Consider the following 57,671-nt stretch of genomic DNA (forward strand, 5'->3'; position numbering starts at 1 on the left):
ACCGATCAAGATCAATTTTTGTTAAATAAGTTACAACCTGATCTTACGTTATTTATTTTAACCGCGATTTACTGTGCGCGTAAATCGTTGATTTTTAGTTGTTTGTTGCGGTGGCGTTTGCTTTTTACCTTTAATGCGATTTATTTTGATAAAAACTAAGTTGCTTGTGTGTTGATCTGGATCCTGTTTTGTAAAGGCGTTTACGAGTAATGTCTATGTAACGACTACCTAATGAAGGGCACAGTTAAGATGACTCAAGGAAATGTTAATACAATAGAATCACTACAGATGTCAGGGGGACTAAAGAGCGAAGTCTCTGTAAATGATGGTGTAGAGACAAACGAGGAAAGCCTAAAGAGTGCCGATCCACTCGATATGAATCAATATCGAATGGAAACACTGCCGATAAGAAGTAAAAGCGTGTTTGAGCTGTGGCTTGCTAAGGGGGGAAGCTGGATTGCACTCGCCGTATTTAGTTATATGCTGCTGAGTGAGCCGGCATCATTTTTGGTTAACTTTGATCCAAGTACCTTAAGTAAAACTGCTGCTGAACATTTTCAAGAAGTCGGGGCTGTACTATTTAGTTGGCATGGGCAGGCGATGTTTGCCATTTTTTGCACAGCAGTGATCTTGTGGATTACCGAACCTATCCCTAATTACTTAACCTCTTTGATGGTGATTATTGCCATGGTGCTTACCGGAGTATTGCCTGAAAAAGTGGCTTATGCTCAGTTAGGCCATCCTATTATGTGGCTCAATATTTTATCCTTCATTCTGGCGTCTATGTTGGTCTCTTCCGGCGCCGCTAAGCGTTTTGCACTTTGGTTTATTTGTCGTTTTGGTACCAGTGCCACTCCCATTTTTTATAGTTTTATGGTGATAAACCTCGCCCTGTCGGCATTTATCTCAGCGACAACGGCAAAAGCCGCGATTTTGATGCCGATATTTATGGTGATCGCTGCGGTATATGGCGCAAGAGGCGGTAATAATAAGAATAATTTTGGTCGAAATTTAGTGCTGCAAAATCTGTTGCAGATCAACCTTTGTGCTGGCGCCTTTGTTACAGGATCGGGTGCTAATTTACTTGCTGCAAGTTTAATTGCGGGGGCAATAGGAGGAAGCTTCTTTTTTGCTGATTGGATGATTGTGGCCTTGCCGATTGTGGTTTGTATGATTGTCATCGGCTGGTTAATTGCGACTAAAATCTTTTTCCCTCTAGCTCCAGAAGAGCGGTTACCGCAAATTGATGGTGGTATGGAACGGTTAAAAGGTGAATTAGCCAAAATGGGACCCGTTTCTTTTAGAGAAGTGAAGTCTCTTGTGATTTTTGTGACCATCTTAATATTCTGGGCGACCGATAAGTACCATGGTATTAGTGCAACCGCCATTGCCTTTATTGGGGCCATTGTAGCCTTAATGCCAAGACTGGGTGTGGTTAACTGGAACCAAGTGGATGTGCCTTGGCACCTGTTACTATTCTCGGCAGGCGCTTACACTTTAGGTGCAGGGTTCAAGCAAACCGATTTGCCCAATTTAGCGGTTAATTTCAGTCTTGAATATTTTGGTTTGGATGAAAGAACACCCTTTGGTGTGTTTTATATATTGCTGACAGGAGCCATGCTATTTAGCTCATTGGTATTCCAGTCAAAAACGATGCGAACCATGCTATTTGTACCGATAGCCATTGGTATTGCACAGCGCTTTGATTTTTCGATTATGAGTTTGGCGCTGCCAGTAGCATTATTGATTGAGCATGTGTACGTATTGCCTTTTAACAGCAAGCCAGCTTTGTTGTTATATTCGACCGATCAATACAGTTTAAGTGATACATTTAAATTTGGTTTTACCATGTTATTAATTGGCTGGGCTGTGAGTATTTTGATGGGAGAGACTTGGTTTAGATTTTTAGGGTATACGCCTAATGGTGTGTTTGGTTAGAGTTTCTGCGTAATGAGATAAGCTATGAGCACAAAAAATAACGAAATCCGTAGCAAGTTAGCCTTACTTCAGTTAGCGACAGAGCTGGGTAGTATAAGTAAAGCTTGCGAAATTATGGGCTATAGCAGAGACAGTTATTATCGCTTTAAAAAGCAGTATGAAGCTGTTGGTGAAAGAGGGCTAAAGAACCTTTCACGTAAGAAGCCTGCCATTAAAAATCGAGTGTCTCAAGAAGTTGAAGAGCAGGTGATTGAGATTGCACTAGATTATCCTAATTATGGTCAAGCTAAAGTGGCTGAGTTACTTACAGCTAGAGCTTGCTGTATTTCAGCGAGTGGCGTACGAACAATCTGGTTGAGACATAACTTAGAGACTAAGAATAACCGCCTATTAGCCTTACATACTAAGCTCAAGCAAGAGCAGTTTTTAAAACCAAGAGAGCAACAACATATAGAGCAGATCTATAAATTAGACCCCAACGACCCGAATTTTGAGTGCCTCTATCCAGGAGATATCTGTGTGCAGGATACTTATGATTTAGGTGTAATTACGCCTCTAGGCCAGTTATATCTGCACAGTTTCGTTGATGGTTATAGCCAATACGCTATCTCCGTTGTGATGGAAGATAATAACTCCGCGGCAGTTGTTACCTTTCTAAAAGAGTTTGTTTTGCCTTGGTATCGCGACAACAACATTGAAATTAATAGTATCTTGACCGATAGAGGTAGTGAGTTCTCGGAGAGAAAAAGTCCTGAGTTTAGTCTAGCGCTGATTGAGAATAGGATTAATCATATCCAGATGCGTGCCTATAATGGTCCGGTGGTAAATGGTCTAGCGGCAAGGTTTCAAACCTTTTCTTACAACGAGTTTTTTGAGCCTTATTTAAAAAGTCATAACGTGACATCTTTGACTGATCTCAATGGGGAGTTTAGTCGTTGGTTATCGAATTATAATCAACAGCAGCCTTTATCTGGGCGTTATACTTTGGGGAAAACTGCTGCTGAAGTATTGCGTTTGAGCCGCCATTTAATTGATGGGCATCAAACGGCAAATAATTAACTCACTCAAGCAATATTCACTTCAACTTGAAAAAGGCAAGCTGATACTTATTTTCAATCCGTGAGCTTGATGGTTGTCTGCCTTTATCTTACCTTGATGGGCTTGAATGGCGGCTTTAGCAATCGCCAGCCCTAAGCCCCAGCCGCCGGACTCTCTATCGCGCGCAGACTGTGGGCGATAGAAAGGCTCGAAAATCGCTTCTAAGTCAGCTTCGTCGCTAATGCCTGGGCCATCATCGATAATCTCAATTTGTATGCTGCTGCCACTGGCAAATGCTTGAATCGAGACTTGCGTGTTGGCATAGCGGATGGCGTTACGCAGTAAGTTCTCAACCGCTCGGCATAAAGGCCGAGGGTAAAGCGGCAGCGTAATTGATTCATCTATGTCGATATGCAGCTGCTTTTTTTGCTGTTGAGCTTCGAAATCGGCATCGTCTAATACCTGGCTTAAGATTTCAGCAAGCTCAAGGCTGCGCTTGTTTTCGTTAGCGTTAAGCTTGACTCTAGACAGCTCTAACAGCTCGGCAATCATCTGCTCAAGTTGATCTGCTTCATACTCAATCCGCTCGGTTTCAGCGGTTTCTTGGCCTTTTTTACGGCTTAGCGCTAAAGACAATTTTAGCCTTGTCAGTGGTGTGCGCAGCTCATGAGAGATATCGCTGATCAATCTTTGTTGGCTCTTAACCATATTTTCAACCGAGTCGGCCATACCATTAAAGGCTTGAGCAAGCTGGCCAATTTCATCGTTTCGCTGGGCTGTTGCCATATCGACCCGGTGACTTAAATCGCCTCCGGCAAGTGCATCAGCACTGCGTTTGAGTGAGCGTAATGGCTTACCTAAATGCCAGGCAAATAAGCCACATAATAACCCTGATAGTAAAATCGCGATGCTAAGGGTTAAGATTTTATTATCGATAAAGAAGAAGAACCAGGGCCGTGGATGATGTTCTGGTAAACGGCCATATAGGCTGAAAGGCTTGCCCTCAACGTCAAAGTTATAGGGGCCGAAAATCAGCTCGTCTTTAAATTGGTGTTTAATCGGATGGCCAGCTTCATCGGCCATCAGCATAAAGCGTCTTAAAGCTCGAGATTGTTTATGGGTATTGAGTACCTTGCCGTACTCATCGACTAAATAGATGCGGGCCGGCCGGCCTTTAAATTCTTTAAAGCGGCTTAAATGTTTGAGCTTTTCAGTGCCCAGAACCTGCGGATTTGCACTAATACGCTCGGCACTTTTTTCAAGCATACGTTCAAGCGGAGGTGGCAGTGCTGATTGATCATGGTTTTGCTGCAATAAAGGCAGCAGCCCAATGAGCGCGATGATCAGTGAGCTACAGAGCCAAAAGCCCAGTAGTAATTTAACGAATATATTATTGGGGGTTTTTCTCAGCTGCATTTAAGGTAACCAGATATAGCCTTTACCACGAATCGTTTTCACACGTGGGCGGCCGTCGTCTCGTTCAGGCATCTTCTTGCGTAAGTTAGAAAGGTGCATGTCTAAACTGCGGTCAAAAGGCATCAGTTTTTTACCGAGCACTTTTTCGCTTAAGACTTCTTTGCTGGCCAGTTCACCGGCATGCTTAACCAATTCAAACAGTAAGCTAAATTCAGTGCCGGTGAGAATGATGAGCTGATCTTGGCAGTGCACCTCTTGGCGTGCGGGATCTAAATTAATATCGCCGTACTGATGTGTTGTCTGCGTTGCTTCGTTTGATTGAATATGGGTACGACGGATAATGGCACGAATACGTGCAACCAGTTCACGGTCGTTAAATGGCTTCGGCAGGTAATCATCGGCACCGATCTCTAAACCCACTACACGGTCGATTTCATCACCTCGGGCGGTTAGCATCAGTACCGGTGTTTGTTTCTTGCTGCGCAGCGCGCGCAAGACTTCAAACCCATTGAGTTTAGGTAGCATTACATCGAGTAAAATAAGGTCGAACTGCTGCTCTATGGCCAGATCTAACCCTGACTGCCCATCGTGGGCCAGTGTCAGTTCAAAGCCTTCAAGTTCTAGCAGTTGTGCAAGCAATTCAGATAGACCTAAGTCATCATCTATCAATAATATACGGCTCATATTTAACCTTCTAATGTACTCTTACTGTGGCGAGTATACCCTGTTTGATGTCAATTGCAGTTTAGGAGTGTAATTCAACGTAAAGAACAGAGGTCCTTGGCATTATCGAGCCTCATTTAAACAGCTTTACAGAGCTTTACGCTGTACAAACCCAAGCTTACATTGAGTAGACTAAACTGATAAGCGTCAAATCAAGCTTAGCAGTGCTGAGCAAATTCAAATGAGGCTACCATGATGAAAAAGAATACGTTTAAAGCAGGTTTGCTTGCCATAGTGGCCAGCACCGCATTATTAACCGCTGGTGTAAATGCTGCCGATGACCAAGATGGCTCACGTGATGGGCATGGAAAAAATGGCCATCACCAGATGCAAAGCGAGCGTGGCGGCCATCATGACCTGCGCAAGATGTTTCGCGGTTTAGACTTAACCGATGAGCAGAAGACTGAGATGAAAGCGCTATTTAGTGCGCATCGTGACGAGATGAAACAAAATCGTCCTTCTAAAGAAGCGCGCGCGGCACAAAAACAGCAGATGTTAGGTTTTATTACTGCAGCTAACTTTAACGAAGCTGAAGTGAAGCAGGCATTAGCCGCTAAACAAGAAGCGCGTCAGCAAAAGGCCGTTAATATGCTGAAGTTGCAAAACCAAGCGTATCAGTTGCTAACACCTGAGCAGCAAGAAAAATTCAAACAGCGTTTTGCTAAGCATCATAAAAGATAATTAGCTTATGCTTTGAACACGATTGCACCAGCTACCCAAGCCACTTGGGTGTAATAGAGGTTAATTGTTTTTCTCTATTAGGTCGATTGCTATTAACTTGAGGGGAAACATCAGTTTTTCCCTCAGGTTTGTTATAAACTTAAGGTCTGTGTTTCCCTTACTATATTAGTAAACAGATTTTATGAATGACACTTCCCAATATGATTTCTGGGTTAAGCTGGCCAGCCGCGCAGCGGTTGCGACAGCGTTAACCCTTATTACCATCAAACTTGCAGCATGGATGTATTCTGGTTCCGCCAGTATGCTGGCTTCATTGACCGACTCCTTTGCTGACGCGCTTGCATCAATCGTTAACTTTATTGCAATCCGCTACGCTATCGTGCCTGCGGATCAAGATCATCGCTATGGGCATGGTAAAGCTGAGCCGTTAGCCTCGTTAGCGCAATCAGCCTTTATTTTAGGTTCTGCTTTCTTTCTGATGTTGCACGGCAGCGAACGCCTGATTAATCCGGTAGAGGTGCAGCACGCCACGTTGGGGGTGATTGTTTCTGTTATCGCAATTTTGCTGACACTGGCATTGGTTATACTGCAGAAAAGAGCCTTAGCTGCGACCTCAAGCACTGTTGTTGAAGCCGATGCGCTGCATTATAAGTCGGATCTATTCTTAAACGCGGCGGTATTACTGGCACTGGTTTTATCTCAATATGGCTGGTGGTGGGCTGATGGTTTATTTGCGGTATTAATTGCGTTGTTTATTGGTCAGCAAGCCGTGGGGCTGGCTTATCGTTCGGTGCAGTCTTTGTTAGATAGAGAACTTGATGATGAGACTCGGGAGAGAATTACGCATTTAGCTAAGCAAGATCCTCAAGTCAAAGGGATCCATGATTTACGCACCCGCGAGTCGGGTAAGACCATGTTTATTCAGTTTCATCTCGAACTCGACGGGACGTTGAGCTTGCATCAGGCACATAAAATTGCGGTAGAAACCTCCGAGCGGGTGCGCAAAGAGTTTGTGGAGTCAGAGGTGATTATTCACCAAGATCCGGTGTAGCCGTTAGCGTATAAGCAAAAAAGGAGAGCCTGTGGCTCTCCTTTTTGTTTTCAGCCCTAAACCAACTACTGCAGTAGGTGGTTATCATCAATGAGGCTTTGCCTGAAATAAAACAAATGAAAGTTAAGCTTTACTACAAGCATTGAAGATCTCGTTAATCCATCTCTAGCTCTTTCAGTTTTCGGGTCAAGGTGTTGCGACCCCAGCCTAAACGTTTGGCCGCTTCTTGCTTATGGCCATTAGTATGTTTAAGCGCAGTTTCCAGTAATATCCGCTCGAATGCGGGCTGCACTTCGGTTAGCAAGTCGCTGTCGCCGTCGCTGAGACGTTGATCGATAAACAGCTTCAATGCGCCTTGCCAGTCATCACTATCGCTGCTTGGTGTACTATTGAGCTTAGGCTCTTGCAATAGCTCAGGTGGTAGATCTAGAGGTAAGATCTCTTGTCCCGAGGCCATGACGGTTAACCAGCGACAGGTGTTTTCAAGCTGACGTACGTTACCGGGCCAAGGAAGCTGCGACAGTTTAGTCGCGGTCTCTTTGGTTAGCATTTTTGGCTCAACGGCAATCTCTTTGGCGGCAATCATCAAGAAATGACGCGCAAGTTGTGGGATATCTTCTCTACGCTGAGACAGTGGCGGCAGGTGCACACGAATGACATTTAAGCGATGAAACAGGTCTTCACGAAAATCCCCTTGCTGCACCAGCTGTTCAAGGTTTTGGTGAGTCGCTGCGATAATACGCACGTCTACCTGTACCGGTGAGTGGCCGCCAACACGGTAAAACTGCCCATCGGCTAACACACGTAATAGTCGAGTTTGCACATCGAGCGGCATATCACCAATTTCATCTAAGAAGAGAGTGCCGCCATTGGCCTGTTCAAAACGGCCTTGTCGCACACTGCCTGCACCAGTAAAAGCGCCTTTCTCGTGACCAAAAAGTTCTGATTCAATTAAGTCTTTAGGGATGGCTGCCATATTGATGGCAATAAACGGCTTACCTTTACGCGGGCTGTGTTTATGCAGTGCGCTGGCAACGAGCTCTTTACCCGTACCCGACTGGCCGTTAATCAATACGCTAATTGAAGAACGAGAAAGGCGGCCAATGGCGCGAAAGACTTCCTGCATCGCAGGGGCTTCACCAATGATTTCTGGTGTGGCGACTAGCGGCTCTTCAACGATGATACTCGATGTTTGCTCTTTAGCGTGGGTGAGCGCACGGTCGACTAAAGATATCGCTTCATCGATATCAAAAGGTTTAGGTAGGTATTCAAATGCACCTGCCTGATAGGCACTCACTGCGCTGTCGAGATCGGAGTGTGCCGTCATGATGATGACAGGAATATGCGGGTAATGATTTTGTAGGCGCTCCAGCAGAGTCAAGCCATCGGTGCCGGGCATGCGGATATCTGACACAATCACTTGAGGCTGCGCCATCTCTAAGGCTTGCCACAGCGATTCGGCTGCGGCAAAGCTGGCGCAGCTAAATTTAGCGCTTTGTAGTGCTTTTTCTAATACCCAGCGTATCGAACTATCGTCGTCGAGGATCCAAACTTGTTCAGCCATTGAGTGTTTTCCTCTTATTAACTATTGATCGGTAAGGTAATGGTAAATTCGGTATGGCCTACGGTTGAGTCGCAATCTATGCGTCCACCGTGCAAGCGAGCAAAATTATGAGCAATAGATAGGCCTAAACCTGAGCCTTGCTCACGACCAGTGACCATAGGGTAAAACAGCGTGTCCATTAGCTCGGGCTGTATGCCTGGACCGTCGTCGATGACCGATAACATCAGCACTAGCTTATGGCGCTGTGTACCTATGGTGATCTGGTGTTGAGTACGGGTTTTCAGGCGAATATGCCCACCCATAGGCTCTAAGGCTTGAATCGCATTTTGCACAATGTTGAGAATAGCTTGCTGCAGTTGGTCCGGATCCATCTCAATATCAGGAATAGAGGGATCATAATCTTGGGTGAGCTCAATGTTATCAGGTAGGGTGACATTGACTAACTTGACGACTTTTTGGATGACTTGATGAATATTAAACAGGCTATGCTGCGTCGGCTTTTGTGGGCCGAGCAAACGGTCGACTAAGTTACGTAGTCTATCTGCTTGCTCAATAATAAGATCGGTAAACTCGTTAAGCTCAGGCTCTTTTAGCTCACGTGATAGCAACTGCGCAGCGCCACGCAATCCGCCTAATGGGTTCTTGATTTCATGGGCGAGGTTACGCACTAAATATTGCGCAGCCTGCTGCTGAGCATCTTGAGTCAACTGTTGATGGATGCGGCGCTGTTGATCTACTTGGCGAAATTCTATCAGAGCAAGGTTCTGTTCTTGCTCAAGTGGCGTGAGCGTGACATCGACAGTATGTTGCTGACCATCAAGGGTGACTAAAGAGACAGTATTAATACTCAGGCCTTGACCATCGAAAATTGCCAATTTTAGCACTTGAGGATCGACACCGAGTAATTGGTAGTGTTCGGGTAAGGGGTGTTCGCTAAGGCGGTGACTGCCCACACCGAGCAACTGCTCGGCGGCCGCATTCACGTAGAGTAACTCAAGCTCTTCATTGGTAACGATTACCGCCGTTACTAAATGGTTGAGCAATAAACTTGTATCCATCAGCTACTCCGAATTATGCACATGCACCTGTTTGGGCATTTCAGTTGATCGCACCACTATGGTGCACCAAAGTGGTGCAACCTGCAACTGGACTTCATCGGAATGTAGACTAAATCAATATAATCCTAAGCTTTTATATTAAAAGGTATTTACCCATTATCTCTAGGCTGAGGTTTTAAGCGAGCAGGCCCATAAATCGACGTCCGATGAAGAAAAATCGTTCTGGTAGAAGTCGATGCAATTATTTTGCCGTTCTGATCGAAAGCCTTAACAGCAAAGGTATGTTCACCACGATTAATGTTTTTCAGCTTAAATATGCCGATGGTTTGCTTGCTGCCTATCTGATTGCCGTCCATGTAGAGCGCTAATTGATGTGCTGCTGCGAGCTGCGGAGTGATATTGGTGATAATGGTAATATCGCCATCATTGCTGCGGATAGACTCTTCTTCAGTTGGAGAGGCAATACTCATTTTATAAAGAGGCTTAACGGCTTCGGAATCGCTTGTCGTGCCGGGGAGTACGGAGACTTCTGGTAATTTAAGGCTGTTTTGAGTGTTCTCTTTAAATTCGACCACTTCAGCATTTTTTACCGGTTCATCAGAGAAATGAACGTTACCATTTTCATCGACCCACTTATAAACCGTCGCATGAGCAAGCGTTGTAACCAGTAGCATAATTAGTATAAAGCCAGCACGCATTGTGACATCCTTTGTTACAGGGTTTGATACCGAAGATTAGCTGTTTTAACATAAAAAATCATGAACTTTGTGGTGATTTTATACCGCGAGGGGTCGTGCAGAAGTTGACTGTCTTGAGTGATAAGCTCATTTCACTTGATTGGCATCTTGTTGATAGCCAGTTTTTAGCAGTAAATTAGTAGTAATTTAGCTGTAAGATGACTATCAATTAGCTTAGATTATTGCTGGCAACACATAAGGATAACAGATGCAAAAAACGATGTTAGTGAGTAGCCTATTATTGTTGGCTGCATGTGATTCGACTCAAACAGCTCCAGCGATAGCGGCAGTCGACAGTGCTGCTACAGTTGATGGCCATCAACATGTTGCTCCGGCTTTTGATTGCGCTAAGGCTCAGGGACAAGTTGAAACTTTAATCTGCAATGATCCCGAGTTAGCGGCGTTAGATCAGAAAATGGCGCAGGTTTATCAAGCGGCGGTTGTTAATATTCCCGCAGCAGAGCAGCCTAAGGCGATGCAAAGAGGCTGGATTAAAGGTCGTAATGATTGTTGGAAAGGGCTGGATGTGCGTGAGTGCGTATTACAAAATTATCAAAGCCGGATTATTGAATTACAGATCCAAGGTGGATTGTTAGAGGTGCCTGCAGCCGTAGTTTTTGATTGTGATAATCATCCACAGATCACTGCGGTTTTTTATACCCAGCTCGATCCGGTTACTGCGGTATTTACCTTTTCGAGTGAAAAAATGGGTGAACAACAGCTGTTAGCAACCAATGTGCGTAGCGGTAGCGGCGCGAAATACCAGGGACGTAACTTTGAATTTTGGGAGCATCAAGGCGAAGCCAGCGTGCAGTACCTCGGTGAACGTTACCAGTGCCAGTTACGTAAGTCAGTGCCTGCTACTAAGTTAGTACCCGTTCCGTAAGTTAGTGCCAGCTACATAAGCTAGTACCAGTTACGTAAGTTAGTGCTAGTTAAGTAAGCCTGTGCCGTCGACATAAGTTAATCTTAGTCACGTAAGTCGACGGCGCACTAAAGTGAATCGTTGAACTGAATATCATAATTAGCTTATGTAAAAGCAGCCTTCTGGCTGCCTTTCTATTGAATATCCATTTTTAGCTTTTGACAGCTAACAGCTAGCTTTTATCGTATTGCTGCTCAATCTCGCCAGCCTTAATGTGATTGGCGTGCTGACCAAGCTGCTTAGCGTAAGTGGCAATATGCGGGTACTTTTCAACTTCACCACTGGCCGCGAGTAGCTCAACGATAAACGACATCATGATATCCGCGCCAGTAAGCTTGTCGGCGACAAGGTAACGCTTACCTTCAAGCGATTGATTGACGTAGCTAAGAATTTTTTCAGACTCAATGGCAGCGTAGCCCTCTAAGAAGTTGGTTTGACAGCCGTCTTTGGCGACAAACATTCTCAGTAGTAAAGGCAGTATTGCTGAACTTTCTGCAAAGTGAAGCCATTGTAGATACTCAACATAATCAGGGCTGCCCTTTTCTGGTGCGAGCGTTCCTGCTGCATGGTTATCGATAAGGTATTGGGTAATTGCGCCTGATTCTGCAATCACTTGCTGTTGATACTCAATCACAGGTGACTTGCCTAGTGGATGAATGGCTTTGAGTTCTGGCGGCGCTAGGAAAGTTTGGCTATCTCGTTGATAGGCTTTTATTTGATAATCTACCCCAAGTTCCTCAAGTAACCAGATGATACGTTTTGAGCGAGACTTATTTAAATGATGCAGAGTGATCATTGGCGGTCCTTACAATTAATAAGAGCTATTAAGAAGTTCTGTGCGAAAGATAGAATCTGGCGCGAAGTTAATCGCGCCATAGTTCATGTAGTCAAGAGTGTAGTCAGAAGTTAGCTACTTGAGTTACTTCAGTTGCTTGATGATCTCATCGGCCACCACTTCAGAAGAAGCTGGGTTTTGGCCAGTGATTAAGTTGCCATCGACCGCCAAGTAGCTACTCCAGTCATCGCCTTTGCTATACAGCGCGCCATTTGCCAGCATCATATCTTCCACGAGGAAAGGCACGATATCAGTCAGCTGCACTGCCGCCTCTTCACCGTTAGTAAATCCTGTCACTTGCTTGCCTGCAACTAAAGGTGTGCCATCGGGGTTTTTCACATTTTTAAGTGCCCCCGGTGCGTGACACACAAGTCCTACAGGCTTTTTTGCCTGGTAGAAAGCGGCTATTAATGCGATAGAGTGATCATCGTTAGTGAGATCCCATAATGGCCCATGGCCACCTGGATAGAAAACCGCGTCGTAATCAGCTTGGTTTATCTCAGCTAACACTTTAGTGGTTACCAGTTGCTGCTTGGCCTGTTCATCTTGATTGAATCTATCGGTCGCTGCCGTTTGAAAGTCCGGCTGCTCGCTACTAGGGTCTATTGGTGGTTGTCCGCCAGCAGGTGAGGCTAAGGTGACAGTACAGCCACTGTCTTTAAAGCGATAAAAAGGACTGGCAAATTCTTCGAGCCAGAAGCCTGTTTTTAAGCCTGTGTCGCCAAGTTTGTCGTGTGAGGTCAGTACCATCAATATCTTCATTTTGTCGTCCTTTTTATCTGTTGGTTTGCCAATAGCGGCATCCTTATTACGTGATGCCTGCCAGTTAGCTGAGGTCTCTGTTAAGTTTGTATCTGTTTAATTATTAAGAGTTATAAGTTACGTTCTAAAATCTTGCGGCTCATAGCCAGATCAACATCTTGTTTTTCACCTAAAGCCGTCATGCCGTGGGCTTCAAGCTTGCTAATGATCTCATCGATACTGCTACTGTCTAAATCGTAGTCTGATAGGCGAGTATTAATGCCCATCGCTTCAAAAAAGTCGCGGGTCTTGCTTATCGCCGCATCGATGATTTCATCAACCGAGCCTTGGTTAATTCCCCAAACGCGATCGGCATATTGCAGTAACTTCTCTTGCTTAGCTTCTCGGCGAACATCGAGCATACCCGGTAAAATCATCGCGATAGTACGGGCATGGTCAACACCGTAAAGCGCGGTAATTTCATGGCCAATCATGTGTGTTGCCCAGTCATGTGGCACGCCTTTACCTATCACGCCGCTCAGTGCCATTGTTGCCACCCACATCAGGTTGGCACGTACATCGAAGTCTTGAGGTTGGCTTAGGGCTTTTGGCCCTAATTCGATTAGGGTTTGAAGCAAGCCTTCGGCGAATCTGTCTTGCACTGGCGCATTAACAGGGTAGTTAAGGTATTGCTCAGTGATGTGAATAAAAGCATCGACAACGCCGTTAGCGACTTGGCGTTCTGGTAATGTGAAGGTTTTGCTTGGGTCTAATACTGAAAATTTTGGAAAGACGTGATTGCTCATAAAAGAGAGTTTAGCTTGGAACTCTTTACGGGTAACCACGCTGGCGCTATTCATCTCAGAACCCGTGGCAGGCAAGGTCAGAACCGTACCGAATGGCATTGCTTGAGTGACCTTAGCGCCCCAGCTTAAAAGAATGTCCCATGGCTCACCTTCAAATAGCGCGGCAGCTGCCACAAACTTGGTGCCATCGATAACCGAGCCACCACCAACTGCTAAGAGAAAGTCGATATTTTGCTGTTTTACGACTTCGACCGCTTGCATCAATGTTTCGTAGGTTGGATTTGCCTCGATACCACCAAATTCAACAACTTCACGCTGCTTAAGCGCAGCCTTTACTTCATCGAGAGTACCTGTGCTTCTGGCGCTGTTGCCGCCAAACAACACTAAGACCTTTGCATCTTGTGGGACTAAGTTATCCAGTTCAGCAATTTTTCCTTCACCAAAACTAATGTGAGTAGGGTTGTAGTAATCGAAGCTGTACATAATCTTTCCTATAGTCGACTAATTGTCGAATGATACTAAGGCCTAACATTTAGTAGACCAGTCGTCTAGTAAACGGTTAAAAAAATGCCCGCCATCAACAGGTATAAGCATAGGCGGGGGAGATAAATTTGCTGATTATTTCAGTGAAGAGCATTTCACTTTAGATCACTTCAATACCGAAACAGGATTAGCTAGCAGGGCTTGAGTCATCTGTAATACGCGTGTGATGACATTGGGATCACGGGTTAATTTATTTCTTAAACTGGCACCTAACCACATCTGGTATAAGGTTTCTGCGGTATAGGCTGCATTCATTGCAGTCAGAGAGCCATCTTCTATTCCAGCTTCAATACAGCTCGCAAGGCGAGCAATAACCGCTGATGAGCCCTTGTCTAGGGCAAGGCGCATGGGTTCTGATAGATCTGAGACTTCGGCACTGAGTTTGACCACTAAGCACTTTTGGTCGATACAGGCATCACTTTGGGTGCTTTGCCAGCGTAACCAGTAGCTCATCAATCTCTCTAAGCCTGAGCCATTCTCTGGCGCAAATAGGCTGTCGATACTGCTTAAGTAAGTTTTAAAGTAACTGTTAATCACCTCTTCACCGAACTGCTCTTTGGATTTGAAGTAGTGGTAAAAAGAACCTTTAGGCACATCGGCAAATTTTAAGATCTGCGATAGACCGACATTGGAAAAGCCTTTGCTCGAAATCAGGCTGTATCCTGAGTCGATAATATGCTGACGTGTTTGCTGAGGATCTGTTTTGATACTTGTTTTCATAGTAAACAGACTAACACAATTAGACCGGTCGTCTAGTGTTTTTTTTATCAGTTATTTTTAGGGGCGTGAATGCCGCTATAGCGGCAATGTATTGCGCGAGAAGTTTTGCTTTAACACGACGGTAGATTCGATCCCGGCGATACAGCTTAAGCTGCCAAGCGACTTTTTTACGAAGCTTTCATAACTGAGCAGGTCGCTAGCAACGATTTTTAGCAGGTAATCGTGGGCACCGGTGACCACTGAACATTCCATGACTTGCTCGAGATTTTCCATGCTTTCTTCGAACACAATTGCATGTTGATCTGAATTTTCTTTGAGGCGTACAAAAGCATACACCACTACGTTAAGCCCAACTTCTTTAGGATCGATTTGCGCCGCATAACCGCTAATCACACCCGTTTGCTCTAGCTTTCTCACGCGGCGAAGGCAGGGGGTATCCGACATATTTAATTTGGCAGCGAGCTCGCTAATCGCGATACGGCCTTGACGTTGTAATATGGCGAGTATGTTGCGGTCCTTGTTATCCATTGGAGGCCTTTTTATTTTTTGTGGTGAAAATCGGTATCAATTAACCATTTTATAGGGGATCTCGACCTTAAATGGAAGTTATTCGCGCCAGTTTATCGATTTACACCATAGGGATCCTGCTAGGCTAAGTGACTATAGATTACTGCACAGTCTCATCGAAAAAATAAGGACTAACAGATGACGCAAAATACTCAGGCATTCGATCATTGGATCCGCACTCGTTTTGTTGAACTCAATAGTGAGCTTGAATCGCTTTACGCTGAGCAGAGCGACAGGGCTAATGTTGAAGGTGTTGGCGAGCACTTAAAGCTGCAACTTGAATCTGAAGGGCACCAGCTGATAGCCAGTTTGCTGGCTGAGGGAAATACTGACGAAGGCTTTGATCATGCTTTTGATCTGCTTGGTAATGTTGGCCTGTATATGGCGGCATGCCGTAGGCACGAAATTACCGAGCCTTCACGAGAAACCGTATCACCACTGACAGAGGCGTCTACCCTTGCTATGCATATTGGCGCCTCTATTGGTGTGACCCCAAGATTTGCCACGGCGCACCTTACTACCCATAACCGTGCACACCAGGGGGTGTATAAACGCTTTACTGATTTAGCTGCCGAGAAGCTGTTTGTTGATTATAACACCAAAGGCATTTTGGCTTATAAGCGTGCCGCCGATGCACTGTTAAAAATTCAGCCGTTAGGCATAGATCATCCCATTGCCTCTGATCTGCTGAACGTTGCTAAGCAAGCCTTACAAGATGTGATTGAATCAAACCGAGTCTTGTTTTTGCAGCTTGATGCCGATGACTTCTTCTATTGCGTGAGACCCTATTACAAACCTTATCGTGTAGGTAGCCAAGTTTATCGCGGCGCTAATGCGGGGGATTTTGCCGGGATCAACGTTATCGATATGCTGCTGGGCTTATGCGCTGCAAACGAGCCGGGTTACTCGCAGATGCTGGTGGATAAGTTTTTATACATGATGCCTGAAGATCAACGCATTTTACGTGACTGTATGCGCCGAACCAGCTTTATGGATGCGTTACTGGGCATGAGTCATTTACGTCACGAGCAATGGTACCAGCAAAATCTTCAGTTGTTTTTGGAGGTATGTGAATTACACGGGCAAACGGCGATTCAGCATCATAATGAGCTGGTATCTAAGTATATTGCTCAGCCTTCAAAAAATATGCAGCAGCAACATATGTCAAAAGTCACCGCCAGTGGCCCACCATTACCGGTATTACTTAACTCGCTAGAAAAATTACGCGATAGAAGAGCCGCTGCTAAACGTAGTGATATCCGAACTCGTTTTGATGATATTTGCACGCTAAAAGCGAGTTTGGAGGCAGAGTAATATGCAGTCTTTTAAAGATGATTTTAGTTTAGCGCCAGGGAGCTACCTGCTTAACCATTCGGTGGGTCGGCCATTGAAAGATGCCGAGCAAGCGTTCTCAAAGCAGTTTTTTGCGCCTTGGCAAACATCGGGGAAAGAGCCCTGGCATGATTGGTTGCAGGTGATTGAACAATTTAGTCAGGGGCTGGCTAAGTTGTTTAATGCGCGCGTCGAAGAGTTTTGTCCTCAGGTTAATCTCTCTAGCGCGCTGACTAAGTTGGTGATGTCGTTAGAGCGGCTTAATCAGCAGCATGCAGTCGTTCTGATGAGTGAAATTGACTTCCCAAGTATGGGGTTTGCGCTTAAAAAAGCCCTGCCACAGGGCTGTGAGTTGCGCTTTATTCCTAAGTCTTTAGATATTACCGATGCCGAGGTCTGGCAGTCACATATTAGTGCCGATATCGATTTAGTGTTTGTCAGCCATGTGTATTCCAACACGGGGCAGCAAGCCCCTGTCGAAGAAATTGTTAATGCTGCAAAATCTAAAAATGTATTAACCCTACTCGATGTGGCGCAATCGGCAGGTATCGTGCCGTTAGACTTACAGGCTCTGCAGCCTGACTTCTTAATCGGCTCAAGTGTTAAGTGGTTATGTGGTGGTCCGGGCGCAGCTTATTTATGGATAAACGCAATGCATATTGAGCACTGCCAGCCAAAAGATGTGGGCTGGTTTAGCCATGAAAATCCGTTTGAGTTTGATATTCACGATTTTCGTTATCACCAAAGCGCACTTAAGTTTTGGGGCGGTACACCTTCGATTGCTCCCTATGCGATAGCGGCGCATAGCATAGGTTACTTTGCCAATATAGGTTCTCATAAGCTTCGTGAGCATAACCAATGGTTAATCGATGTGGTTGCAGAACAGTTTGAGCAGGAGTTTGTATCTCCAAGGCTTGAGGCAAAGCGCAGTGGTACGTTGATTTTAGATTTTGGCGCTAAGCAACAACAGGTGTTAGCAGCATTGCAACAGGCGAATGTGAGCGTGGATCTGCGGAGCCAAGGTATTCGTGTGTCACCGCATATTTATAATGATATGGCCGATATTGAGCGGCTTCTGTCTGTGATAAAAAGCGTATAAAAAGAAAAACAGGCCTTAATGTTAAGGCCTGACATGTCACTGTTAACTTATGGTTTTACCGCTCTTAAATGTACTTTGCGGTAATTGAATTCTTGATTGAGCTGACTTAGCTCACCAACTGAAAGCTTGGTCAGTAATGCGCTGCCTTGGTCATCGGTGACAAACTTTTTGGCGGTGCGATTCACAAAATCAACCACGAAAACACTGTCGCTTTGTTGTGATTCTGCGGCTTTTAGTGCTGCTTGGCTTGAGCAATCGTTACATTCTGCAATCGGGCTCATCGCGGCTAGGCTTGTGGTGGAAAGTAGTAGTCCTGCACTTAATAGTGTTACTCGAGTGGCTGTTTTTCTCATAGTAGGTTCCTTATTACTTAAACGGTGATCTTCGTCACACTTTTAATTTAGGCTATCGTGTAGCCAGTGTCCAGCAATACTTGTTATTAACTTGTTGTTTAATCATGCTTTATTTAGCTTAGGCTAATAAACTGATGTTTATGTGAGCGAGCAATAATGGGCTAAATGCTTGCCACCTTTAGGCTTGCCTATTACCTATGATTGGCCGATAGTATTTATGATGCCGTTTTTAAGGGAATTAAATGAAGATATTCATACTGTTACTTAGCTTATGTTGCTTCAGTACCTCATCCATGGATTGGAATGTGCAAACGCTTGGGGCCAATGCCGCTTTGAGAGGTAGCGCCATACTTGATGGGGTTGCTTGGGTTACGGGAACAGATAACCGTGTTTATATCTCCAAAGATCAAGGTAACACCTGGTTAGATGTGTCGGTAAAACATCACCCTTTGACTGACTTTCGCGATATTGAAGTATTCGATGCCAACACTGCCATTGTTATGGGCGCGGGTGAAGGGGGCTTATCTAAGCTGTATATCACCGAAAATCAGGGTTTAAGTTGGCAATTAATATTTGATAATCCAGATGAACTCGGCTTTTTTAATTCAATCGCCTTTTGGGATCGTAATAACGGCTTATTGCTGGGTGATCCGGTTGGTGGTTGCTATGTGATTTTGCGTACAACCGATGGCGGAAAATCTTGGCAGCGAGTGGCGAAAGGTGGGTTACCCAAAATGCTTGATAAAGAGGTCGCGTTTGCCGCTAGCGGTAACACCTTAGTTGTTGGCAAGAGAGGCCGCGCCTGGTTTACTACCGGAGGATATAGTAGCTCAGTCTACCTTACCGCCGATTCAGGCACGCATTGGCGTCGGCATCCAATCGCACTTTATGATGATACTCAAACTGCCGGTGGTTATGCGCTGGCATTTAATCATCTAGATGATCTATTTGTACTGGGAGGCGATTATCAGCAGCGTGATAAGCATGCTGCCAATATGGTGTATAAAAAAGGCTATGTGTGGCATAAAGCCCCCGGCACAACCCCAGGTTTGCGCAGCGCTATGGTGTGCTACGAAGAAACCTGTATTGCCACCGGTAAGCTATCAACCGATATTTCTCATGATCATGGTTATAGTTGGCAGCCACTGCTGATTAACGGTGAGTCTCAGGGATTTTTTACTTTGGCTATCGAGGGCAATACACTAGTTGCTGCAGGGCATAATGGCCGTGTTGCGGTGTATCAGTTTTAAAGATTAGTCATTTACCTGCTAAATAAAAAAGCCCCAAACATGACTGTTTAGGGCTTTAAAGACTAATCACTTACGAGTGGTTAGCGGGTCACTCAGAGGATTACAAGCTGTAGTAAAGCTCGAATTCTACTGGGTGAGTTGTTTGGTTGATGCGCTCAACATCAGCAGACTTAAGGGCGATGTAAGAGTCGATAAAGTCGTTAGTGAATACGTCGCCACGAGTTAGGAACTCACGGTCAGCGTCTAGACACTCAAGTGCGTTTTCTAGTGAAGTGGCAACTGTTGGGATTTCTGCTGCTTCTTCAGCTGGAAGATCGTATAGATCTTTATCCATTGCTTCACCTGGGTGGATCTTGTTCTGGATACCGTCAAGGCCAGCCATTAGCATTGCAGAGAACGCTAAGTATGGGTTAGCCACTGGGTCACCAAAACGGATTTCGATACGACGACCTTTTGCACTTGGTACCACTGGGATACGGATAGAAGCAGAGCGGTTAGCTGCTGAGTAAGCAAGCATAACAGGCGCTTCGAAGTGTGGTACAAGACGCTTGTATGAGTTTGTCGATGGGTTAGCAAATGCGTTAATTGCACGCGCATGCTTAATCACACCACCGATGTAGAATAGAGCTGTTTCGCTCAATCCACCGTACTTGTCACCTGCGAACAAGTTAACGCCATCTTTCGCAAGAGACTGATGCACGTGCATACCGCTACCGTTGTCGCCAACGATTGGCTTAGGCATAAATGTCGCTGTCTTGTTGTAAGCGTGGGCCACGTTGTGAACAACATACTTAAGTACCTGAACTTCATCGGCCTTAAGTGTTAGTGAGTTGAAACGTGTCGCGATCTCGTTTTGGCCCGCTGTAGCAACTTCATGGTGATGCGCTTCAACAACTTGACCCATCTCTTCTAGCACTAAACACATAGCACTACGGATGTCTTGTGAAGAGTCTACTGGTGCTACTGGGAAGTAACCACCTTTCACGCCTGGACGGTGACCCTTGTTGCCACCATCGTAGCTAGTACCTGAGTTCCAAGCTGCTTCTTCAGCATCAACCTTGTAGAAACAACCAGACATGTCAGCGCCGAACTTAACATCGTCAAATAGGAAGAATTCTGGCTCAGGACCTACCAATACGGTGTCAGCAATACCTGTTGAACGTAGGTAGTCTTCTGCTTTTTTAGCAATAGAGCGTGGATCACGGTTGTAACCGGTCATTGTGCCAGGGTTTAGGATGTCACAACGAATGTTAGCAGTAGTTTCTGCCGTGAAAGGGTCAAGTACAAAACTTGCAGGATCTGGCATCAATACCATGTCTGATTCATTAATGCCTTTCCAACCTTGGATTGAAGAACCGTCAAACATTTTACCGTCTTCAAAAAAGTCAGCATCGACTTGGTGAGTTGGAATGGTTACGTGCTGCTCTTTACCTATCGTATCGGTAAAACGTAAATCAACAAACTTAACTTCTAATTCTTTTAGTTGTTGTAAAACTGATTCTGCTGACATTCTAAAGTCTCCGAGTAGGGTAAAGGGGCGTCCCTTTGTTTTATCTTTAATATTTAGCGCTTAATGCGATTCTGGCATTCTTAAAGCGAGACTTATGCCAAATTTGTAACTAACTGATAATTAGGGGTTATAATATTTTTATTCTCGATACCGACATCCTTGTTGCACCGTAATGGTGCGCTGGATGGATCGAGATGGTGCACGCGCTATAACAGTGCAGCCGCTATTTTCCCTGTAATCAACTGTTGGCGTCTCGCTAAAAATCGTTACACAGAATAACTAAGCAATGAGTACTTTTATAGGGGGGAGGTCAAGCAAATAACATTAGATTTTCAATAAGTGTTATTAGGATTAAGGACAGTCATGTTTTTTGTTTTTTTGTGAAGAGAATATCCGTTGTTTTCTAGCGGAATTTGAGGCTTAAAATAGCTTTAAAAGGTGAAAATGATGAATTTAAGGAGGAGTGTTTGTCTAGGATGACCTAATAGTGTCACACAACTAAAGTATAAAAAAGTGTGTAAAAAGCAGACGTTAAGGCAAAAAAAATCAATGCGAAAGAGTTATTTTTAACGATTGGTTAAAAATAATCCTGTGAGATAACGCTGAGCTAGAGTAGAATGTCACGCTTTTTATTGCAACTACTATACTAGATTGGTTTTAGTCGTTGGCAGTAACCCCCCCTATATATTATACCGATGGTAAGAGGTTTAGCCGTGTTAGAGAATTTACGTAACATCGCCATTATTGCACACGTTGACCATGGTAAGACTACCTTGGTTGATAAGTTGCTGGCGCAGTCAGGAACCCTTGAGTCTCGAGGAGAAGCCACTGAGCGGGTGATGGATTCAAATGATCTTGAAAAGGAACGTGGTATCACGATTCTGGCCAAGAACACTGCCATCAAGTGGAACGATTACCGTATCAACATCGTTGATACCCCAGGTCACGCCGATTTCGGTGGTGAGGTAGAGCGTGTTCTATCTATGGTTGACTCAGTATTACTACTAGTTGACGCTGTGGATGGTCCAATGCCACAGACTCGCTTCGTGACTAAGAAAGCTTTTGCTCAAGGTCTTAAGCCAATCGTTGTTATTAACAAGATTGACCGTCCTGGCGCACGTCCTGATTGGGTTATTGACCAAGTATTTGACTTGTTCGACAACCTAGGCGCTACCGATGAGCAGCTAGATTTCCCAATCGTTTATGCTTCTGCACTAAACGGTTTTGCAACATTAGATCCAGACGAAACTAGCGCAGATATGACGCCACTTTTCGAAACGATCGTTGAAAAAGTTTCTTCACCAGATGCTGATGCTGAAGGTGATTTCCAGATGCAAATCTCTCAAATCGACTACAACTCATACGTGGGTGTTATCGGTATTGGTCGTATCAAGCGTGGTAGTGTTAAGACTAACCAACAAGTTACTGTACTTGGCGCTGACGGCAAGAAACGTAACGGTAAAATCGGCCAGGTATTAGGTTACATGGGTCTAGAGCGTCACGAAGTTACAGATGCTAACGCTGGTGACATCGTTGCGATTACTGGTCTTGGCCAGTTACAGATTTCTGACACAATTTGTGCCCCTACTAACGTAGAAGCATTACCTCCATTGTCTGTTGATGAACCAACACTAACAATGACATTCCAGGTAAACACTTCTCCGTTTGCGGGTAAAGAAGGTAAGTACGTAACCTCACGTAACATCCTTGAGCGTCTACAACAAGAGCTAGTACACAACGTAGCATTGCGCGTTGAAGAAACTGACAGCCCAGATCGTTTCCGCGTATCAGGCCGTGGTGAGCTTCACCTTTCAATCTTGATTGAAAACATGCGTCGTGAAGGTTACGAGCTAGCTGTTTCTCGTCCAGAAGTTATCGTTAAAGAGATCGATGGCGAGATGTGTGAGCCGTTCGAAACACTAACTGTTGACGTTGAAGAAGCGCATCAAGGTGCAGTGATCGAGAAGCTTGGTATCCGTAAGGGTGACATGAAGGATATGCAGTTAGACGGTAAGGGTCGTGTACGTATCGACTTCGTTATCCCTAGCCGTGGTCTAATTGGTTTCCAAACTGAGTTCATGACAGCGACTTCTGGTACTGGTCTTATTTACCATTCATTCGACCACTACGGTCCTTTGAAAGGCGGCGATATTGGTCAACGTGCACGTGGTGTATTGATCTCTAACGCTACTGGTAAAGCACTAACATTCGCACTATTCGGTCTACAAGAGCGTGGTCGTCTGTTTATTACTCACGCATCAGAAGTATACGAAGGTCAAGTAGTTGGTCTTCATGCACGCGCTAACGACCTAACAGTTAACTGTTTGAAAGGTAAGCAGCTAACTAACATGCGTGCATCTGGTACTGACGAAGCACAGGTACTAACTCCGCATATCGAAATGACACTAGAGCAAGCGCTTGAGTTCATCGATGATGACGAATTAGTAGAAGTAACTCCGCTGAACATCCGTGTTCGTAAGCGTTACTTGACTGAAAACGAGCGTAAGCGTCATAACCGTAAGTAATGACCGCGTTTAGCTTCAACCTGTAACCAGGTTAAGCATTGAAAGCCCCCAACATGCAAATGTTGGGGGCTTTTTTGTTATCTGCAGTAGCGTGTTTAGTGGCATTGCTCACCCTATACCCAGATCTTTGTTTTAAATCCCATTAATTCATGCTTTTAGCCTAGGGTCACAACTCGCTTTAGAGTGTGAATCGCCGCTCTCTCATCAATTGTGTGTAAGCGCTAGCGCTCACTAATTTAGTGATAAATGAACCTGCTTAGCAAAAATCAGAACACACTAATACTCATTTAGAGGTATGGCGGTTGGGGCACATTTTTTTCAGTAGATTTACCGTAATTTAGTCTCAGCTTGAGTAACTTGCACTACAAATTACCAAGTATTACAGCGAATGCTGTCGACATTTTTAGCCGATATTTGGCTTATTACTAAGCGCATTTTTGAATTGAGTTCGAGTGAACTCTATTGGAGAAAGTTGTGGAATTTCTACTTTTTTGCCTAATTTTTATTGCTTGTTTCTTGGTTGCCTTTAAACCTCACAAACAAAAAATGGCGCATATTTTTTTGGCTCTGAGCATTTTAATGAGCATGGGGATTTGGTTGATCGCCACTTGGGGCATGTTAGTGCCTGCCGGTAACTTGTGAGAACACTATGATGAATGAATTAACAGTAAACAGAATTATATCGTTAGCGGCATTAGCGCTAATCGCTTTACCAGTAGGTATCGCTTGTATCATCTTGGGCTTTGCCATGGGTGACACCCCTTGTATTCTTTGTTGGCAAGAGCGCACCGCTATGGTGCTGGTCTCGCTAATCGCGATTTTTATCATGCGTTACGGCTTAAAGCCAAAGTATATTGGTGCACTGATTATTACTGCGGTATACGGCTTGTGGGCAGGTTATCGTCATAGTTCAGCGCATATTCTTCGTGATATTGGCCAAGGTTTTGGCCCAGCGATTTTTGGCGTTCACACCTATGTATGGGTGATTGTGGTCTTTGCGATTATCTTATTGTTTGCTGGCGTATTAATGCTGCTACAAGGCGACAAGCTAGTAGAGAAAAGTGATAGCAGTGAATGGAGCTTACTGAACAAGGTAACGGTTAACGTGTTCCTAGTCATTATTGGCTTCAACATAGTACAAGCCTTTACGCAAACAGGCCCATTCCCGTATATCGGTCAAAGCGACCCAGTGCGCATGACCTTTGATTCAGAGAAAACCATTTGGTCTACAGCTAACTGGCCAACGCTTTCTAAGCTGTCAGCGCGTGGTGCTTACTCAATCGAGAAGCCTGATTTTGCAACCATGACTCAAAATGATGCGACTAAAGTTGCGACAAGCGACGAGCTTCAATTGCTTAAAAGCGTTGAGCTACCAAGTGACATCTTCGGCTTAGCAACGGGTATGAGCTACAACCCTCAAAGCAAGCTATACGCAGTAGTGACTAGCAATAATTGGGTTTATTTCTTAGATGACACGCTGACAACTATTTTAGCAAAAGTGCAGATTGATGCTGCTTTCTCTGCTGAGATCTCTAACCTTGCGGGTGTGACTTTCGACGGTGAAACCTCAGTATTAGTAACAGCAGATCACAAGAGTTTCGTACGCGTTGAGTACGACCCAAGTGTGAAGTTTGATGATACTTATGGTCGCTTTATCGAAGGCACTGATGGCGTGCGTGAGCTAAAGCGTAGCCGCTTTGCGACTGTGCGTGCTAAGTACAACTACGTTGCTAACGTGGGTTGGGACGCGAACACTCAAGAGTACTTAATGGTGACTCTGCCTGATACTAAGCGTAATAACTTTGTGGTTTCGCGTTTAAGCGGCAAAGATTACGAGCTTAACAGTGAAGCGATTATTAGCATTGACGCTGAGCAATACCCGAATGTAACCGGTATTAGCGTGGCAGACGATAAAGCTTACTTACTTAGCCATTCTGGTCAGCAAATGTTAACCATGGACTTGACTTCAAATACCGTTGTTACAGCTAGCGATATTGCGGGTCTAAATAACCCACAAGCAATGACAGTTGTTAATGGTGAGTTTGCAGTATTAGATGCGACAGAAGCTAACAACCGAGTTAACTTCTACCAAGTTCAGCACTAATAATTTAACGCAATGTAATAAATTGCTTTAATAATACAAAGCCCTTAATTAATCGTTAAGGGCTTTTTTAATGCTTTAAGCCTACTGGTGGCATGCAAAGGTGATCTATCAGGCTGGTGATTGGCCATCGAGAATACAAATCCTATGCAATAGCTCACAAGCTGATTAAGTTTGAGAATACTAATTTAGCCTAATTGGTATAATTGCTAAAAATCTCTGCTAGTTGTCAATAAACGGCAATAGAGCACCCTCAATTAACATCGCTAATAACATTAAAGGTAGTGACCAATGAAGCGGATTTTATCCATTCAATCCCATGTGGTATTTGGCTGCGCTGGAAACAGCAGTGCTGTATTCCCAATGCGTCGTCTAGGTATGGAGGTTTGGCCAATTAATACGGTGCAGTTCTCTAACCATACGCAGTACGCACAAGGATGGGCTGGAATGATTATGCCAGCGGGTCAGATCACTGAGTTGGTGCAAGGGTTAGATAATATTGGCAAGCTGCAAACCTGCGATGCCTTATTAAGTGGTTATTTGGGCAGTGCAGAGCAAGGCGCTGAAATTGCAGACGCAGTGAAAAAGATGAAAGCACTAAACCCTAATGCTATCTACTTTTGCGATCCGGTAATGGGCCATCCAGAAAAGGGCTGTATTGTGTCGCCGGGCGTGCAGGAGTTTCTTAAAAACCAAGCCTTAGCTGAAGCTGACATCATAGCGCCTAATTTATTAGAATTAGAAACACTCACCGATACAAAGCTGCATAATCTGGATGAAGTGATTGATGCTTGTGAGAGTTTGCTAGCCAAAGGCCTTAAGATGGTGGTGGTTAAGCATCTTGCAAAAGCGGCAACCTGCAAAGAGCAGTTTGAGATGTTGCTGGTGATAAAAGGCGGCAGCTACCTAGTATCGCGTCCTTTGTATGAGTTTGAAAAGCAACCGGTAGGCGTTGGCGACCTAATCAGTGGATTGATGTTGGCTAACTTGCAGGCGGGCTTTAGCCCTGTAGCTGCATTTGAGCGCACTAATGCCTCCGTTGATGCCGTGCTATTGGAGACCTTTAATCAAGGCGCTTATGAGCTGCAATTAATCGCTGCTCAAGATGCGATAGCATCACCGACAATTAAGCAGCAGGCCAAAAAAGTTAGCTAGTGGTTTTATGCTAATTTGTTGCTAAATACATTTTGCGAGTCATGCTGAAAAGCCCTGTCGCTATCATAGCTTCAGGGCTTTTGCTTTTTGATTAATGGCTTTTAGTTGATAGCTGAATGCAAACCACACCTAAGCTTGCCATGAGAGTTACCTGTGTCCAGCCTTCTGTAAGCATTGTTTAAGGATGTAGATACTTAATCAGCCTCTGCATCCTGCAGCCATTTTATACTGATTGGTTTTAAGCGTAAGTGATATTTTTATTGGTTGTTTGTAATAGGGTTGGCAGTTGGCGCAATCGTGCCGCTGCCGGAGAGCTTGCGCCATAACCATTCGAGTGGACCTTGATTAAAATACTTCAGATACACACTAGCAAGGAGCAACTGTATGGCTGAAAAACCAATGGCAATAGCCACATAGCCTGGTCTATCTAAGGTTAATAGTAGCGAAGGTGCGAAGTATCTAAATAATAGAGACATCACAATTGATTGCAGAATGTATAAGCTCAATGCTAAGCGGCCAACATTCTGCAATGGTGTGAGGATAGTTGCTCGGTTTTGGCATATCTTAACCAAAATGTGTATGTAGATTAATGCAGTGGGAAGCGCGCTGATCACGACTATCGCCGGGCTGAAACTTTGCAATAGCGCAGAGTTAGACAAGCTACAAAGACCATCTATGGCAGAAAGCAGTAGTGCAGTAATCATTAAGCGTAACAGCTGCTTGCGGCTAAAGCCTTGCTCAAACATCCCCTCTCGATACAGGTATACACCTAATAACATTAGTCCCGATGCAAACCACATTATTGTTAAAGGTGTTGTGACGGCAATGGCTAAGAATAAAATAACTTGTTCAATTAACTGGCTTAAATAAGGGCCTGTCCATAGTTGGTATTGAAACTCTGCTGCGGCGCTCTCTCGAAGCGGGAAAGGCTCTGAGAGAAATACTGTCATAAGGATTAAACTGATTAAGCCAATGGCCCAAAATAGACCGGCTCTGCGGAGTATTTTTTGCTGTGTCAGTGAAATATAGCAAAGGGTTAATAAGCCACTGACGCCGTAAGTAAACAAAATGTCGCCAAACCAAATGAAAGTGGCATGTAAAGCACCGAATAGTATCAGCCACTTAAGCCGTGACTTCATCTGGTTAGCTTGGTTTGAGTTGAGTTTTTTCTCTGACTGAATGGCTAATCCTGCGCCAAAAAGTATCGCAAATAAACTCAAAAACCGTCCTTCAATAAAAAAGCTATTGAAGATATCAATTGCCGAGTCATACCACGGAGTTATTGGGTGGTTTGAGTAACCAGAATAGCCGTTGCCGAAGGAGTAGATATTGATAAACAAAATACCAAGTACTGCTAGACCACGAATGGCATCAAGATTGGCGTTACGGGTTGTTGAGCTTGTAGAAGGTGACGCTGACGTGGCTTGAGCGTGTTTTTGTGTCGACAGTTCCATGTTGACCCTTTGAATTTCCTATTTTGCCGAAGCTTATCAACATAAACACATAATTTGAACACAGTAGAAATGAATCTTATTCACTAGCATACTTCGTGTTAAAACAAGTTCCTAGGTCCTAGAACCTTTCTTTGCCTTTCCTACCTTTTCCGTAAGTGACGTAGTCACGTTCCCTAGGCTGTAGCCCGTTCGGCTATTACCGTCTCAGCTTTAAAAGAAGACCCTAGATCCTAGGGCGCTGCGCTTCGAGGACGGGCTGCGCCCTGCTAGGAACAGCAAAAGAAAAAACTGTACCAGCGTCTTTGTTAGCTTTTCGGCTTTCTGTAGGTCGGCATTTATGCCGACAAATTCTTTATAAAAACCAAGCTCGATGGGCTAAAGCCCAACCTACAGAAAAATATGCTTTTCCGTCTTAGCTTTAAAACAAGGTACGAGGTTCTAGGACGCTGAGCTTCGAGGACGGGCTGCGCCCTACTAGGAACATGTGCTCTTTCTTAGCTCCCCGCTTTCCCTGCTTTAGCCCATCTTTCCGTAAGCGCAGCGTTCCGTAAGTGACGCAGTCACGTTCCCTAGGCCGTAAGCCGTTTGTCTTAGCTCTTTCTAGGGCCTAGGCCCTTCTATTCCTAGAACCTTCTATCAATGTCCAATCCTATCCAGGTGCTGAATCAAGTACATGCGCGCTTCAACTGGCGTTTCGCTGTGCCAGAACCCGCCTAAATAAGCGATGAGTGGCAATAGAAACATGATGGTGAGTAGCATGATGGATAGACCACGGGCTGACAGCTTCCAGCCATTACGGGTACTAAATTGCAGCGCCTCTTTCTTAGGGCAAGCGGATACGCAGCGCATGCAGGCTTGGCATTCGTCTGAGCGAATATTGATTTGGCTATGCACCGAAATATTAGCAGGGCAAGCGCGGCTACACTTATCGCAACTCATGCCTTTGGTGTCGATTAAGCAATGCTGAGTGTTACGGCGAATTTTAAAGGGACTTAAGAAGCTTAATAGCCCTAATAGTGCGCCATAAGGGCAGATGTAGCGGCAAAAACCTTGTCTACGCCACGCTGCGATGCCCAGAATAAAGCCGAAACAGATTAAGGTAACGAGCCCTGGTGTGATAAAAAATAGCGCCATCTTGAGATCGGCAATCTTGTGGTAGTTACTGTTTAAGTAGCTCGGAATACTCTGGCTCGGCATGCCAATAATGATATATAACAAGGCCAGTAGCAGCAGGTATTTGACCATGCGTAGTGGCCAATCTATCCAGGCTGGTGGCAATAGCTCCTGCTTAACAAAACGCTTTCTAAGTTTATAGAGGTACTCTCCAGCTAATCCAAGTGGGCAGGCCCAGCCGCAAAAGGCGCGTTTACACAGCAGGCCAGTGAGTAAAACCACTGTGAGCATAACGGCTGCGGCGGGGTGGTTTTGGTCCCAAATACCTAGGCTTAAAATTGCTTTGATTTCGATACCACCGGCAATCGGTAAGAAAGCATCACCCACATCAGGTCGCATTAGCCAAGGCGTGATCCCCGACTTTAACAATGCAGCATTAACGGCAAACTGCGCGCCAACTAGCAACATGGATAAGGCAAGCAGGTGTTGCACGCCTTCTCTTAGGTTGTTGGCCCTGATATGCCCCTTGGCGACCTCAGGCTGGAATTTTGTAACTAAGCCTGTGATAACAAAGGCAATGGCCAATGCAGCGATGAGTGGCCAATACAGGCTGGAAATAATGGCTCCTGCCGCTAGCATGCCTGATGCTAGCGCGCCCCACTTCTTGCCACTCCAATAGATAAGACTGACGCTGTAGGTTAGTGCTAAGGCAAGGGTTAAGGATTCGATGAAGCTCATAAATAATATCGGCAATAATATGATTGATACTATTGTGAAACTTTTTATAAAGAGAAGTTCTTAATTGGTTTGTAGCTTGTGGGGAAGATCTAAGTTTTGTAAGTAGAGTGTCGAAAAAACCGCACTAGTTCACAAGTTTGGTTCCTAAGTCTTTAGGCTTAGGAACCACACTTTAGTCACAGCTTATTTGCTTTCTAATGAAGCAATAAACTTATTCGACTCGTCGATAGACGTGTTCATCTCTTTAATTAAGCCTGAGATATCTGTCTGTAGACTGGCGAACTCACCTTTGATCGCACCAATGGCTTGTGCATTTAGGTTATGCTTTAAATACAACATGTTGTCTTTCATTGCGACCAGCACTGGCTCCATTTTACTTTCGGCGCGGCGCATGCTTTTAACCAGCTGATTATATGAGCGGCGAGTCTCTTTTAACTTTGACTCACTGTTACGTCGCAGACTGGCTTTGCTGATCTCGCCAATCTCGGTTTGCCATTCATCAAATAGCGCCTCAGCAACATCTTCTACCTTGTCGATGCGATTGGTAACATCATCAGCCGCATCTTGAGCAGACTCATATTCGTCTTTAGCCTTATTGTAAGCCCCCTCTAAGTCACCACCGTCATGATTAAGCAGCGCCTGCATCTCTTCGAGTGCAGAGCTAAATTGCTCCTGTGCCTCAACCTGAGACTCTTTGGCATCTTCTACGCGGTCAACCATGATATCGCGCTTGTGATAACCTACTTTCTCCATTGCACCATAATAGGCGCTCTGGCAGCCACCAAGTAGCAAGCTAGTGCTAATAATGGCCGTGGTGATTAGTTTTTTCATCTTGTGTGTTTCCCAAGTTAGGTTAGTTACTCTGAGCGATATCTTGCTGCGTCGATAATGCTCCATAGGTGAGCAATGCCACCAATGATGGCTGGAAAAATTAGCCACCACATGGCATAACCGACAACGGCAACAACACAAAAAATCAGTGCGGCCAAAATACGCCCTTGAACTAACTGTCCAAGACCTGGGAAAAAAAAGCTCGCAATTGCGGCAATAACATTGCCAGCAGATCCTTGTTGAGACATCAATTCAATCCTTATGCTTGTAAAGAGAAGGTTATAAGCTTTATTGTACCAAGATAATGATTCGCAGATCATTTATCCTCTAATAGATTAAGACCAACTTTAACAGAATCAAGAGTAACACGTGAAAAATAAGATAGTGATAAATCAGCTACGTTCTTTTTTACTGAGTATTTGGGCATTTTTTTTGCACCTACTTAGTCGTTTTAAAGAGGACCAGGTCAATATCAAGGCTGGCCATTTGGCCTATGTCACCCTATTGTCATTGGTGCCTATTGTGGCGGTCATGTTTTCTATGTTGTCGGCGTTTCCAGTCTTTTCTGGCATTCGAGAACAGCTAGAAGGTTTTGTTTACGACAACTTTCTGCCAGCAGCAGGCGATACGGTGCAGCTCTATATTAATGAGTTTGTCGACAATGCCTCAAAAGGCACCACAGTGGGCGTGGCCGCCTTAGTGGTAGTAGCATTGTTGTTGATATCGGCGATTGATAAGGCGCTTAATAGTATTTGGCGTACCAAAGAAAAACGCCAAGTCGCAGTGTCTTTTTCTATGTATTGGATGGTGCTGACCTTAGGTCCGGTATTAGTTGGTGCTAGCCTTGTGGCAACTTCCTACATAGTGTCATTAAAAGTATTTAATAGTTCAGAGTTGTCGGGTGTTGTGCCATTGCTGGTAGAACGGTTGCCGATGTTGTTTTCTGTTGCGGCCTTCTTACTCTTGTACATGGTCGTGCCAAACAAGAAGGTGAAGTTTTTACACGCATTACTTGGTGCGCTCGTCGCTGCAATGCTATTTGAGCTAGGCAAGAAAGGCTTCGCATACTACGTGACCCAATTTCCAAGCTATGAGGCGATTTACGGTGCCTTGGCAACGATCCCGATCTTGTTTGTTTGGGTCTACGTCTCTTGGGTGATCGTACTGGTTGGCGCCGAGATCACTGCAGGCCTACCTGAGTATTTACAGGAGTGTAAACTTAGCCGTGAAAAGCTGTTGGCAGAAGCAGAAGCAGAAGAAACAGAAATTGAAAGTCCCACTATAGACCCCAAATCTGCCAAACATGAGACCCAAGATAAGGAAACCAGGAGTTAATGCTCAATGCGCGACCTAAAGCGCTTAGTCAAACCTGGTTAGATGTCGGTGATGGGCATCAGCTATATGTGGCGCAGTATGGAAATCCCAATGGGCTTGCTGTGTTGTATCTACATGGTGGGCCAGGAACGGGGTGCAGCACTGAAGATTTAACCTTATTCGATTTATCGATTTACCATGTCATTTTACTCGATCAGCGTGGAGCTGGGCGTTCGCGTCCTCGTGGAGAGCTTCAGCATAATAACTTTCACAAGCTACTGGCCGATATTGAGCAAGTACGTTGTTGGCTCAATATTCAGCAATGGAGGTTGGCTGGCGGATCATTTGGCGCAACCTTAGCCCTGTTATATTCGGCTTGTTATCCCAGTCGAGTGATCTCACAAGTGCTATGGGGGCTGTTTATTCCTAACCCTGCAGGTATTGAATGGCTGTATGGTGACAGTGGTGCGGCGCGATTGTTTAAAGATGATTACCGTGCTTTTACTAAGGGCGTAGACAAGCGGCCAGAGTTAAGCGAGTTATTTACTCATTTTAGATCAAGGTTAGAGGATGACTGTGTGGATATTCGCCAAGATGCTGCTCAAGGTTGGCTTAGCTGGGAGATGGCTTTAGCCTATCCCGCCTGTATGGCGAGTGAGATAAATGCCCCCTTCAGTCAGTCTCTAGCAAGCATTGAGCTTTATTATGTAGCTAATGATTACTTTGGCGCATTTGAAAAACTCATCGTTAACTTACCCCTGATCCAGTGCCAAACATATGTCTTGCAAGGTGAAATGGATTGGGTTTGTCCTTTTAAAGTGTTACAAAATTTCTTTAAAGGCAGAACAAGTCAGTTGATTAGCGTGACTGAGATTAAAGGTGGGTATCACGCTTTGGCCGATGTTAAGATGGCAAAAGCAGTCATACACGCGATAAAGGAAATGACCGAACAATAAAAAGGAAATATAGACTCTATGAAAAAACAGATCCTTACGGGCTTAACCATGAGCTTAATGATGGGCTTAACAGCCTGTGCTTCAACTGAAAAAACTGAAGACGTTGAGGTTGCGGTTAGGGCCCCAGATAGTGTTGAGTTAGGGGGCTTATCAAATGAAGAAGCCACGACTAAATTGCTTGAAGCACTATTAAATAAAAGCTATTTAGCTTCACGAGCAGGCCCAGGTGGAGTCGCAGTTCAATTTGATAATACCCAATTTATTCTGCAGCCTAGTATCAACCCAGACGGTATCGATCGCATCATGATGAACCGTTTTTATGCTATCCACCCTAAATATGTGGGCAGTAAAGAGATGCTGTTGATGATTGGTTCGTTAAACCAAAAACTTAACTTTGCTAAGTTTGTTATTCGTGACCAAGGTGCAGTCATTCAGGTACAAGGCGCGGCAACCTTTGTCGACACCATTTCTATGGAAGAGATCCGTCGTTTCATCCTTTGGATTGATGAAGGGCTACGTCAAGTCGCCGAGTCATTACCTGAAGGGGCGGAAGATGTGATTAAGCCAATCCCTGTGATGCAAAATGTTCAGTCGATTTAAGTAAACAAGGTTCTAGGTTCTAGGTTCTAGGAAAAGCAGGGAAAGCTAAGACGATAATAGCCGAACGGCCTGCGGCCTAGGGAACGTGACTACGTCACTTACGGAACGCTGCGCTTACAGAAAAGATGGCAAAGGTTGAGACGGGAAAGCCGGAAAAGCATGCTCTCTTCTGTAGGTTGGGCTTTAGCCCATCAATTTTGGTTTTTGCTGCTCCTAGTAGGGCGCAGCCCGTCCTCGCAGCGCAGCGTTCTAGAACCTAGGTCCTTCTTTTAAAGCTAAGACGAACGGCCTGCGGCCTAGGGAACGTGACTACGTCACTTACGGAACGCTGCGCTTACAGAAAAGATGGCAAAGGCTGAGACGGAAAAGCATGTCTCTTTTGTAGGTTGGGCTTTAGCCCATCAATTTTGGTTTTTGCTGTTCCTAGCAGGGCGAAGCCCGTCCTCGCAGCGAAGTGTCCTAGAACCTAGGTCCTTCTTTTAATTTTTAATTTTTTATCGGAGATTGTGTACGTGATTGCCTTAATTCAACGTGTGAGTGAAGCAAAAGTTGTCGTTGATGGCGCGACTATCGGTGAGATAGATAGAGGCCTGTTGGTGTTACTCGGTGTTGAGCGTGAAGATAACATTGAGAAGATGCAAAAGTTGGCCACCAAGGTGATGAGTTACCGTGTGTTCGCCGATGAGAATGGCAAGATGAACCTCAATCTTGAGCAAGCGGGTGGCAGTCTGCTAGTCGTGTCGCAATTCACACTCGCTGCTGATACCGGCCGTGGCTTGCGCCCGAGTTTTTCAGGGGCTGGTACGCCAGATCAAGCCCGAGAACTGTATGAGGCGTTTGTCGATTTCTGTAAATCAAAGGGCGTGAATACCCAGACCGGTCAGTTTGCCGCAGACATGAAAGTGTCATTAGTTAACGACGGCCCGGTAACCTTTAACCTGCAGGTCTAGCGCTTTGGCTCACAGCAGAGTAGATCTTTTAATGCCCCGCCGTTAATCACATTCTTTAATTCATTGGCCGTTAAAATATCGCAGCCCTTTTGGGCGCGAATGCCCGCTCCGCAATACAGCACAAACACTTGCTGACGATTTTCAAGCTTGTGCAGCCAAGTCTCTAAAGTATCCAGTGGCACGTTTATCGCCTGTGGCAGATGGCCGCCAGCAAACTCTTGCGGCGAGCGCACATCAATTACTGTTGCGCCGTCTTCAATTAATTGCCAGCATTGACTGCCAGCGGGTTTGGTCGATAACTTTGAAATTTGAGTGTTTAACATATCCACCTCTCTTTATTATGCTTAAAACTTAAGCTGATATTTAAACCTTTAATTAGATTAATTTCAATAAGTTTTTTCTAATGCTTGATTTGTGATGGTTAACGATTTATGGCTAGAGCAGGGAAACTAACGATGAAAATCAGCTATACAAAGGACCTAGGTTCTAGGATGCTGCGCTTTAAAACAAGGACCTAGGTTCTAAACGCTGCGCTGCGAGGGCGGGCTAAAGCCCTGCAAGGAAAAGCCAAAGCCAAAAGAACCACCTTTGCCATTTCTTAGTTTTAAAACAAGGTACGAGATCCTAGGGCGCTGCGAGGACGGGCTACGCCCTACTAGGAACAGCAAAAGCAAACGTCTTTGTTAGCTTTTTCCATCTTTTTCGCAAGGCCGTAGGCCGTTCGTCTTTGCTTTAAAGATCTTAGAACCTGCTTTCCCTAGGACCTTTCTTAGCCTTCCCTAGGTACTAGGCCCTATGCCCTAGTACCTTCTATTCCTAGAACCTATCCCTTAAAACGCTTAAAGATCAGCGAAGTATTGATGCCACCAAAGGCGAAGTTATTACTCATCACGTAATCTGTTTCAAGATGGCGAATGTCATCTCTAATGTAATCTAGCTCGCCGCACTCAGGGTCGATATCTGTCAGGTTTAGCGTCGGTGCAAACCAGCCCTCGTTCATCATCTCTATGCTCACCCAAGCTTCTAACGCGCCGCAAGCACCCAGTGTATGGCCGGTATAACTTTTAAGTGATGAGATAGGCTGCTTCGCGCCAAACACCGCATTAGTGGCTTGTGTTTCAGCAATATCGCCACGATCGGTAGCGGTGCCGTGAGCATTGACATAACCAATGCTCTCAGCTTCGATGGCGGCATCTTTAAGCGCTAAACGGATAGCCGTTTCCATGGTGCCAGCATTAGGCTGAGTCACGTGCAATCCATCAGAGTTGGTGCCAAAGCCCACGATTTCGGCGTAGATTTTTGCGCCGCGAGCCTTAGCATGCTCAAGCTCTTCAAGCACTAAAGTACAGGCGCCTTCGCCTATTACAAGGCCGTCTCGTCCTTTATCGAACGGTCGCGGCGTCTCGGTTGGAGTTTCATTTTTTGTACTGGTTGCAAATAGCGTGTCGAAGACGACGGCTTCTGTCGGGCAAAGCTCTTCACCGCCGCCAGCAAGCATTAGATCTTGTTGGCCATATTTAATCGCTTCATAGGCATAACCAATACCTTGGCTGCCAGAGGTACAGGCGCTGCTGGTGGTGTGCACGCGGCCTTTGAGGCCAAAGAATACGCCGACGTTTACCGCTGTTGTGTGTGCCATCATGCGGATATAGCTAGTGGCCGTTACGCCAGACATATCGCCATCTTTTAGCATATCTCCGAACGCGATGATTGGATCGGTACTGCCCGTCGATGAACCATAAGCGATGCCCATAGCGCCAGAGATAATGACAGGATCATTAAGTAAGTTTGCATCAATCAGTGCAAGTTCACTGGCGCGAGTGGCCATTATCGATACCCGTCCCATAGAGCGGATCATTTTACGCTTGTAGTGGCTTGGCACTTCAAAGTCAGTGATCGGTGCGGCCAAGCGGGTATGCAGATCTTCAAATCTGTCCCATTCGTCCATACGTACCACACAATTTTTCTGCGCTTTTAAGCTCATGGCAATACTCGGCCAGTCATGGCCTAGCGCCGAAATACCGCCAATACCTGTGATCACGACGCGGCGTGGAAAAGCTGGCCGGCTCATATCATGCCTCCGTTGACCGAAATCACCTGGCGAGTCACGTAGGCCGCCTCATCAGACATTAAATAGTTCGCAAGCCCTGCAATCTCTGCAGGTTTTCCCATACGGCGCATCGGTACTAGGTTGTTGACCATCTCTTTTGGAATGTCGCTGACCATGTCAGTTTCGATTAAACCGGGAGCGATGCAGTTGACGGTAATTTTTCGTTTAGCGAGCTCGAGTGACAACGCCTTAGTTGCGCCGATAATGCCCGCTTTTGAGGCGCTATAGTTTACCTGGCCGCGATTGCCCGCAATGCCAGATACTGACGCTAGGGTGATGATACGTCCGCCTTGACGGCCTTGTACCATCGGCATCACCGTTGGATGAATAACATTGTAGAACCCATCGAGGTTGGTATGCACTACTCTGTCCCACTCCGATTCTGTCATTGCAGGAAAAGCGGTGTCGGCATTAATGCCTGCATTGAGGATTACGCCATAATAAGCGCCGTGCTCGATATCTTGCTCGATAGCCTGCTTAACCGCGGCTCTGTCGGCGATATCAAACTGCAAGCAAGTGACCTTGCTCCCCAGTTGTTCGAGTTCTGATTTAGTGGCATCGGCTGCTGCTTGGTTGCTATGAAAGTGCATCGCAATATCAAAGCCAGAGGCGGCTAATCTTAGGGCGATCGCTTTGCCTATTCCGCGGCTTGAACCGGTAATTAATACTCGTTTTGTCATCTTGCTACTCCCTGCGCCGTCGTCTTATTGTGTGTCACATACTTAATGTGTGGGCGAACAGCGGCTGTACTTTGTATTTAGTGTCGGTGTCGTATTTACTGTTATATTCAGTGTTGTATTGACTCAGCCACATGAGGTTCAGTGCGTCGACTCGGCAATATAGGCCTGAGTATCCTGAGGTTGAAACACGTTGACGTTGGCTTCTGCGACAACCACTTGCTTATGTAAGATTTGGCAATCAAAAACCGCTAGTCCTGACTCTTCTTGATATAGACGAGTAACACGTGTTTGGTAGCTTTGCCCCGCATCAAACTGAGAGATATGCATCTTAAGCTTACGGCTACCGAGCAGGAATCCTACGCGAATGATGTCGTCACGCAGATGGGCCTCAACCCCCGCTAAAGCGGCAATACTTTGGGCCATATACTCAATGCCGACATAGTTGGGCACGCCATTCAAGTGGCTATCGAAATAGGGACTATTTGCTGAAATATCCGTTTGTGTTAACAAGCTATCATGGCTGTGATTCAGCAGCTGGTTGATTAAGATCATCGGCTGACGATGGGGGATGAACTCCGCGACATCGAGATCTGCAAGTTTTGTAGCATCAAACATCTTGATTTATCTCTGTTGAATCTTTGCCTAATGAGCCTGTATTTAATGGCTCGGGTGCCTGGCCCGCGAGTGAGTGGCTTGGTGCCACACGACTGAAGATCAGGCTGGCATTACTGCCACCAAAGGCAAATGAATTACTCATTACATGGCTTATATTGCTCTGCATACCTTTGCTTACCAGAGGTAGCGCTGGATCATTTGGATCTTGTTGCTTATCCCACACCTGTGGCGGTAAATATTGCTGCTTATTGTAATCACTGAGCAGCAGATAACAAAATGCGGCTTCAATTGCGCCCGCCGCCCCTAAGGTGTGTCCGGTAAGGGGCTTGGTAGAGCTTGCTGCAGGTAAGGCTTGGCCAAAGACCTGATGTACTGCACGGCTTTCCATGGCGTCATTTTTCGGCGTTGCGGTGCCATGTAAGTTGAGGTAATTAATCTGTTCTGGCCCAAGGCTTGCCATGATTAATGCCGCTTGCATCGCAGCTATTGCACCGCGGCCTTCAGGATGTGGCGCCGAGATATGGTGAGCATCGCTAGACTCGCCAATGCCGCTGACTATGATAGCCGTATTGTCTTGTGATATTTTTTCTAGCGTTGCCTTCTCTAGCGTAAAGAGCGCTCCGCCTTCACCGATATTAATACCATCGCGATTAGCGCTAAAAGGTTGGCAGTGTCCGCTAGAAATAGACTCCAGTGAATAAAATCCATTAAGTGTGAGCTTACAAAGAGTATCGATACCGCCGACAATGACCATGTCGCAAACATCGGCGTCGATAAGACGCTTAGCGCTGGCAAAAACCTTAGCGCTAGAAGAGCAGGCGGTAGAAACGGTAAAGCAGGGACCCGTCAACTCAAAGTAGGCTTGTAGAAATTGACTGGTATCGCCTAATTCTTGCTTAGCGTAATCATAATCTTTAGGAAACTCGCCAGCACTATGGTGTTCAGCAAGGGCTGACTCGCCGGTGGCTATTCCCGATGTGCTTGTACCGATAACGATACCGATGCGCTGCCGACCATATTGTGCTTTAGCTTGGCTAACGGCTGCTTCTATCTGCCGTGCAATCAATAAGGTGAGTTGATTATTGCGAGTATCAAATCGGCGTAACTCGTCGGGGAGTTCGGGGAGCTTAATACTGACCTGGCCAACGAGCACGGGGCGCTCAAACAAGAGGTCATCTCGCCACTGCATGCCGCTGGTATTGCCAGCAACCAGGTTGTCGAGCACAGCCTGAGGTGTTTGCCCTAGAGGGGTGCATAAACCTAAATGGGTTATTGCTATTGGCATTGCTGAATTCACTTAAATTCCCACTAAATTTGGTTTATATCGGGCTGATGGCGAGCGTAAAGTTAGCCGCATCAATGCTGAGCTGAACCTGGGCCTGCCACTTGTCTTCGCTGCCCTGACTGAAATCACTATAGCGGATAGCGATTATCGGCTGTTCGGCATTAGGCGTCTGTTTAGTTTCATTTCCAGCTTCATTTTTAGCAAAAAACAGTCCACGACACAAAGCGACATCACAGGCATAGGGGCGAATTTGGGCTCCCTGTAAATGGCGGTTTACGCTGCTGTCTGGCCAGTAAATAAGTTGCATGATAGCCAGTAGGTATTCAGCGTTAAATTGATCGCCGAGTAGCTGGCTTTGCTCACTCACAAGAGTGTAGTCATCATAGGTCAGTGTAAAAAGCGCTTGCCCTAGTGGCGCCAGACCAACCAGAGTTAATTGCTGTTGATCGAGCTCTAACTGACTTAACAGTTCATGTTGGCTAGCTTGAGTCTTGATAGTGACCTTTTGGGCAATGCTAATTGCGGGTAGAGTCGCTGTTTGCTCTGAGAGCATCCTTTGCTCAGCAACTGGCGCAAGGCAATAATTCACATCTTGCGCCAGTTCGACACAAGTTTGTCGCTGTAACGTTTGACTGCAAGCTGTGAGTAGTACAGAGCCCAGGGCGAGCAAGATGATGTGTTGGCTTAATCTCGACATAGTTCGACAACCATATTTAACCGACGTTTAGACTCGCTAACGAATGGGTTTTTTTCATCCCAAGCGTAACCAGCAAGAATAGAGCAGATCATCTGCTTGATTTTAGGATCTGGACTGTCGAAGAAGATCGCATCTTGAAAACTACAGTCATACCAAGCTTCGACATAGGTTCTAAAGGTATCGACCCCTTTCATTAACGGTTTGGCATACTCTTGCTGCCAGTCGACGTGCTCGCCATCGAGTTGTTTGCACAGGGTTGCAGCTGCCATGGAAGCTGATTGCATGGCGATCGTAACTCCAGATGAAAATACCGGATCGAGAAACTCGCCTGCATTACCGAGTAGGGCGAATTGGTCGGTAGCCAGTGTTTTCACGTTAGCCGAGTAGCCTTTGAGCAGGCCTGAATCATTGATGAGTTCGGCATTTTGTAGCAGCTTTTTCAGTCCCGGCTCTTGAGCTATCATGGTGTTAAGAACGGTATCTAAGTTGCCGCCAATACTGTTATTACTGCTGTTAATACTGTCATCAGCAAAGCCGCCAAGAGCAGCAATCAGTTGGGGCTCACCCACTACGCCCACAGAGCAACGACCATCGCTAAAAGGAATGAGCCAGTACCAGATATCCTGGTTGTCTGGATGGACACTAATAAGGATCTTATTTCGATCGAAATTCGGATCAGTAATATTGTCTCTAACATGATTAAACACAGCACTGCGGGTGGGTAAACTAGATGGTTTCTCTAAGTCCAGCAACCTGGGTAGTACTCGGCCAAAGCCGCTGGCATCGAGTACAAATTTTGCTTTGATGGTTTGTATTTGGCCTTTATCGTTGCTCACTTCAAGGCTGGGCTCAGCGCTTAAATCTATCGACTCGACCGTGTGGCCGAAACGGATAGTAACGCCCTGTTTAACCGCTTCATCAGCGAGTAACTTATCGAATGTGGCACGTTCAACCTGGAACGTGGTGCCCGGGCCTTGAGTAAACTTATCGGTAAAGTCAAACGTGGTGTATTTGTGTTGATGTCTAAAGGCGGCACCATTTTTAAATTGAAACCCTGCCTGATTAACGGCTTCGAGCATATTAGCTTGCTCGATAACCTGCATGCAGCACGGCAGTAAGCTTTCACCGATAGAGAAACGTGGAAAGTGCTGCTTCTCAAGCACGAGTACTTTTTTACCTTGGGCGTGTAATAGGCTCGCAGCAATGCTACCAGATGGCCCGGCGCCAATAATGGCGACATCGACCGTTTGGGTTTCGCATCGAACCCACTCATCCTGAACTACTTTATCAGTCGACATTAACGGTCTTCCTTGTGAAATTTTGAATAAAAGGCGAAAGCAAAAAGGTAAAACTAATCCCCAGTAACAGGGTTAAGCCAAACGCGTTTATCGCTGGTGTTTGACTAAAGGCGAGCAGACCAAAGGCCAGTAAGGTTGATACCGCTGACATTAATACGGCCATCATCACGCCGCGAGTTTGCTGTTTAGACTCAGCAAAAAATAGGCTGTAATCAACACCAATACCAAAGACTAAGATCAGAGCCAGAGCATGAAACAGGGTCAGCGGATTTTGCAGCATGCCTAAGCAGGCTAGGGTTAAAAGCGCAGACAAGGCTGGTACGGCGACCACCACTGCGGCGAGTTTTCGGCCAAACCTAAAGGTGAATATGATGCCCGCCGCGATTAAGGCGATGAGCAGTAACATTAAGGTGAGCTGACGGTAATGCCCCATCACGGTCGATATGTCGCCAACCTTATCGATCAGCTGTACATGGTGCAGCTCATTAAATAACGCGGCAAATGTATCGAGCTGCTTGATTCCACCGAGTAACACGATAGCCCCGTAGCCAGTTTCGTCTAAATGATTTGTTGGTGATAACCAAAGCGGTTTAAAGCTGGCACCCGCTTGATGGCTCAAGAAATTATCGGCGCTGATAACGTCTGTTTTGGCCGTTTGGTAGGCTTTAATCAGCGCCGGTTTAATCTGGGGATCTAAGCCTAAGCTCGCAATAATCTCATCTAAGTGTTCAAGGTAGACTTGCCCTTGCAGACGATAGTTAAGCGCTTGTTCTGCTTGGCTTGGCAAGAATTTACTTAGGCTTAAATGGTTACCGATTAACTTATCTTTCTCGGCCTGTTTTAAGACGGGCTCAAGTTTCGCCAGCTGTTGTTTTACCTGCTCTTCGGTTTTGCCTGAGACTAATAGGAATTGGTTATCGGTACCGCCACTTAGTAAGGTACGAAGTTTATTTTCCTCTGCCTGAATATCACTCGGGGTGTGCTGTAACTGACGGATATCGTCATTGCTAGTTAGCTGCAATAGACCCACTAAGATAAAGGCTGTCGTGCCAAGCGTTAGCAGTAATTGCGACTTAAGGCTTTTAGGTGTGAATCGTGCCAGCATAAAGTGTTGATAGCGACTGGCCACATCGAGTGCTTGGCTGGCATCTTTTAATGGCTGAGCGGCGAGAGTTGGGTAGGCGAGCACTAAGGTTAAATAAGCGCCAGTCAGCCCCGCTGCGCAGAAAATGGCGACCTGTTGCATACCGGGAAAAGGTGCTAGCCCCATGGCGCCGTAGGCGATAACACTGGTTAGCAAGGCAAGCGTGATAGCCGCAAAGATTTTTTTGATGACCTTCTCGCTACTGTCATTGGGATGGTTTAAGCGCTCGCAATAATAGTGAAAGCAATAGTCGATAGAGATGCCAATTAGACTGGTGCCAAACACTAATGTGAGTAGGTGCAGTTCACCAAACATGAGTGCTGTGGTGACCACGGCAAACAGTAAGCTGGTACTCACAGTAACCACCGCAATAGAGAGTGGCATGAAAGAGCGAAATGCTAACCACACTAGGCTTACGACCCCGATAAGCGATAACAAGCCGATGCTTGAAACCTCTTGTTTAGCATTGTCGGTCGCTGCAGCAGCATGAAATAAAGCGCCAGCCTTAATGATGTCTACATCTGCAAAATGCGATGTAACGGCATTAAAGGCGAGGTTAAGATCGCTAAGTTGTAGCTGTTGAGCGTTAGGATTAAAGGCACTGTCCTTACCTTTAGCCATCACGATGGCGGCAAAACGAGGTCGTGGAACACTCGCCGATGGCGCTATAGTGGCAACCAATACCCCCTGTTTCACGGTTAACTGTTGTGAAGGAGCAAGAGCAAGCAAAGAATCTGGATACAGGAGCAAAGGATCGCGGCTAAGCAGTTCGCTATTGGCATAACTAAACGCATTGTATAGCTTTTCTAGTGCAGCCTGGCTCAGTTGTTGCCATTGACCTTGCTGTAAGCTTTGTTGCTGCTTGTCGGTTAATAGCTGGAATCTGTGCTTAAAATAATACTGATTAAGGGCATCAATCTGAGCCATATCGGCACTACTGATATCAATAAATGCAGCTTGGTTTGGGCTCGTTTGTTTAAGCGTTTGCATCGCTAGCTTTGCCGCTGCGATGGCGGTGTGTTCATTATCGCTGATAAGCCCCAAATAGACGCGGTTAGCCAGCTGCTGCTCAACTTGTGCCATTGCTCTTTGGGTCATCGGGCTTTCGCTGACTTTAGGCAGCATGGCCAAAATATCACTTTGTACGCGAGCGCCGCTTTGCCACAGGGTAAAGCCAGTTACTACGGAGACTAGGATTAATGCCAGCCACAGTATAAATCGTAACTTGGCGGTCTTTTGGCTTAATAAGGCGTTAAGGCTTGGTTTCATTATGGCTGAGCACTCTTAGACTCAGGCTCGAAACGCGATTTGTCTTGCTGACTTAGTGGGCTTTCATCCAGTGATGAAAACTCGATCTGGCTGCGATCGCCATTAGCGCTATATAGCACTAACGTTTGGATCTGTTGCTTACCAGCGAGCAGCATTTTAGGCATGGCTTTGGCAAGTAAAGGATCAAGCGGCTTAAGCCCTAACTGCCACTGCGGGTTTAGCTCATGACTAGTATCAGTTGCTGTAGTTGCACGTTTTAGGCTTAATTCAAAGTGCTGCTCAAGAGCATTAATGTCACCACTTAACAGGGCATTGAGTAGTGTCGGCATGATATCACTCATACCTCCACCCGCTTGCTGCGGGTTATTAACGCTAATATTCCCTTGGCTGTCTATCTGAATCAGCTGCTTATCTTTTAAGATCAATGTGCTAGCAAAAGGACTGTTTTGCTGCCAAATCACCCCAAGGCTTTTAGAGAAAACAAATTCGCCTTGGCTTACCAAAGGTTTTTTTAGCACCTTTAAATAACGGTATTGAGTGAACTTCCCTTTAGCGTGCTCGCTAGGAGATAGTTGTTTACTCAAGCTGAGCAAATCCGCCTTGTTTGCAGGAAATTGAAATAGCTCTGTATAGCTAGATTGGCTGTTATCAGGCTCGGCGTAGCTAGTGCTACTCACTAATGATGAGAGTAGTAAGAGGAACAGAGTGCATACTAAGCGCAATAAGTACTTCATTGGCGCAGCTCTATTTTGTTACTGGTTTCTGCTGAAATTAAATGCGCTATTTTCTGCTGAAAGACTTCTGGTGTGACAAAGCATAACTCTTGGGTCTGCATATCGACGGCGGCCTGAATGGTGTAGCCCTTAGTGATGCGCTTACCTGTTAGAGCATCAAGCACTTGATAGTTGATCTTAATGCGGTGTTCCCATTCAACCAGCGCAGCTTTGACGATGACCGTCTGCTCAAACGTACTCGATTGCACGTACTTTATCTGCACATCAACAATTGGCCAGCTAAACCCAGAGTCTTGCATAGCGCGGTAGCCGTAACCGATTTTATCCAGTAGCTTGCAGCGTACTAGCTCAAAGTAACGCAGGTAGTTACCATGCCAGGTGATCCCCATTGAGTCCACGTCGTGAAACGGGATTTCGACTTCCATCTCTGCGTGTAAAATGCCCTTCATTGGGAAACTCCAAGTGAAACTGTTCGAACAGATAAGCCATGCCAACAGTAATAGCCCATCGAGTCCACGTCGTGAAACGGGATTTCGACTTCCATCTCTGCGTGTAAAATGCCCTTCATTGGGAAACTCCAAGTGAAACTGTTCGTACAGATAAGCCATGCCAACAGTAATAGCCCATCGAGTCCACGTCGTGAAATGGGATTTCGACTTCCATCTCTGCGTGTAAAATGCCCTTCATTAGCGCTTCCCTCGGCTGATATTCTGAGCAGTGATAAGCAAAGAGTTGCCATGCCAACAGTAATAGCCCATCGAGTCCACGTCGTGAAACGGGATTTCGACTTCCATCTCTGCGTGTAAAATGCCCTTCATTGGCACTCTTCTCACTAGCATACTTCCCAGTAGCCACTTTGGATCTTATCGACGGTTGAACGCAGTGTCTGCTCTAGTGGTCTGTCTTCGGTCAGTAGCTCAAAATCGGCTTCGACTTGCGCTAAGGTCTTACCCAGTGACGGGGTAATTGAGCTGGGCACCAATTCTTCCTGCGCTATTCGCAGACGAATGCCCTGAGACATGGCTAATAGCGCAGCAGCTGCTACTTGCTCGGTTAGCTGTAATATGCGCATACAGTCACGGGCTGAGATAGTGCCCATGCTGACCTTGTCTTGGTTATGACATTCGGTGGAGCGAGAGAATACACTGGCTGGCATGGTGTTTTTAAGCGCTTCAGCCGTCCAGGCCGATACGCCAATCTGTACCGCTTTAAAGCCGTGGTTAATCGCTTTACGTTTGCCTTTAGCGCCTGAAAGATTTGCAGGTAGACCATTGTTGAACTTTTGATCCATCACCAGCGCCATCTGGCGGTCGATAAGATCGGCAATGTTAGCCACTGCGTTTTTCATCGCATCCATGGCAAAGGCAATATGCCCGCCGTAGAAGTGCCCACCATGTAGAATGTGCTCACCTTCACCGTCGACAATTGGGTTGTCGTTAGCGCTGTTAAGCTCGGTTTCAATAAACTGGCGCATAAACGGCAGCGCATCTTGCAGTACTCCAATCACGTGCGGTGCACAGCGGATCGAATACCTGTCTTGCAGTCTGTCTGAGTTGCGAGGGTGAATGTGATGGTTTAAGTCTTCACGGATCCAAGCGGCAATCTGGTTTTGCCCTGGATGAGGCTTTGCGGCAAATAAAATTTCGTCGAAGTGGTTCGAGTTACCTTTAAGTGTCAGCGACGCCATAGCAGTAATACGACTGGCAAGGCGCGCCATGTACTGCGCTCGGTCGTAAGCTAAACAAGCAAGGGCGGTCATAACCGCAGTACCGTTCATCAGTGCTAAGCCCTCTTTAGGGCGTAGCGTGAGCGGCACGATATTAAGTTCTTTATATACGTCACTGGTTGGACGTCGCTCACCCTGGTAAATCACATCACGCTCACCTACAAGTACTGCCGCAAGGTAAGACAGTGGCGTTAAGTCGCCGCTCGCGCCCACTGAGCCTTCTTCAGGGATCACCGGGGTGATGTTGAGGTTAAGCAGGGTTTCTATACGCTTAAGCAGCTCGTAAGTGACGCCTGACTTGCCTACAGCGAGTGAGCTTAGGCGGCACGCCATTACTGCGCGAGCCTGCATAGGAGACAGAATATCGCCCATACCGCAGCCGTGAAAACGGGTCAGATGCAGTGGGAGTTCGTGGACTAAATCGAGCCCAACGGTCACGGTACAAGAGTCGCCATAACCTGTGGTTACCCCATATACGACGCCTTCTTCTTTCAGTAGGCTATCGATAAACCGCGCGCCTTTTTGAATATAGGCCTGATACTCAGCGGTTTGGTTAAGCTTAGCTTGTGCCCCTTTGGCAATAGCAACCACATCTTCAAGTGCCAGACTATTGTAGCCAAATTCAACTGTTTGCTTGCTAGGGTTATAAGTGGTTTGTTGGGTCATTTGCTTTGCTTGTCCTTTATATCGCAACTATTGCTCTGCTTGCATTGCACATTGGCTCGTTGGAACTCTTCGTCCTTGCGCCAAAAATCATAAAAATTAAACCATTGCAGTGGCTCTTTAAGCGCAAAATGCGCTAAGCGACGACTAAATTCGTTAACGGCTTGCTCGATTCGCTCACTTCTCCCGGCTCTAGGGCCTTTTAAGGTGTTAGCGAAATGCTCTAAATGCACATGGTAGCGGCCATTTTGCCGTAGGCAGAACATGGTATAAACCGGGCAATCAAGTAGCCCGGCCAAAATGAATGGCCCTTGAGGGAATGCAGCTGGCTCGCCTAAAAAGTCTTGGTAAATCACGCGACCAGCAGTCTGTGACGAGGTTCTATCGCCTGCAATGACAACCAATTCCCCCGCTTCAATTTTTTGTTGTAGCAAAATCGAAGTACTAGGGCCTAATTCGGTGACTTGGATTAGGTTTAGTGAGCTGTCGGGGTTGAGCTGCTTGAGCACCTTATTAAAGTTCTCGGCATTTTGCGTCAGCACCATGACGTTGACTTTGACTTGGCGCTGGTGGATTGATATTGCGCGGCACAGCTCTAAGTTACCTAAGTGCGATACCAGTAATACCGCGCCATTGCCCGCGAGTAATTGATTGGCTAGCATTTCTCGATTAGGAAAATCGACCTGTTCGAGCTTGATGCGATCGCACCAAGCGTCAATTCGGTCTAACGCGGCGTTACCAAAGGCGAAAAAGTGCTTCAGGCTGTCGCGCCAGCTCAGTGGCTCACCCAGCTGTGGATGATTGGGTTGCTTAAGCTTCACATGAGTTAAAAATTGCTTAGAAGCGGTTCTTGCCGTGGTGCCGGTAATGAAAAAATAGATGATCACCGGATACATGATAGCGCGGCAAAGCCAGTGACCCCCTAAGCGGTAGCTTTCTGCAAGTAGCTTAATTCCCCAGTAACTGCCTCGCTCACCCATGCTCGACCAATGCTTATTCTGGCCTGAACTTGTGAGCTTTTGCTGCAGCTTTCGATAAAGCTTTTTCGGTTGACGCAGCAACATGCCAAAGAAGAGTTTGCTGTGCATCAATGAGATACGCACGTTATCTTTAACCCCTTGAAAATGACTCACGCCATCTTCTGGGTAGATCACTCGGGTTGGCAAATGAATCACTGGCACGCCTTGCCAGTAAAGACGCACTAAGACTTCAATATCAAAGTCCATGCGCTCGCCTAAGGCATGGCTTAAAAACAGTTTCTCGGTTGCCTCGAGCGGATAGACACGAAAGCCGCACATGGAGTCTTGAATATCGAAACTTAACGTTTCTATCCATACCCAAAAGTGAGTGATGTAACGGCCGTATAATCGGCCTTTCGGCACGGATTCGTCATATTGCGGCAAGCCAGAAATAAGCGCCTCTGGAGTCGACTCGGCCTGGGCTATCATGGCGGGTATATCGTTTAAATCGTGTTGCCCATCGGCATCGACCTGCAGGGCGTGGGTGTAACCCTCTGCATATGCGGTTCGTAGTCCGGTCATTACTGCAGCGCCTTTACCCCGGTTATATGGGTGGTGAAGCAGGGTCACCCAGTCATATTTTTCAGCCAGCTCGATCAGCAAGAAGCGCGTTTCGTCGTCGCTGCCATCGTTAACTAAATAACAAGGTAGATTAAAAGCCGCTAATTGCTCTAGGGTACGTTCAATGGCACCGCGGTGATTATAGTTGGGGATAACCAGAGCGAGCCGCATTAGTTATTGTCCGTACTGTTGATGGCCTGCACCGCTTCGTTACTGAGTGCAATACGCCCCGATGCGAAACGTTTATCGCCATCGCTATAGGTAAATACCAGTTTGGCCTTGGCGGGATTATGGCTAATGGTCAGGTCTACCTGGGAGTTAGGTAGCATCAGTTGTTGAAATTTAAGTACTTCTAGGCTGGCAACATTGACCGGGTAACCAAAATGCGCGCAGCCAAGCTTTATCGCCCAGTCGAGCTGAGTGACACCCGGCAACACGGGTTGCTCTGGAAAGTGGCCATTGAAATACACGAGGTCGGCAGCAATCTCTAGCCGCCAGGTGACAGAGTCATTCTCACTGTTATGGCTGATAATGGTGGGCAATGTAGAGGTAATCATTTGCTCTTAAACTTATCGATATCGAACAGGGCTAACATGTTTGCGTGTACCCGCTTACCTTGCGGATTAAGCGGTAAGGCTTCAGGGTAACGCCAACGCCTTGGTAGCGTGACCCGCTCAAATTGGCTGAGCAAGTGGTTTTTGAGTTGGTTATTTAGCGCGAGTTTACCCTTAGCTTCGAGTTGTTCCATGCCCAGAGGGGAAAGCGTTATAGCGGCGCCGAGTTGCACTCTAGGTTGCTCTAACATCACCAATGCCGCTTGTGCGACATAGGGATGGCTCTCTAATAGTGACTCCATCTGTACCAATGACAGGCGTTTCTCTTCAACTTTAATAATGCGGTCTAAGCGCCCCTGCAGAGAAAAAGTGCCATCGGCTTGCAGATCAATTTTGTCATCACACTTTAGCCATTCATTATCAGGTAGGTAAGGTGATTTTAGCATCAGCGCACCATCACTTTGCGCTTGTTGGATCTCAATTGGCGCGAAAGCTTGCCAGTTTGCATTAGGCTGGTGTTGACGACGGTAGGCGATGCCACCGGTTTCTGTGCTGCCAAATACCTCGATAGGCGCTTGACCGTAACAGTTAGCGACACCTTGTGATGCTTCAAAGCTCAATGGTCCGCCAGAGCTGAACACTAAGCTAGGTGAACGCAGTTGTCGCTCATTATCGAGAGCGTCGGGCAATCGAGACAGCTGGGCAGGACTGCTGATCAAACAGAGGTTTGGAAACAGGTTCGCGTAGTAGCTTAAGGTTTCAGGGTATTCAACCAGATCGCTCAAAAAGGGGCGACTGGCAGCGAGTGGCCAAAGAACTTTGAATAACAAGCCATAAATATGCTGATGAGTCACGGTCGATATTACGCTGCAATGAGGCAGGTGCTGGGCAAAAGTATGCTCAAGCACGCTGACTTCGGCGTCGAGTTGCTCAATGGTTTTGGCTACGCGTTTTGGCCTGCCGCTGCTACCTGAGGTAAAGAGTACCAGTTCGCCCCAATTTTGTGTTTGTGGCCAGTCACTCGCAGTCGGATTGAGATCTTTATCGAGACGTAAAAACGCCTTACCTTCACAAATTGGCATGTTGGCGAGCACGCCATCATACTCGTGAGTGAGTTCACTCAAGGTGCCAGCTTGAGTATTGGCAGGCAGGATTATCTGTTTACCGGCAAGTAACCCGGCGCAGAGTCCGACGGCAAAAAGGTCACTGCTTTCACAGCTAAGTAGCCAGCGTTTGGAATCGGAATCACTTAATTGTCGATGCAATTGTGCGACTTGAGCAGTAAAGGCCGCTCCCGTTACAATATCGTGATGATTGAAGCTAATTAGCTGTTGAGCAGTAGGCCCTTGGCATAGCCAAGATTTAAGTAGATTCGTCATGACTTTTTTAACCAAAATGTTCGATATAACCACTCGCCACCAAGTAGCGACCCTATGAGCAAGTAGGCGATTAGCCCGTTATAAAGCGTCCACGTTTCGATGCTGGTATACAGCGCTGTATAGAGCGCCATCGAGCCATTAAAGATAAATAAGCCGCACCAAATTAAGGTGACGCTATTGAGATAACCGATAGCCTCATCGGGCAGGTCGGGTTCTTTCAGTCTGGCTAGCCTTTCTATCATGCTAGGGCCATGTTTTAGTGAGTAACCAAAAAGACCCAGCATGGTGAGGTTAATCACCACAGGATAAAACAGTAACCAATTACTCTCTTTAGCAACAAAGCTTCCTGCTGTTAAGCCGATGCCAACAAGCAGTGGCAACATCAATGACTTTACTTTTTGCTGTTGTAATACCAGTCGTAAGACTAATATTGCGCATAAGACGAGCGCAATGGTGCCAGCGGGCAAATAGTGCAAACCAAAATAGACCGCAAGTGGATAAGCGATGACCACTAAGCTTGTCACTATTTGCAAAAAGAGTCGCATTACTCTTTGACTAAGCCTTCGATAGCCGACACGACATCGTTAACGGTTCTCACCGCTTTAAACTCTTCAGGTTTAATTTTTTTACCTGTCATTTGCTGTAGTTTGATCACCAAATCTACGGCATCGATGCTGTCTAGATCGAGCTCTTCATACAAAGAGGCTTCTAAGGTGATATCACTCGCGTCAATTTCAAACTCATCGACTAAAATTTGAGTCAGCATTTCAAGGATCTGTTCACGACTTTGCATAATTTCTCCTACGCTCGCTGTGACTCAATAAAGCTGACTAAGCTGGCAACGCTATAGAAGTGTTGTTTGGTTGCATCAGAATTAGCTTCAATTTTCACATCAAACTGCTTTTTAATTGCTAAGCCAAGTTCTAATGCGTCGATAGAATCGAGCCCTAGGCCTTCACCAAATAGTGGGGCGTCAGAGTCGATATCATCAATACTGACGTCTTCTAAATCGAGACAGTCGATGATCAGTTGTTTTATTTCGTTATCTAAGCTCATAAGTATCTATCTAATTGTTGTTTATAATAGTTTTCTAAGTCACGAGTGAGTTGTCGTGCCATCTTTGCGTCGCCACCTGCATCGGCATCATAACGTAAATAGGGCTGGGTTTCGCCTATTTCCACATGCATGCCAATTGTCCGTCTAGGCAACTGGTACCACTTTTGCTGCTTGCTTAGGCCTACAGTATTGGTTTTTAAAAATACAGGCAACAGATCGCTATGGGTACGCACAGTGATATTGGCTGCCCCACGTGCAAAATCATTAATTTTCTCACCTATTTTGGTGCGCGTGCCTTCCGGAAAGATGATGAGGTTAGTGCCGCGTTCAAGCACTGATTTACAGTCTTGCAGAAGTAACTCCGCACCGCGATTAGGAATATAGCCAGCGCAAGAGACAACGCCGCGTAAAAAGGGGTTACGCCATAGCCCCAGTTTAACGATGCAACCAGCATTAGGCATCAAGCTGATTAACACAACCACATCGACTAATGTTGGATGGTTAGCTGTGACAATGACCCCTTTAGCATTGCTGAGGCGGCTTAAGTCTCCGTGAGTAACCTTGATAACGCCGGCCCAAGTGAGCATTTTGACAAAGCCTTTAAACATGATGTGCACGGCTCTTTGTACGCGCTCAATGCGTTGCTGGCGGCTACCAGGCCAAAATCTAAGTATTGGCAATATGGTCAGTGAACTTAGCAATCCACCAAGACCAAAGGCGATGTAGCAAGCGGTGCCGCCAAGCCAGCGTGGGGCGTAAGCTATGCCCATTAGTTTGGGAGCCAGAGGCTGCTTGTCATTGATGGGCTTATTGGCAGCGGACTTATTCATAAAGGGTTCAGTCACAGCTCAGGTCCCAGTGCCAACCAGACAAATTTCCGCTGATATTGTGTTGAGCTGCCAAACTCGATAGCAATAGAGCAAAGCTGAGTTCGTTGTCGAGTTCAGCTTGTTCATCCAAAGGAGTTAACGTTAGTGTGGCCAGTGCATCTTGTGTGTCGTTAGCTGGGGCTAGCATAAAAGCCACTGCTATGGGCCATTCTGGCTCATGGGCAAATTGGCGATAAACTTCAGGCACAGGCTCGTCAGCATAGACTAATAATAATGGCTCTGGATCTGCATGTAGCTGACCATAGGATTCGATAAATGCTTGGGAAAACGTGTTGCTACCCGCAGCTATAGAGGTCGATTGAGCTTGATTGCCAGTTAAAATACTGAAAATACCGCTGGCAGTATTATGTACCGATTGGCTAAACCCTGTTGGCGATAATGGCGATTGCTCAGCGATATCGTTAAGTAAGCCAATGGTGCGATTAATTTCACCGTGTTGGGAGGCAAAAATGCTACGGCATTGCTCAGCAGGACAGCATTGGTTTACGGCCTCAAGAATAATTTTGGTGAGTTTGCTCAGACGCCTGCGCTGCATAGCTGGCACATGGGCCAATTTGGGGGCGGCACTGAGTTGTATAGCGTCATCGATGACACCGTGTGGCCAGTTGAGCCAATCTGAAGCGTGTTGATAGTGCGGCGACCATGCGCCCCATGAAAGAATGCTGAACTTCAATTGCATCGCCTCAGATACGAATATCCTTTCGTATTGCCCTGACTAATAAAAAGATAGTTTTGACCGAACAGGATACAAGTGCCTGTTGGCGATCAAAATGTAGCGGTTAAGCTGATTATTCTACATCATAAATGGTGGGCGTAATAAGCCCTTTTATGATACAGCTGTCGCTTGGAGGTAGCTATTGGGTGATAAAATGTTGGAATTGAATAAAAGCCCTGTTAATGCAGGGCTTTTTGATAGGATATAGAAGAGAATACTTGGCGTTAGCTTAATTGCTTCTGGAGCCGGCGCAGTGCCGACTTCACTTTACGCGCGTTTTCAGGGCCCATACGAATCATCAACTTTTGCGCATTAGGCAAGGCTTCTAGCTTGGGGTCAACAAATTGATAGTTGACGCTAACACCATCTAATTCAATCGGTTGCTCGATAATAGGAGCATCCAACATCACCTCGATAGCTTGCAGCATACGGTCATTAAACGAAGTCTTGCTATAGCCTAGTTCGCTAAATGCTTCACTCAGTAGTGGAGTCATCTCTTTATAGGTTTTAGCTAACTCTTGATCATTTAAGCTTGAAAGGAAGTCAGCGTATAGATCATACCTATGGTAACTATCTGGGTTGATATAGGTCTTATTGGCAATTTCAGATACGGTAAAGCTATTGCTTGGGGCTTGCAGTGGGCTCACTTTACGCGCCAATTCGCCTTGAGCTAAGTTATCTACAAAAACCACAAACTGGCGGACGATGTTGTCTTCAATCAATAGTGGCTCAATTGCCATACCATCAGCAATAGCGGTCACTTTCTGGTGTACATAGCCATCACTGTCAGCTAAAGCGGGTAAAGGCTCGACTTCAGCTACAGGATCAACCTCTGGTAGCTGTACCGCTTCAACTTCAACGACTTCAGGCTCTGGCACAGCTTCGGTTTCTAGTGGCTGCTCTGGGATTGGGTCGGGGATCACCACAGGGGCAATAACGAGTGGTTCTTCAATTGGAGCATCACCACTGAGGTAATAGTAGCCACCTGCAGATAGCGCTACAACGACAACGATAGCCAAAATAGCCAGGCCATTGGTGCCAGAGGTCTTTTCCTGTGGCGAAATTCTATCTTCTTGACTGAGTTGCATTGTAACTCCTCTGCACTGGGCAGTGATACGACTAATGATAAAAGTATAGCTTCAATCCATTCTGCAAAAATCCAGGAGATTGTCTATAGTCTGAAGCTCTATTAAGGATATTTAATTTATAAAACTGACTGACATAGCAGCTTATGCTTGTACAAATTGCTCACGATCGCCTAACCAGCGTTCAATAATCGGGTCTACGCTAGCAGGGGCTTGTTGCATAACGTGAACAGCGAGTTTTTGTACATGAGGAATAAGTGCCTGATCTCGCATTAGATCGGCAATTTTCATATCGGCGATACCCGTTTGTTTTGTGCCTAGTACCTCACCCGGGCCACGGATCTCTAAATCTTGCTGCGCAATAACAAAGCCATCATTACTCTGTCTGAGCACTCCAATCCTTTTGGTTGCAGTAGCCGATAGCGGCGCCTTATAAAGCAACACGCAGTGGCTGGCAACGGCGCCACGGCCAACACGGCCTCTAAGCTGATGCAGCTGTGCTAAACCTAATCGTTCAGGGTTTTCAATAATCATCAAGCTGGCGTTAGGTACGTCAACACCAACCTCAATCACTGTTGTAGCCACTAATAAATTTAGCTCGCCGGCTTTAAAGTCAGCCATGATCTGCTGTTTCTCGGCAGGCTTCATACGACCATGAACTAAGCCAACCTTTAACTCGGGTAGGGCACGTTTAAGTTCTTCTGCTGTGTCTTCTGCCGCTTGGCATTCGAGCACTTCAGACTCTTCGATTAAGGTGCATACCCAGTAAGTTTGACGCTTGTCGTTAATGGCGGCTTGTCTGACTCGGTCTATCACTTCCTCTCGGCGTTGCTCAGAAATTGCGACGGTTGTAACCGGCGTTCTTCCCGGCGGCAGTTCATCGATAATCGAGGTGTCGAGGTCGGCATAGGCGGTCATGGCTAAAGTTCGCGGAATTGGGGTGGCGGTCATGATCAGCTGGTGCGGATGAAAGCCCTGACTAATGCCTTTTTCGCGCAAACCCAAACGTTGATGTACACCAAATCTATGTTGCTCATCGATAATAATCAGCGCCAGCTTATTGAACACCACTTGCTCTTGGAAAATAGCATGGGTACCAATGACGATGTGGGCATCGCCAGATTCAATATCAGCTAACGATTGCGCTCTGGCCTTACCTTTTAGTTTTCCCGCAAGCCAGCCAACTTTTAGGCCTAAAGGTTCAAACCAACTGGCAAAGTTTAGCGCGTGTTGTTCGGCTAATAGCTCCGTCGGTGCCATCATGGCCACTTGGTACCCGCTTTCTATCGCTTGCAATGCCGCTAAGGCTGCCACCAAGGTTTTACCCGAACCCACATCACCTTGAACGAGGCGCATCATAGGCTCATGCTTAGCTAAGTCTTGGGTTATATCTGCAACTACCCGCTGTTGTGCTCCAGTAGGCTTGAAGGGAAGCGAGGCTAAAAAAGGGTTAAGTAACTGACCTGTGGCATGCATGCTGACCGCTTTGTCACGGTTACTACGTTGACGCAGGCGTAGCATGCTCAAGTTATGGGCCAGCAATTCTTCTTGAATGAGGCGTTGCTGCGCCGGATGGGTGCCTTGCTCCAGCTCAAATAACGACACTTGATTATTAGGTCGATGCAGGATCTGTAATGCTTGCTTTAAATCCAAATTATTTGGCTGCAGGTGAGGCGGGAGTAGTTCTTGTAAGCCGCCATTATCCAGCATGGCAAGTGCTTGCTCAGTCAGCTTAATCCAACTTGCTTGTTTTAAGCCTTCAGTTGTGGGGTAAACCGGCGTCAGTGTATCGCTCAGCTGCAGGTCTTCACCGGGAGATATCACTTTATATTCAGGGTGAATAATCTCGACGCCATGCATACTACGGCGAATTTCGCCGTAAGCACGAATGGTCATGCCGATCTGTAGGCCGTTACGCTGCGCAACTGAGAAATTAAAAAAGCGTAGGGTTAAGCTGCCAGTATCATCGCGCACCGTACAGGTCAGCATGCGCTTACGGCCTTGAATAATTTGGCTTGATTGAATGACGGCTTCGATGGTGCCGTAACTGCCCGGGTAAAGCGAGGCAATGGGGTAGACTTGAGTGCGATCCTCATAGCGCAGCGGCAGATGAAACAACAGATCTTGCACTGTTGTTATGCTCAGCTTAGCTAATCTCTCGGCCATCTTTTTAGCGACGCCCTTAAGCTCTGTGATAGGAACAAGATCGAGTCTTTGCAAACGGTTAACACTCAAACACTGTAAATTTATACATATATTATCAGAGATATCGGTTTACGCAAATCTGCGCGTATGAGTGTCGCGATAACAGTGAAAATAACGCAAAAAAAAGCCTAACTTGCAGATTGCACGTTAGGCCTATTTATTTCAGCATTTGCTGGAAGGGCGAATTATATGGCTTGTAATACTATGTAGCCGATATAGGCGAAGTAACCAGCAATTAATAAGCCTGCTTCGCGGCGCCCAATACGTAAACCTGTGTAGGCAAATGGCAGTAATAGCACGGCTAAGGCAATCATAGCAGCCCAATCCAGGTTACTAATTTCACTGCCGATAATAGGGTGAATAAGCGCTGTCACACCTAGAATACCGAGTACGTTGAAGATATTAGAGCCAACAACGTTACCAATGGCGATATCACTCTGGCCTTTAAGTGCTGCCACGATTGAGGTGACAAGCTCAGGCATACTGGTACCAATAGCAACGATAGTTAAGCCGATAATCACTTCGCTGATACCAAACGACTTAGCCATAGCCACCGCGCCATCAACGAATAAAATACCGCCGCCAACAAGCATGCTGATACCGATAACAATAAACAGTACTGACAACATTGGATTTTGCTTGGTATCTTCAACGTCATCAGCAGTTTGTTTTTCAGCCGTGAAATAGCTAAAAGTTAAATAAGCGACAAGTAACGCAAATAAAATTGCGCCGTCCCAGAAGCTTAAACCGCCATCGAGTAATAGGCTCCAAAATAATAGCGAGGCGCCAATCATGATAGGAATATCACGGCGCACCATTTGAGACTCAATCTTAATGGGACGAATAAGCGCTGTAATACCTAAAATAAGACCGATGTTAGCGATGTTTGAGCCAATGACATTACCCAATGCAATGCCACTGTTGCCCGCAATAGCTGACTTTACACTTACAGCAAGTTCAGGCGCACTAGTACCAAAAGCTACAATAGTGAGACCGATAATAAGTGGTGTAAGTCCTAATCTGAGTGCAATTTGGCTTGCACCTCGAACTAAGGCTTCAGCGCCTATTGTTAGAATTAAAAAGCCGCCGAGTATCGACAATAAAATAAACATGGTTAACTCTATAATTTGGGTTTCTTTGAAAGGATGGCAAGAATAGTTTCTTTCAAAAATTGCGCAATCAAAAACTGCTTCTTACTCATTAAATTTAGTTAATTGCTGATTGTTTGTCACAAAAACAAAACGACACACCTTAAAGTGTGTCGTTATGGGTTAATTGGACACCCTGAAAGATCTAGATTTCATCTTCCCAGCAGACTTTACCACCGCGTACACCATCTACTTTTTCACTAAATTTCTTTTC

General features: G+C 45.9%; 54 protein-coding genes and 1 pseudogene (1 of these 55 only partly in view). 15 read left to right on the plus strand and 40 right to left on the minus strand.

Features of this window, described 5'->3' with window-relative positions:
- Positions 1-249 precede the first annotated feature (249 nt).
- The gene (locus ACVBIO_RS07675; RefSeq protein ID WP_447172330.1) at positions 250-1,938 is read left to right on the plus strand and encodes an SLC13 family permease; all 1,689 of its coding nucleotides are present in this window, start codon (positions 250-252) and stop codon (positions 1,936-1,938) included.
- Positions 1,939-1,962: 24 nt separating this feature from the next.
- A complete protein-coding gene (locus ACVBIO_RS07680) occupies positions 1,963-2,997 on the plus strand; it encodes a helix-turn-helix domain-containing protein (protein WP_447172331.1) in 1,035 nt (344 codons plus the stop codon).
- Positions 2,998-3,018: 21 nt separating this feature from the next.
- Here the strand turns inward: ACVBIO_RS07680 and ACVBIO_RS07685 are convergent, their stop codons facing one another.
- Positions 3,019-4,392, minus strand: a complete 1,374-nt coding sequence (locus tag ACVBIO_RS07685; protein WP_447172332.1) for an ATP-binding protein — start codon at positions 4,390-4,392, stop codon at positions 3,019-3,021.
- On the minus strand, positions 4,393-5,076 hold the full coding sequence (locus ACVBIO_RS07690) for a response regulator (RefSeq protein WP_447158916.1): 684 nt from the start codon (positions 5,074-5,076) through the stop codon (positions 4,393-4,395). It lies immediately after the preceding gene.
- A gap of 231 nt (positions 5,077-5,307) precedes the next feature.
- Here ACVBIO_RS07690 and ACVBIO_RS07695 point away from each other — a divergent pair, with 231 nt between their 5' ends.
- Both ACVBIO_RS07695 and fieF read left to right on the plus strand, forming a co-directional pair.
- Positions 5,308-5,796 carry a Spy/CpxP family protein refolding chaperone gene (locus tag ACVBIO_RS07695; protein ID WP_447158915.1) on the plus strand — a complete coding sequence of 163 codons (489 nt, stop codon included), beginning with the start codon at positions 5,308-5,310 and terminating at the stop codon, positions 5,794-5,796.
- Positions 5,797-5,977: 181 nt separating this feature from the next.
- The gene (gene fieF, locus ACVBIO_RS07700; RefSeq protein WP_447172333.1) at positions 5,978-6,847 is read left to right on the plus strand and encodes a cation efflux pump FieF; all 870 of its coding nucleotides are present in this window, start codon (positions 5,978-5,980) and stop codon (positions 6,845-6,847) included.
- Positions 6,848-7,001: 154 nt separating this feature from the next.
- Here fieF and glnG read toward each other — a convergent pair whose 3' ends face one another.
- From glnG to ACVBIO_RS07715, 3 genes are all read right to left on the minus strand, one after another.
- Entirely contained in the window at positions 7,002-8,411 is a 1,410-nt protein-coding gene (gene glnG, locus ACVBIO_RS07705) for a nitrogen regulation protein NR(I) (RefSeq protein ID WP_447158913.1), read from the minus strand.
- A gap of 17 nt (positions 8,412-8,428) precedes the next feature.
- Positions 8,429-9,469, minus strand: a complete 1,041-nt coding sequence (glnL, locus tag ACVBIO_RS07710; protein WP_447158912.1) for a nitrogen regulation protein NR(II) — start codon at positions 9,467-9,469, stop codon at positions 8,429-8,431.
- A 149-nt stretch (positions 9,470-9,618) separates the two neighbouring features.
- The gene (locus tag ACVBIO_RS07715) at positions 9,619-10,167 is read right to left on the minus strand and encodes a DUF4124 domain-containing protein (RefSeq protein ID WP_447172334.1); all 549 of its coding nucleotides are present in this window, start codon (positions 10,165-10,167) and stop codon (positions 9,619-9,621) included.
- A 247-nt stretch (positions 10,168-10,414) separates the two neighbouring features.
- Here ACVBIO_RS07715 and ACVBIO_RS07720 point away from each other — a divergent pair, with 247 nt between their 5' ends.
- Positions 10,415-11,092, plus strand: coding sequence for an MliC family protein (locus ACVBIO_RS07720; RefSeq protein ID WP_447172335.1), 678 nt, complete (start codon positions 10,415-10,417; stop codon positions 11,090-11,092).
- Between the two features lie 211 nt (positions 11,093-11,303).
- Here the strand turns inward: ACVBIO_RS07720 and ACVBIO_RS07725 are convergent, their stop codons facing one another.
- The 5 genes from ACVBIO_RS07725 to ACVBIO_RS07745 form a co-directional block, all read right to left on the minus strand.
- Positions 11,304-11,927: a glutathione S-transferase family protein gene (locus tag ACVBIO_RS07725; protein ID WP_447172336.1), complete on the minus strand. Its 624-nt coding sequence runs from the start codon at positions 11,925-11,927 to the stop codon at positions 11,304-11,306.
- A gap of 123 nt (positions 11,928-12,050) precedes the next feature.
- Positions 12,051-12,728: a type 1 glutamine amidotransferase domain-containing protein gene (locus tag ACVBIO_RS07730; protein ID WP_447172337.1), complete on the minus strand. Its 678-nt coding sequence runs from the start codon at positions 12,726-12,728 to the stop codon at positions 12,051-12,053.
- A 110-nt stretch (positions 12,729-12,838) separates the two neighbouring features.
- Complete coding sequence (locus tag ACVBIO_RS07735; RefSeq protein ID WP_447158907.1) at positions 12,839-13,996, minus strand: iron-containing alcohol dehydrogenase; 1,158 nt, start codon at positions 13,994-13,996, stop codon at positions 12,839-12,841.
- 165 nt (positions 13,997-14,161) lie between these two features.
- Complete coding sequence (locus ACVBIO_RS07740) at positions 14,162-14,764, minus strand: TetR/AcrR family transcriptional regulator (RefSeq protein ID WP_447159132.1); 603 nt, start codon at positions 14,762-14,764, stop codon at positions 14,162-14,164.
- Between the two features lie 87 nt (positions 14,765-14,851).
- Positions 14,852-15,304 (minus strand): Lrp/AsnC family transcriptional regulator, encoded by a 453-nt coding sequence (locus ACVBIO_RS07745; protein WP_447158906.1) that lies wholly within the window; start codon positions 15,302-15,304, stop codon positions 14,852-14,854.
- 177 nt (positions 15,305-15,481) lie between these two features.
- On the opposite strand from ACVBIO_RS07745, the gene ACVBIO_RS07750 reads away from it, so the two are divergent.
- Positions 15,482-16,657, plus strand: coding sequence for a PrnB family protein (locus ACVBIO_RS07750; RefSeq protein WP_447172338.1), 1,176 nt, complete (start codon positions 15,482-15,484; stop codon positions 16,655-16,657).
- Position 16,658: 1 nt separating this feature from the next.
- Positions 16,659-17,774, plus strand: coding sequence for an aminotransferase class V-fold PLP-dependent enzyme (locus ACVBIO_RS07755; protein ID WP_447163496.1), 1,116 nt, complete (start codon positions 16,659-16,661; stop codon positions 17,772-17,774).
- 47 nt (positions 17,775-17,821) lie between these two features.
- Here ACVBIO_RS07755 and ACVBIO_RS07760 read toward each other — a convergent pair whose 3' ends face one another.
- Positions 17,822-18,127 (minus strand): hypothetical protein, encoded by a 306-nt coding sequence (locus ACVBIO_RS07760; RefSeq protein WP_447158903.1) that lies wholly within the window; start codon positions 18,125-18,127, stop codon positions 17,822-17,824.
- A 242-nt stretch (positions 18,128-18,369) separates the two neighbouring features.
- Here ACVBIO_RS07760 and ACVBIO_RS07765 point away from each other — a divergent pair, with 242 nt between their 5' ends.
- The gene (locus ACVBIO_RS07765) at positions 18,370-19,377 is read left to right on the plus strand and encodes a WD40/YVTN/BNR-like repeat-containing protein (RefSeq protein WP_447158902.1); all 1,008 of its coding nucleotides are present in this window, start codon (positions 18,370-18,372) and stop codon (positions 19,375-19,377) included.
- Between the two features lie 100 nt (positions 19,378-19,477).
- On the opposite strand, the gene glnA is transcribed toward ACVBIO_RS07765, so the two are convergent.
- Positions 19,478-20,887, minus strand: a complete 1,410-nt coding sequence (gene glnA / locus ACVBIO_RS07770) for a glutamate--ammonia ligase (protein WP_447158901.1) — start codon at positions 20,885-20,887, stop codon at positions 19,478-19,480.
- 713 nt (positions 20,888-21,600) lie between these two features.
- On the opposite strand from glnA, the gene typA reads away from it, so the two are divergent.
- From typA to pdxY, 3 genes are all read left to right on the plus strand, one after another.
- The gene (gene typA / locus ACVBIO_RS07775; protein ID WP_447158900.1) at positions 21,601-23,412 is read left to right on the plus strand and encodes a translational GTPase TypA; all 1,812 of its coding nucleotides are present in this window, start codon (positions 21,601-21,603) and stop codon (positions 23,410-23,412) included.
- Between the two features lie 649 nt (positions 23,413-24,061).
- Positions 24,062-25,516: a disulfide bond formation protein B gene (locus tag ACVBIO_RS07780; RefSeq protein ID WP_447158899.1), complete on the plus strand. Its 1,455-nt coding sequence runs from the start codon at positions 24,062-24,064 to the stop codon at positions 25,514-25,516.
- Positions 25,517-25,804: 288 nt separating this feature from the next.
- Positions 25,805-26,668 carry a pyridoxal kinase PdxY gene (pdxY, locus tag ACVBIO_RS07785; protein WP_447158898.1) on the plus strand — a complete coding sequence of 288 codons (864 nt, stop codon included), beginning with the start codon at positions 25,805-25,807 and terminating at the stop codon, positions 26,666-26,668.
- Between the two features lie 257 nt (positions 26,669-26,925).
- On the opposite strand, the gene ACVBIO_RS07790 is transcribed toward pdxY, so the two are convergent.
- The 4 genes from ACVBIO_RS07790 to ACVBIO_RS07805 form a co-directional block, all read right to left on the minus strand.
- Complete coding sequence (locus ACVBIO_RS07790; RefSeq protein WP_447158897.1) at positions 26,926-28,122, minus strand: DUF418 domain-containing protein; 1,197 nt, start codon at positions 28,120-28,122, stop codon at positions 26,926-26,928.
- 636 nt (positions 28,123-28,758) lie between these two features.
- The gene (locus ACVBIO_RS07795; protein WP_447172339.1) at positions 28,759-29,973 is read right to left on the minus strand and encodes a 4Fe-4S binding protein; all 1,215 of its coding nucleotides are present in this window, start codon (positions 29,971-29,973) and stop codon (positions 28,759-28,761) included.
- 183 nt (positions 29,974-30,156) lie between these two features.
- Positions 30,157-30,804: a DUF2959 domain-containing protein gene (locus ACVBIO_RS07800; RefSeq protein ID WP_447158895.1), complete on the minus strand. Its 648-nt coding sequence runs from the start codon at positions 30,802-30,804 to the stop codon at positions 30,157-30,159.
- A 26-nt stretch (positions 30,805-30,830) separates the two neighbouring features.
- The gene (locus ACVBIO_RS07805) at positions 30,831-31,052 is read right to left on the minus strand and encodes a hypothetical protein (RefSeq protein ID WP_447158894.1); all 222 of its coding nucleotides are present in this window, start codon (positions 31,050-31,052) and stop codon (positions 30,831-30,833) included.
- A gap of 121 nt (positions 31,053-31,173) precedes the next feature.
- On the opposite strand from ACVBIO_RS07805, the gene ACVBIO_RS07810 reads away from it, so the two are divergent.
- The 4 genes from ACVBIO_RS07810 to dtd all read left to right on the plus strand — a co-directional run bounded on the left by ACVBIO_RS07810 (position 31,174) and on the right by dtd (position 34,624).
- Positions 31,174-32,139 carry a virulence factor BrkB family protein gene (locus tag ACVBIO_RS07810; protein ID WP_447172340.1) on the plus strand — a complete coding sequence of 322 codons (966 nt, stop codon included), beginning with the start codon at positions 31,174-31,176 and terminating at the stop codon, positions 32,137-32,139.
- On the plus strand, positions 32,139-33,074 hold the full coding sequence (locus ACVBIO_RS07815; RefSeq protein WP_447172341.1) for an alpha/beta fold hydrolase: 936 nt from the start codon (positions 32,139-32,141) through the stop codon (positions 33,072-33,074). Before ACVBIO_RS07810 ends, ACVBIO_RS07815 begins: the two co-directional genes overlap by 1 nt.
- Positions 33,075-33,092: 18 nt before the next feature.
- The gene (locus tag ACVBIO_RS07820) at positions 33,093-33,674 is read left to right on the plus strand and encodes a hypothetical protein (RefSeq protein WP_447163490.1); all 582 of its coding nucleotides are present in this window, start codon (positions 33,093-33,095) and stop codon (positions 33,672-33,674) included.
- A gap of 512 nt (positions 33,675-34,186) precedes the next feature.
- Positions 34,187-34,624 carry a D-aminoacyl-tRNA deacylase gene (gene dtd, locus ACVBIO_RS07825; RefSeq protein ID WP_447161796.1) on the plus strand — a complete coding sequence of 146 codons (438 nt, stop codon included), beginning with the start codon at positions 34,187-34,189 and terminating at the stop codon, positions 34,622-34,624.
- Here dtd and ACVBIO_RS07830 read toward each other — a convergent pair.
- The 24 genes and pseudogenes from ACVBIO_RS07830 to ACVBIO_RS07945 form a co-directional block, all read right to left on the minus strand.
- A complete protein-coding gene (locus tag ACVBIO_RS07830) occupies positions 34,621-34,947 on the minus strand; it encodes a rhodanese-like domain-containing protein (protein WP_447161795.1) in 327 nt (108 codons plus the stop codon). The genes dtd and ACVBIO_RS07830 overlap by 4 nt on opposite strands.
- Positions 34,948-35,447: 500 nt before the next feature.
- Positions 35,448-36,695, minus strand: coding sequence for a beta-ketoacyl-ACP synthase (locus ACVBIO_RS07835; RefSeq protein WP_447172342.1), 1,248 nt, complete (start codon positions 36,693-36,695; stop codon positions 35,448-35,450).
- Positions 36,692-37,414, minus strand: a complete 723-nt coding sequence (locus ACVBIO_RS07840; protein ID WP_447172343.1) for a 3-ketoacyl-ACP reductase FabG2 — start codon at positions 37,412-37,414, stop codon at positions 36,692-36,694. Before ACVBIO_RS07840 ends, ACVBIO_RS07835 begins: the two co-directional genes overlap by 4 nt.
- Before the next feature lie 138 nt (positions 37,415-37,552).
- Entirely contained in the window at positions 37,553-38,029 is a 477-nt protein-coding gene (locus tag ACVBIO_RS07845) for an ApeP family dehydratase (RefSeq protein ID WP_447161792.1), read from the minus strand.
- Complete coding sequence (locus ACVBIO_RS07850; protein WP_447163524.1) at positions 38,022-39,314, minus strand: beta-ketoacyl-[acyl-carrier-protein] synthase family protein; 1,293 nt, start codon at positions 39,312-39,314, stop codon at positions 38,022-38,024. The genes ACVBIO_RS07845 and ACVBIO_RS07850 overlap by 8 nt, the downstream gene beginning before the upstream one ends.
- Before the next feature lie 34 nt (positions 39,315-39,348).
- Entirely contained in the window at positions 39,349-40,011 is a 663-nt protein-coding gene (locus tag ACVBIO_RS07855) for a DUF3261 domain-containing protein (protein WP_447172344.1), read from the minus strand.
- Positions 39,999-41,309 carry an NAD(P)/FAD-dependent oxidoreductase gene (locus tag ACVBIO_RS07860; RefSeq protein WP_447172345.1) on the minus strand — a complete coding sequence of 437 codons (1,311 nt, stop codon included), beginning with the start codon at positions 41,307-41,309 and terminating at the stop codon, positions 39,999-40,001. Before ACVBIO_RS07860 ends, ACVBIO_RS07855 begins: the two co-directional genes overlap by 13 nt.
- Complete coding sequence (locus ACVBIO_RS07865) at positions 41,299-43,722, minus strand: MMPL family transporter (protein WP_447172346.1); 2,424 nt, start codon at positions 43,720-43,722, stop codon at positions 41,299-41,301. The genes ACVBIO_RS07860 and ACVBIO_RS07865 overlap by 11 nt, the downstream gene beginning before the upstream one ends.
- Positions 43,722-44,456: a LolA family protein gene (locus ACVBIO_RS07870; RefSeq protein WP_447172347.1), complete on the minus strand. Its 735-nt coding sequence runs from the start codon at positions 44,454-44,456 to the stop codon at positions 43,722-43,724. The genes ACVBIO_RS07865 and ACVBIO_RS07870 overlap by 1 nt, the downstream gene beginning before the upstream one ends.
- Entirely contained in the window at positions 44,453-44,905 is a 453-nt protein-coding gene (locus ACVBIO_RS07875) for an acyl-CoA thioesterase (protein WP_447172348.1), read from the minus strand. Before ACVBIO_RS07875 ends, ACVBIO_RS07870 begins: the two co-directional genes overlap by 4 nt.
- Before the next feature lie 276 nt (positions 44,906-45,181).
- Positions 45,182-45,274 (minus strand): annotated as a pseudogene (locus ACVBIO_RS07880) (acyl-CoA thioesterase); the annotation flags it as partial.
- A gap of 14 nt (positions 45,275-45,288) precedes the next feature.
- On the minus strand, positions 45,289-46,848 hold the full coding sequence (locus tag ACVBIO_RS07885; RefSeq protein ID WP_447163482.1) for an HAL/PAL/TAL family ammonia-lyase: 1,560 nt from the start codon (positions 46,846-46,848) through the stop codon (positions 45,289-45,291).
- The gene (locus ACVBIO_RS07890) at positions 46,845-48,596 is read right to left on the minus strand and encodes a glycosyltransferase family 2 protein (RefSeq protein WP_447169820.1); all 1,752 of its coding nucleotides are present in this window, start codon (positions 48,594-48,596) and stop codon (positions 46,845-46,847) included. Before ACVBIO_RS07890 ends, ACVBIO_RS07885 begins: the two co-directional genes overlap by 4 nt.
- A complete protein-coding gene (locus tag ACVBIO_RS07895) occupies positions 48,596-48,982 on the minus strand; it encodes an ApeI family dehydratase (RefSeq protein ID WP_447161784.1) in 387 nt (128 codons plus the stop codon). The genes ACVBIO_RS07890 and ACVBIO_RS07895 overlap by 1 nt, the downstream gene beginning before the upstream one ends.
- Positions 48,979-50,358 carry an AMP-binding protein gene (locus ACVBIO_RS07900; protein WP_447163480.1) on the minus strand — a complete coding sequence of 460 codons (1,380 nt, stop codon included), beginning with the start codon at positions 50,356-50,358 and terminating at the stop codon, positions 48,979-48,981. The genes ACVBIO_RS07895 and ACVBIO_RS07900 overlap by 4 nt, the downstream gene beginning before the upstream one ends.
- On the minus strand, positions 50,355-50,903 hold the full coding sequence (locus ACVBIO_RS07905) for a hypothetical protein (protein ID WP_447172349.1): 549 nt from the start codon (positions 50,901-50,903) through the stop codon (positions 50,355-50,357). Before ACVBIO_RS07905 ends, ACVBIO_RS07900 begins: the two co-directional genes overlap by 4 nt.
- Entirely contained in the window at positions 50,903-51,151 is a 249-nt protein-coding gene (locus ACVBIO_RS07910) for an acyl carrier protein (RefSeq protein WP_447161781.1), read from the minus strand. Before ACVBIO_RS07910 ends, ACVBIO_RS07905 begins: the two co-directional genes overlap by 1 nt.
- An 8-nt stretch (positions 51,152-51,159) precedes the next feature.
- Entirely contained in the window at positions 51,160-51,414 is a 255-nt protein-coding gene (locus ACVBIO_RS07915; protein WP_447161780.1) for a phosphopantetheine-binding protein, read from the minus strand.
- Positions 51,411-52,184, minus strand: coding sequence for a lysophospholipid acyltransferase family protein (locus ACVBIO_RS07920; protein WP_447172362.1), 774 nt, complete (start codon positions 52,182-52,184; stop codon positions 51,411-51,413). The genes ACVBIO_RS07915 and ACVBIO_RS07920 overlap by 4 nt, the downstream gene beginning before the upstream one ends.
- Positions 52,185-52,251: 67 nt before the next feature.
- Positions 52,252-52,983: a beta-ketoacyl synthase chain length factor gene (locus tag ACVBIO_RS07925; protein WP_447161779.1), complete on the minus strand. Its 732-nt coding sequence runs from the start codon at positions 52,981-52,983 to the stop codon at positions 52,252-52,254.
- A 260-nt stretch (positions 52,984-53,243) separates the two neighbouring features.
- Positions 53,244-54,107 carry a DUF3014 domain-containing protein gene (locus tag ACVBIO_RS07930; RefSeq protein WP_447172350.1) on the minus strand — a complete coding sequence of 288 codons (864 nt, stop codon included), beginning with the start codon at positions 54,105-54,107 and terminating at the stop codon, positions 53,244-53,246.
- Positions 54,108-54,248: 141 nt separating this feature from the next.
- Complete coding sequence (recG, locus tag ACVBIO_RS07935; RefSeq protein WP_447169823.1) at positions 54,249-56,324, minus strand: ATP-dependent DNA helicase RecG; 2,076 nt, start codon at positions 56,322-56,324, stop codon at positions 54,249-54,251.
- Positions 56,325-56,494: 170 nt separating this feature from the next.
- The gene (locus tag ACVBIO_RS07940) at positions 56,495-57,421 is read right to left on the minus strand and encodes a calcium/sodium antiporter (RefSeq protein WP_447161776.1); all 927 of its coding nucleotides are present in this window, start codon (positions 57,419-57,421) and stop codon (positions 56,495-56,497) included.
- Positions 57,422-57,602: 181 nt separating this feature from the next.
- On the minus strand, positions 57,603-57,671 hold the end of the coding sequence (locus ACVBIO_RS07945; protein WP_447169824.1) for an AMP-binding protein. The gene runs 1,587 nt beyond the window's last position; the window shows 69 of its 1,656 coding nt (coding positions 1,588-1,656); its start codon lies off the right edge, out of view; its stop codon occupies positions 57,603-57,605.

The organism is Shewanella sp. 0m-8 (genome assembly GCF_052977265.1).

Excerpts from the sequence above, each read along its gene's own strand:
- ACVBIO_RS07675 (WP_447172330.1), top strand. The coding sequence starts at position 250 with ATGACTCAAGGAAATGTTAATACAATAGAATCACTACAGATGTCAGGG.
- ACVBIO_RS07680 (WP_447172331.1), top strand. The coding sequence starts at position 1,963 with ATGAGCACAAAAAATAACGAAATCCGTAGCAAGTTAGCCTTACTTCAG.
- ACVBIO_RS07685 (WP_447172332.1), bottom strand. The coding sequence starts at position 4,392 with ATGCAGCTGAGAAAAACCCCCAATAATATATTCGTTAAATTACTACTG.
- ACVBIO_RS07690 (WP_447158916.1), bottom strand. The coding sequence starts at position 5,076 with ATGAGCCGTATATTATTGATAGATGATGACTTAGGTCTATCTGAATTG.
- ACVBIO_RS07695 (WP_447158915.1), top strand. The coding sequence starts at position 5,308 with ATGATGAAAAAGAATACGTTTAAAGCAGGTTTGCTTGCCATAGTGGCC.
- fieF (WP_447172333.1), top strand. The coding sequence starts at position 5,978 with ATGAATGACACTTCCCAATATGATTTCTGGGTTAAGCTGGCCAGCCGC.
- glnG (WP_447158913.1), bottom strand. The coding sequence starts at position 8,411 with ATGGCTGAACAAGTTTGGATCCTCGACGACGATAGTTCGATACGCTGG.
- glnL (WP_447158912.1), bottom strand. The coding sequence starts at position 9,469 with ATGGATACAAGTTTATTGCTCAACCATTTAGTAACGGCGGTAATCGTT.
- ACVBIO_RS07715 (WP_447172334.1), bottom strand. The coding sequence starts at position 10,167 with ATGCGTGCTGGCTTTATACTAATTATGCTACTGGTTACAACGCTTGCT.
- ACVBIO_RS07720 (WP_447172335.1), top strand. The coding sequence starts at position 10,415 with ATGCAAAAAACGATGTTAGTGAGTAGCCTATTATTGTTGGCTGCATGT.
- ACVBIO_RS07725 (WP_447172336.1), bottom strand. The coding sequence starts at position 11,927 with ATGATCACTCTGCATCATTTAAATAAGTCTCGCTCAAAACGTATCATC.
- ACVBIO_RS07730 (WP_447172337.1), bottom strand. The coding sequence starts at position 12,728 with ATGAAGATATTGATGGTACTGACCTCACACGACAAACTTGGCGACACA.
- ACVBIO_RS07735 (WP_447158907.1), bottom strand. The coding sequence starts at position 13,996 with ATGTACAGCTTCGATTACTACAACCCTACTCACATTAGTTTTGGTGAA.
- ACVBIO_RS07745 (WP_447158906.1), bottom strand. The coding sequence starts at position 15,304 with ATGGATAACAAGGACCGCAACATACTCGCCATATTACAACGTCAAGGC.
- ACVBIO_RS07750 (WP_447172338.1), top strand. The coding sequence starts at position 15,482 with ATGACGCAAAATACTCAGGCATTCGATCATTGGATCCGCACTCGTTTT.
- ACVBIO_RS07755 (WP_447163496.1), top strand. The coding sequence starts at position 16,659 with ATGCAGTCTTTTAAAGATGATTTTAGTTTAGCGCCAGGGAGCTACCTG.
- ACVBIO_RS07760 (WP_447158903.1), bottom strand. The coding sequence starts at position 18,127 with ATGAGAAAAACAGCCACTCGAGTAACACTATTAAGTGCAGGACTACTA.
- ACVBIO_RS07765 (WP_447158902.1), top strand. The coding sequence starts at position 18,370 with ATGAAGATATTCATACTGTTACTTAGCTTATGTTGCTTCAGTACCTCA.
- glnA (WP_447158901.1), bottom strand. The coding sequence starts at position 20,887 with ATGTCAGCAGAATCAGTTTTACAACAACTAAAAGAATTAGAAGTTAAG.
- ACVBIO_RS07780 (WP_447158899.1), top strand. The coding sequence starts at position 24,062 with ATGATGAATGAATTAACAGTAAACAGAATTATATCGTTAGCGGCATTA.
- pdxY (WP_447158898.1), top strand. The coding sequence starts at position 25,805 with ATGAAGCGGATTTTATCCATTCAATCCCATGTGGTATTTGGCTGCGCT.
- ACVBIO_RS07790 (WP_447158897.1), bottom strand. The coding sequence starts at position 28,122 with ATGGAACTGTCGACACAAAAACACGCTCAAGCCACGTCAGCGTCACCT.
- ACVBIO_RS07795 (WP_447172339.1), bottom strand. The coding sequence starts at position 29,973 with ATGAGCTTCATCGAATCCTTAACCCTTGCCTTAGCACTAACCTACAGC.
- ACVBIO_RS07800 (WP_447158895.1), bottom strand. The coding sequence starts at position 30,804 with ATGAAAAAACTAATCACCACGGCCATTATTAGCACTAGCTTGCTACTT.
- ACVBIO_RS07805 (WP_447158894.1), bottom strand. The coding sequence starts at position 31,052 with ATGTCTCAACAAGGATCTGCTGGCAATGTTATTGCCGCAATTGCGAGC.
- ACVBIO_RS07815 (WP_447172341.1), top strand. The coding sequence starts at position 32,139 with ATGCTCAATGCGCGACCTAAAGCGCTTAGTCAAACCTGGTTAGATGTC.
- ACVBIO_RS07820 (WP_447163490.1), top strand. The coding sequence starts at position 33,093 with ATGAAAAAACAGATCCTTACGGGCTTAACCATGAGCTTAATGATGGGC.
- ACVBIO_RS07830 (WP_447161795.1), bottom strand. The coding sequence starts at position 34,947 with ATGTTAAACACTCAAATTTCAAAGTTATCGACCAAACCCGCTGGCAGT.
- ACVBIO_RS07835 (WP_447172342.1), bottom strand. The coding sequence starts at position 36,695 with ATGAGCCGGCCAGCTTTTCCACGCCGCGTCGTGATCACAGGTATTGGC.
- ACVBIO_RS07840 (WP_447172343.1), bottom strand. The coding sequence starts at position 37,414 with ATGACAAAACGAGTATTAATTACCGGTTCAAGCCGCGGAATAGGCAAA.
- ACVBIO_RS07845 (WP_447161792.1), bottom strand. The coding sequence starts at position 38,029 with ATGTTTGATGCTACAAAACTTGCAGATCTCGATGTCGCGGAGTTCATC.
- ACVBIO_RS07850 (WP_447163524.1), bottom strand. The coding sequence starts at position 39,314 with ATGCCAATAGCAATAACCCATTTAGGTTTATGCACCCCTCTAGGGCAA.
- ACVBIO_RS07855 (WP_447172344.1), bottom strand. The coding sequence starts at position 40,011 with ATGTCGAGATTAAGCCAACACATCATCTTGCTCGCCCTGGGCTCTGTA.
- ACVBIO_RS07860 (WP_447172345.1), bottom strand. The coding sequence starts at position 41,309 with ATGTCGACTGATAAAGTAGTTCAGGATGAGTGGGTTCGATGCGAAACC.
- ACVBIO_RS07865 (WP_447172346.1), bottom strand. The coding sequence starts at position 43,722 with ATGAAACCAAGCCTTAACGCCTTATTAAGCCAAAAGACCGCCAAGTTA.
- ACVBIO_RS07870 (WP_447172347.1), bottom strand. The coding sequence starts at position 44,456 with ATGAAGTACTTATTGCGCTTAGTATGCACTCTGTTCCTCTTACTACTC.
- ACVBIO_RS07875 (WP_447172348.1), bottom strand. The coding sequence starts at position 44,905 with ATGAAGGGCATTTTACACGCAGAGATGGAAGTCGAAATCCCGTTTCAC.
- ACVBIO_RS07885 (WP_447163482.1), bottom strand. The coding sequence starts at position 46,848 with ATGACCCAACAAACCACTTATAACCCTAGCAAGCAAACAGTTGAATTT.
- ACVBIO_RS07890 (WP_447169820.1), bottom strand. The coding sequence starts at position 48,596 with ATGCGGCTCGCTCTGGTTATCCCCAACTATAATCACCGCGGTGCCATT.
- ACVBIO_RS07895 (WP_447161784.1), bottom strand. The coding sequence starts at position 48,982 with ATGATTACCTCTACATTGCCCACCATTATCAGCCATAACAGTGAGAAT.
- ACVBIO_RS07900 (WP_447163480.1), bottom strand. The coding sequence starts at position 50,358 with ATGACGAATCTACTTAAATCTTGGCTATGCCAAGGGCCTACTGCTCAA.
- ACVBIO_RS07905 (WP_447172349.1), bottom strand. The coding sequence starts at position 50,903 with ATGCGACTCTTTTTGCAAATAGTGACAAGCTTAGTGGTCATCGCTTAT.
- ACVBIO_RS07910 (WP_447161781.1), bottom strand. The coding sequence starts at position 51,151 with ATGCAAAGTCGTGAACAGATCCTTGAAATGCTGACTCAAATTTTAGTC.
- ACVBIO_RS07915 (WP_447161780.1), bottom strand. The coding sequence starts at position 51,414 with ATGAGCTTAGATAACGAAATAAAACAACTGATCATCGACTGTCTCGAT.
- ACVBIO_RS07920 (WP_447172362.1), bottom strand. The coding sequence starts at position 52,184 with ATGGGCATAGCTTACGCCCCACGCTGGCTTGGCGGCACCGCTTGCTAC.
- ACVBIO_RS07925 (WP_447161779.1), bottom strand. The coding sequence starts at position 52,983 with ATGCAATTGAAGTTCAGCATTCTTTCATGGGGCGCATGGTCGCCGCAC.
- ACVBIO_RS07930 (WP_447172350.1), bottom strand. The coding sequence starts at position 54,107 with ATGCAACTCAGTCAAGAAGATAGAATTTCGCCACAGGAAAAGACCTCT.
- ACVBIO_RS07940 (WP_447161776.1), bottom strand. The coding sequence starts at position 57,421 with ATGTTTATTTTATTGTCGATACTCGGCGGCTTTTTAATTCTAACAATA.